Consider the following 42,153-nt stretch of genomic DNA (forward strand, 5'->3'; position numbering starts at 1 on the left):
ACCTTTATCTTGGGGTTTCCCCTTCTTTTTTGCTACCCCATCTCACATAAGGCGTTCAGTTGTTACTCTGCCTAAAACAGCTTTTGAAGCGCCTTGATAACACCATGTAGCTTCTAATAATTTGGCAGCAGTGTTAACAGCTACCTCATCACCGGAAGCCACAATTACACCATTACAGCCATCCCATTCACCGTTAAGCATTAGGGCAATTTCACTAGCGGCAGCAGTTGAGTCAAATAGTAAAACAGATTCTTTGTGCGGTTTTAACCAGTTATTCCAAACAATCGAGATAATATTTTTCATTTCTATAAGTTTTGGCACTTTCAGACGATTACGGCTCTAACTTCCAGATATTAATCAACTCTGCTAGTCACCAGCACAAAAAACTGGGCTTCGTTTTTTGTGCGCTATGAAAGTGACAGAGCGCTGCACAAAGACCTACAACACGCTTTGTAGCCTATGTACACCCCCCAGTCACTTTCATATTTACAATCAGCTTAAGTACAAATGTCTGCAAGAACTAAGTTCTAAACAGCTGAATCGGAGCGTTCTATTTGCTGCCGAATGGTATCAATAGAAGCATTAATGCCAGCCAGTTTGGACTCTAAATCATCTCGTATCCAAATCAAGAATTTTAATTTCCGCTCTAAGCTAGCTTTGTGCGAAATGGGTTCGCTTCCATAACAAGGATTACCCCAAAAAGGAAACATAGTTTACCTCTGTATTTAGCTTTTGTAACAGTGCAATATATTGCACCACTACATTCTCACTAATAGCAATCAGACTGGTGTGTGTAACAACCGCCCATTATTGGACGTGCTTAACGAACGCTTGCTAAAAGTTGTCTCTTGGATTGGCAGAGGTATTTGACCATTACGATAAGAAGACTTGATTTTGGATGATTTTCCATGATAATCTACGTGTGCCTCTTAAAATACTGTTTCTCGATAGTTTTATCGCATTTTAAATAGCATATTGTCTTTGATGAAAGCACTCCACTTGAAAAAACTCTTGAAACCTACGCAGAATTGATTCGTCAAGGAAAAGTACGTGCGATTGGTGCTTCAAATTATAGTGCAGAGCGTTTGCGGAGGGCATTAGAAATTAGCCGTCAACATGGCTATCCTCGCTACGAAAGCCTTCAGCCCCGTTATAACTTGTATGACCGAGATGGTTATGAGCAGGATTTACAACAAATTTGCCAAGAACACTCAATTGGTGTGATTAGCTATTCCTCTTTGTGCAGTGGCTTTCTCTCTGGTAAATATCGCTCAGAAAAAGATTTGTCTATTAGTCTGCGTGGTAGTTCTGTAAAAAGATATTTAAACCCTCGTGGTTTACGAATTCTAGAGGCAATTGACCAAGTGGCAAAGACTTATAATTCTACTCCCACCCAAGTTTCTCTAGCGTGGCTCATTGCTAATCCTACCATTACCGCTCCTATTGTTAGTGCAACAAATGTTGAGCAACTCAACGATATCATCAAAGCTGTCAATATAAATCTCGACCAAGATGCTATTGACCTTCTCAATCAAGCCAGTTCCTCAAACAACTAGTACGGCTACCTTGTCAGTCAACAGTTAACAGTTATTCTCCCTATCCCCCCATATAAAGAGCTTTCCTCTTTGAAAAAGGGCGGCAGATTCCGATGCTTGGCTTGGGCGAAGGGGGGGGTGAGGGCGATCGATCGCTTTTGGGTTTCCTCTAAGAACGGGGTGCGATGGCGTACCCGCCATGAACCGTTGGCATCGCATCGGAGATACTGGTACGTTGTGGATAATTGAAGTATCACCTGTTGTATGTTCAGATGAGAGTCTGTAACTATGGAATGGATATCAGATGTTCGATTCAACTATAACCCAACCAAACGAACGCCACGCTCTTGTCATTGGAGGAAGTATCGCTGGACTGCTAGCAGCGCAAGTGCTGACTAAATACTTTAACCGGGTAACAATTATCGAACGCGATCATTTGAGCGCTCAACCAGAACAGCGTCCTGGTGTACCCCAAGCTCATCATTTCCACATCTTACTCAAACGGGGTTTGGATATCTTAGAACAGCTTTTTCCAGGTATCCAAACTGAATTAGCGGCATCCGGCGCAGTCGCCATTAACGCTAGCGCTGGTTGCCTGTGGTATGGCTTAGGAGGATGGACACCCCGCTTTAGTTCCGATTTGAATATCTACAGTTTAAGTCGGAATTTGCTGGAATGGATTATCCGCCGTCGATTAGCTGCTAATAACCGTGTTGTATTTGTACAAGCAGCAATTGTTACTGGATTGCTATGGAACCCCAACAAAACTCAGGTCACGGGTGTGCAGGTACGCCGAAAATTTGATGAGAGGCAAGATACCTCCCATAGACAAACAGATTTCACTGCTGATTTAGTAGTAGATGCTAGCGGACGTAATTCTCTCGCTCCTCGGTGGTTAGAAGCAATGGGTTATACACCACCCAAAGAAACTGTGATTAATTCCTTTTTGGGCTACGCTAGTCGCTTATATCAACTTCCAGAAAACTTTCAGGCTGATTGGCAAGGTGTATTGGTAACGGCAAAAGCGCCCGGTACACGCAGTGGTGTGATGTTTGCGGTCGAAGGAAATCGTTGGATAGTTACACTTGCTGGAATTGGTCGAGATTATCCACCAACTAACGAAGTTGGCTTTTTAGATTTTGCTCGAAGCTTACGCAATCCAATTATCTACGAAGCAATTAAAGATGCTCAAGCCATTTCGCCCGTGAGAGCCTATCACCGCACGGAAAATAGGTGGCTTCACTATGAAAAACTGTCGAGATTGCCATCAGGGTTTGTGGTAATAGGTGATGCTGTTTGTGCTTTCAATCCCGTCTATGGACAAGGCATGACCACTGCGGCTTTAGGTGCATTGACGTTAGATGAGTCTTTGAGTAAGCAATTATCTCGCCATGCTGACGGAAATTTAGTCGGGCTATCCCAAAGCTTTCAAAAGCAACTTAGCAAAAGAATTACAGTTCCCTGGTTGATGGCAACAGGTGAAGATTTTCGCTGGCATACTACTGTGGGCGGACGACCCAATTGGATGACGCAACTCATGCAGTACTATCTAGATCAAGTGTTGCTGCTGGCTGCTGAAAGCCCTGACATCCACAAGCTTTTCTTAGAAGTGATGCACCTACTCAAACCCCCCAGTGTATTTTTACATCTCAGTGTTTTAAGGCAGGTGTTACAGCGAATCATCAAGAAGAGCGATCAAAACTGGAATAGAAGTGGGGACAACCTGTTGGTAGATCAGTGATTTTCTGATTGCTTACCGAATGAACCGTCAGCGATCGCTTTAAATAAATTCCACTTCATCTTAAACTACTTTGTTAAATAAGGCGAAACAATGTACATGAAAATTATATATGAGGAAATTATAGAAAAACTATGTCAATTTTCTTGACTGCGATACCTGCGGTGGGCTACGCCTACGCTCATCATAACCTACATATAAAGTTTCCTCTCTTGATTGGAGAGAGTGATCGCGTTGGTGGTTTTCATGTTCTCGAATGGTGTTATGCGCTTGATGTATGATCCAATGTCTGCTGTAGAAAAATAAGGCATTATCCAGGTAGGTAATATATAATAATTAAACTAATTTAAATATACTGGCAATCACAGCGATAGATTTAATCCAATGGAACCATTAAATCAAAAGTCCAGATACCAAGAATGGAAGAGATTAAGAGAAGCTGGGCATGACTATAGAACAGCTTATACTCTATCTTCAGATAATCCTTTAGCTACTCATAATAGATTGAAGAAGTTAAGGGAAGATATTTTAAACTATATTAATAGCGGTAAAAAAGATAAATCTTCACCCATACATCAAAAACTTAAAAGGCATCAAGAGAGTAATAGTAAATATCTGCAAGAAAATAGTGAATCAATGAATGATATTCCAGAAGAATGCCAAAATCCTTATTTTATATTTGGTATGGATTTAACAAACTTATTATCAGATTAACAATAGGTTTAAATTGTTTCTATAATTGAGTTTTATAACTTGGTAGATTTTTTTAAAATCGGATAAGCGATAATATAACGGCCGCTGGAAGTGATTGCTTTAATTTCTGACAACTTCTTAAGTATGGAAGAGCAATGAGCGATCGCTTGGTTTCCTCTAAGAATTGGGTGGGGCGATCGCTTTCCTTGCTTGAATGAAGGATAAACACAATCAAATTACTGCTACTTTACCTAATGCTGTCTCAAAACGGTTGGTAAATTCTGAGGAGCGATGCCTACGGCGGGCTACGCCTACGCAAGTCATAATCAACTGCTCAATCGCCCTGTTAAGCTACGCGGATCGCCCCATCCCACCCCTACAGCTGCTCCATCTTAATCCCCGCTACTTCCAACATGACCGTAGTAATCGGCACGAGTCGCCCCACAGTGGTGTAATAGCTATTCCCCACTGGCGTTGTAGTCGAGCGTTCCCGAAACCGCTTCATGGTGATGTGAAACCACTCCCGCGTTTTGGGCATTGGTAGCCTGTACAGTTGGCGGGTGTTGACGAAATAGTAAAACAGCCAATCTGCCTCAGTGTACATGAAGCAGCCGGGGGTTCCTTTCTCTAGGTTGCTGTGTGTCTCGAAGAACAAGTTACGAGTTTTATTCCATCTGTCGCCCTTAATCTCAATTAAGATTTCACCCGTCTGCGTTGTCCAAATGAGGTCAATATCGCGGCGCTGGTAGTCTGGTTCATCCTCAACATTAACAACGCTAATAGTTTCTGGTTTAGAGCGCAGCCACGCTTCAATGTCAGTAGCAGCCAGCTTTGCTACTTCTAGAGCGTTGTGCATGGTGTAGGTCATGGCTGTATCTCCTGTACCAGCAAGGCATATTAGTTTATTATTTCACTATTAAGGGTAATTTTACTTTTTAAAACTTAGTTATTTGAGTATTGAAGCTATGAAATCAAATGAGGTTTATGAAATTTTAATTAAGACTCTGGAAGTAGACCAAAGTAGAATTAGCAATCTTGATTCTACTCAATTTACCATTAAAGGTTGGTCTATTACTTTAGTATCTCTGCTTGTTGGTTTGACATTTCAATACAAAAACAAAGCATTTTTATATATTGGAATAGTTGCCATTATACTTTTTGTAATCCTTGATTACTTGTATAGAAGAGTTCAACTCAATCATGTTGAACGCTCTACCAACATCCTAGAATATATACAAAATACATATCTAGAAAATAGTCAAAACATTAATATTCAAATACCATTTGGTAAATATAGAAAAAATTTTATTAAAGATAATTCAATAATTTTTTTGTTTCATGGGTTTGTAATATTGATGTTAATTATTCTAATTTTCATACCTATGCAGTAAACAAAAGCCATTTGAGTGTCATGGTAATTGCGATGGCGTACCCGCCCACCTTCGGCATCGCCCCATCGCACCCATCTAATGAGAGTGAAAAGTAGCCTGGATATCTTGCAAATTACCCTATTTACCAGTACAAAGCCCGTAGGCTTACTTAAAATCATTTGGTCAACTCAATGAATAAAATCTTGTTCCTTTGTACAGGCAACTACTACCGCAGCCGCTTTGCTGAACATCTATTTAATTGGTTGGCTACTAAGCAGGGGTTAGATTGGCAGGCTGATTCACGAGGTTTGGCACTTGAGAGGGGTGTAAACAATGTGGGGGCGATTTCTCGGTATGCGCTTGAGGCTTTAGCAGTGCGCTTGGTGAACCTACCAGATGATGAACGGTTGCCACTGCCAGCAAGTGAGCCAGATTTTCAATCAGCTACTAAAATTATTGCCCTAGATGAATTTGAACACCGACCACTAATGAACGAGCGTTTTCCCCAATGGGCGGACATGATTGAATATTGGCTTGTTCACGATATAGATAAAACTTCTGCCCCAGAAGCTCTTGGACAAATTGAGAAAAACCTACTGCAACTGGTAGAACAATTAACACAAAGTTACTAGCGGGAGCGTTCGCCCCCAGAAAATTCAAGCGAGGAAGATACCATCGCACAAGAGTATCTGCTTTCAACTGGAGCTTAATTCTTCCAGTAGATGAAAAAAATCATTAAAAATACATATACTGCGATTATCAAGCAATGAATTGATTAGCTCCTAGTTTTAGACCTACTAGGAGCTTTTTTATTTATTATCCATCTCAGTTAGGGGGGTATATCACCAGAAGTAACAGCATTCATCCTCAAGGTTATTAATAATTGGTTCTGTTGATAGATTGAATGTCAATGTTTGGATTGGTATTGTGTATTTGTTGGTAAAAAACGTTTATAAAATTAAAACAATGAATATTCTTGCTTGGATTGTTTTAGGTCTAATTGCTGGTGCTATTGCAAAGGCTATCTACCCCGGTCATCAAGGTGGCGGAATTCTCGGAACAATCTTATTAGGAATTATTGGTGCTTTTGTTGGTGGTAGTTTGGGTGTATTCTTCAGTACAGGAACCTTGACATTAGCCGCCCCCACACTCAGCATTCCTGGTATTGCAGTAGCGGTTCTTGGCGCAATTGTCGCTGTTTTCTTGTGGAACTTGCTAAATCGTCGCAGTGCTGTGTAATCAATGAAATTAGAATTAATTAATAGTAAAAATCAGGGAACTCATTTCACTATATTTTTTCCCTGAATTGAAATTATTTGAATAGCGCCTGCCTGTATTTAGGTGGGCGCTATTGTTTTGTTAGAGTGCGATGCCGTTTAAGCATTCGCGTAAGCGCGTCTCGTAAAGAGGAAAGCGCAGCTTAACAAAGTTATTACCTAGAATTCAAGCAAGAAAATCTCAAAAGGAGCGATAATACCTTGGAAGGTGCATTAGCCTACGGCATAACACACCCTACGAAAGTTACTTAATTTCAAGTTGACAGAGTACTAGCTACTTCATACATCTGCTTATGTTTGGCTAAAAGCTCTTGATATTTATTATTTGTCTTTGCTTGTACCCACTTCGCTTTAAATATTGCTGCTGACTCGGCTTTAACTGGGTCTACTTCATAGGGAAGAATCTCTTTTTTGGAATCTGAAGTTTCCGAATTTTCTTTATACTTCCTGCCGCTTTTATGATTAGCATAACGGCGAGAGCGAGTATAACCCATTTGGATAAACTTTCGTGCCATATCTGCGCCAACAAAATCATCTTGTTCTAGATACACAAGAAACATATAGTAGATTTTTTCACTTGACTCTTTAGCAATATCAGGAGTTTTGAAGCGCCAGTAAGGAAGAATTTCTGATTTGTATGGTTCTACCAAAAGTACACCCTGCTCACCCTTGCCAACACGATAGAGTTCAGGATGTTGGCGAAAATCAATATTTTTAAAGTCTAAAGAATAATCAAAAGCCATGAGAGAGAGAGAGAGAGAGAGAGAGAGATTTTTATTAGGAATAGTAAACTTTCAAAAAAAGTTCAACTTCTATCTAAGTATTGAGATTTTGTTCTACTATGCTATCTAGCACCCAATCCGTGAACAATGTCCTTGCGCCAGGAAATCTGCTCAAGATTGGGTAAGGATGAATCGGTATCTGCCCTAAACCTGAGAGAAACTAGATATTCCTTTAGGAAAAAGTAGGGTGTATAACTGATACTATGCCGAAAATTCCTCAATGCGATCGCTGTCTCCTCTACTCACATAATCCTCACCTCGTCTGTGTCGTTCACCCTGATGGGGTAGACGGTGATAGCTGCTTGGACTTTCGAGAAGACCCCAACGCCGAACCTGTGGAAATGTGGGAACCGGAGGGGGCAAGCTATTACAACGGCGAATTAATACTGCAACCACAGCAGCGATTGACGCAACAGCAACAGCTAGAACTGCTAGATACCCATCCTATGTTTACTGGCAAATGCCCTCAATGCGGATTTACGTTTGAGCGCGATTATACAGCACGGGTACATTGGGACTGCCCCGTCTGTGGCTGGATGGATGATACTGTGTAGGGAAATACAACACTATTTCAACTAATGTATGACTAATCTAAAGGTATATTCTCTGACCTTTTTACTTACAGTATTAGTATTTCCCAGTCGTGCTGTTGCTTTTGCTCCACCACTTTCAACACAGGTTAAGGAAGTAGCACAGTGGTTTACAGGTTTTTTTGATAATGCTCAACAGGTAGCTTCTAATCCTACTGCTCCACTCATCACCATGTCTAACTGTAGTGTGCCACTAGACGATGACAACTTATTCTCTAATTCACAAAATGTCTATCTAGAACAGCAAAGTACTGTTTTCGAGCGTATCAGGTTTTATTCTTTTAGTGAGGGTAATTCTGTAGTAAATCTCAGCGTTCGTAGCTTTGTCAACAGTGATATTTTAAGTGGGTTATGTAATCAACCAGAACAACAGCGAATCATTAACATTAGCAATATAGCTACAACAAGCTGTGACCTCTCACTCACCTGGGAACCGAATCGCTACATAGGCACTAACGCCCCAAATGGTTGCCCAACAAGTACTGGTGGCAAGGTAGTTTCTAATGTAACTTTCTTGAATAACGGTGTTAAATCGTTAGACCAAATTTTCGCTGCCAACGGTAATTTGATTGTCAACACGCCAATTGAGTTTCGCAGAATTGCATCTATCCCTGAACCATCCTTTATCTTAGGAATACTAGCTCTTGGCATCTGGGGGAATGCCACAGCACTTTCAGGCAAAGTAAAACACAAATCAACTCAGAAATGACAGTCTCTGTGCGAACTACCGCATAAATGCAGGTGAAAGCGCTTTACGCGATCGCATATTTGATAAACAAACGCTGTCACCGATAAAATACAAGCGAGGAAAAGTTGCACTTCTGTTGCGATCGCCCTTCTGAAATTCTTAGAGGAAAAGCCAGCTTCAAGAGCGTAGGCGTAGCCCGCCGCAGGCATCGCTTGCTTCAAAGCAGTACACTGGTACTATGAAAATCCTTAAATCACATTCTTCCAGACAAATTTAATCATAATTTCGCTTTTGAGAAGTAATTTTATTTATGATTAAGTCCCTAAAAGGGTATCAAGAGAAATGATACAAAACATTTCCCTCTTCATTTACTTCAAAATCAGCATTAAGTTCCTTGGCTTTCTCATCTAAATATTGTTTAGCTAACTGAGTTGATATTTCCGCATTTTTCGCCAGTTGCAATACCGTTATTCTGCCAGTATTTTGCTCAATTAATTCTAAGAACACTAACTGAAGACGCTTTTGTTCTGATTCCAGAAGTAATGCTTTTTCCTTTCGATTCTGCTGTACTAAAGACCAACTCAACCAGCCTCCTATAATGGTTGACGGAATAGTAAAAATAGTTAAAGCAGCTACATCATTTTCTTTTTCTTGAGCGGGAGTTTTGGGATTGATAATTTCTAGAATCATCACAGCAGAAAATGGAATACCAAATAATAGAAAACATATTGCTAAAATTTTTTTAACTAGTTTCATACAACCTTTTTCAGTTCCTCACAAATAATGTAAAAATAACACCTCTATTATACAATGTATAATCAATTACTTGTGAGGTTGGTATTTCGCTGATGTTTCCTCTCTTATCGACACTACCTGAACACTTGTAAATGCTGATGAGTGGCGATCGCACTCGTGGGAGGAATAAAACTGTGTGGGGTAGTTTACAAAAACGTCTTCAATGTACGTGAGATAAATTGTAGTGCAAGTTAATGTCCTGTTAACTGGAGAAGTTTTTGAGCGGTTATTGGTTCTTGAGCTTGATTAGACCACAAAAAACTTCAAATGAATACTCTGACTCACTCATCATTAGACTTCTGCAAGAAGTCTATTAACAAACCATTGGAGGCTTGTTTAAGATTTTTCCGTAATCTCGTTAGTCATAAAATTTATTTATGGTTATGAGCATTGATTTTTGAGTTTGCCAATCAGAGAATTAAGATTGATTTGAGTAGGCCAACCTTGAGGAAGATTTGCAGAATTATATCCTCTGTCTTTCAATCCTTGAATAAATTGGTTGCGGATGTATGCAGTATCAAAAGTGCCAAGCCCATCAAAATAAACATCAGTTAGGTGAGCAGGGTCTAAAGCCATTTCACCTTTATATACTGCACCATCATTTGAATCATCCCAACCCCAAGGGGTATTAGCAGAATTTGTACTGCAAGTTGGTGTACCAGCGCCACACCCACCACTCGAATCTCCCTTGAAAGTTCCCCAACTAGCGAAAGTTAAGGCAGAAGAACTTGATAAAGAAGCTTCATTTAATTGATGTTGCCACATTCCTGCTTCAGCAAACACATCAAGCAATTGATACTGTACATCGCGGTCATTCCCTGAAGCTGGAAGTTCTGCTGTAGTTTGGGAAGGATAGTAAATAATCCCATCTTCACTGCTAGAGCCTTTAAAGTTTCCAGCATAAGGCCAAGCTTTTAATCCATGACCTTTAGCTTCTTGAGTTGTTAATGGGTGCAATGAACCACTGTAACTATTCATTGTCAGTGTGCCATCAATACTTTCTGCACCATTACGTAAAGGACTACCAGTTGGAGTGTAAGAGTAGAAATCGTTATGAAATACAGTGACAACGCCTTCTAATTTACCAAAAGCTGAACCGTCCTTACGGACAATTGTAAGTAAACCCTCTAAATCATTTTCGTGTTCTTGATCAAAAGGAATATCAGTCCAGTCTTGAGGATGGTAAAAGGAATATGTAATGAACCAATGAGTACAAGTTTCAGCTACAGAATAGTAACCATGAGAGGAGAGAGGAAATTGAAAAAGGTTATCCCAGTTATTTGTTCCTCGCCAATCGCTATCATAATCAAATCGCGTGATGTAGTCTGCACTATACTTAGTACTGTCTGTGTCTTGATAGTGAATAGGCGCATGATATAAGGCTAAAGCCAAATCAGTGGCAGATTGAGCAATTACTTTATTGTCTGTAAAAATACCAACTACTATTGCTATAAGCAGTCCCAGAGCCACAAGAAAAAGTTTTTTTAAACTCACGTCTCACCTTTGCTGATAAATAATATTCAGCATAAAAGCTAATATTTAAGAATTGGTAATAGTTAGATTATTCGGTAGCGATTACAAAGTTAAGATTTGTGTTGATGCTCAAATTAATCATTTAGATTTAACTCAGTTGAAAAAATGACATGAACCACAGATTAGATGCGATGGGCTACGTCTGGCAAAGAAGCGATGGCGTAACCGCCCACCGGAGGTGATCGCACATAAGCAGGCGGGTACGCCATCACATCCTATCAACAAAGTAAAATCCCCACACTTGAGGCCGGGACTACTGACTTACTCTAAGCAGCTATTAATACAAGGTCGATTAAGATACTTTCGGTTGCTGCCACAGGGTCAGCTTCAAAACAGAGCAGTAGCAAGCCTCATCATTGATTTGGTGTTCGTGTTCAGCTATCCAATCATAAATTTGTGCAGCCACTGCTAATGCCACCTGTCCTGAACGGTAAAGCTTCGGGCTAGGGCAGAAAGCTTTACCATTGATGTGTACGGCGGCAATCTGCCAATAGTCGCTGCCTTCACCCTCCGGCATCACTTCTAAAAACCCGCTACTTTTTGGCTCGATTATTCCTATGTTCATCTGCAAGCCCGAACTCTAAATACAGAGTACAATATCGAATTGCAGCAATTCAAGGGTGCGTAGGCGTAGCCCGCCGTAGGCATCGCTGTTTTGTGGCAGTACACTGGTACTATGCCGAAATTACCAGACTGCGATCGCTGTCTCCTCTACGCTTACAACCCCCACATGGGGTAGTGTTACGGAAGCTGTCACCAGGGGCAAAGTAATGAAGAAAGTACCGAATCTTATTGCGGAGTTGGAACTTTATCCAGTTTGATTTGGTTTTAGTGAATAAAAAAGCTTGAAAGGCACATAAAAATCGCTCCCTAGTTCCGACTCCAATTGAAATCGGAACTTTTTAGCAATGATGAGCGTAGGCGCAGCCCGCCGTAGGCATCGCTATCCCCAATCATCATAAAGGCTGAAACGTTTGTGGCGTAGTAATTACAGGCTAGCTTGCCCCTGGTGACAGCTTCCGTAACTTTACCCCCACATAGTCTGTGCCGTTCACCCAGCAGGGCCACAGGGGGATAGTTGCTTAGACTTTCGACTTGACCCCAACGCCGAACCAGTAGAACTATGGGAACCGGAGGGGGCAACCTACTACAACGGTGAATTAATACTGCAACCACAGCAGCGCTTGACGCAACAGCAACAGCTAGAACTGCTAGATACCCATCCTATGTTTACTGGCAAATGCCCTCAATGCGAATATGAATTTGACCGCGACTACACCTCAAGGGTGCATTGGGATTGCCCGGAATGTGGGTGGATGGATGATACTGTGTAGGGCAATTTCTGGAAAACTCTATCTACTTTCTTACTTAAACTTGGCTTAACTCACGAGAGTAAAGTTCATCAGACACTTCTTGAAGTTTTGGTTCAACCACTGTCAAATGTTGCTCTAAAATTGCTAAATTCCTAATGTTGGACTTATAAAAAGCATCAAATAAATCACCTACTAAAGGCACAGTACCCACTACTGTTTCTAAACCTACATTAAAAATCATTTTGGCTAAATCTCGCTGTGGGATGCCAAACCGAGTAGCTAAAAATATGATGTAAGCTGAAAACGCTGTACTGATTAAATCACCAGCACCTGGAACTAAACCGATAATTGGGTCTATTCCAATGCGAAAACCTATTAGAGGGATGCGTATTGATGTATCCATCAAACGGCTGAGTTTGCGGATGCGATTTAGAGTAGCAAGGCGTTTAGCAGCGTCCATAATTTACGATATTTACACTACTTTTAAAATGCACCATTTTTAGTTATTTGTCTTGTACCTTCAGAAAGAACAGGTATGAATAAAAATCTCACCAATACTGCCTAAAAAGCAGATAGATGGATGATATAGTTTATTGCGTTCGCTGTATTATTCTCTATATGACTAAAACTAATTCAGAAATTATTGACCAGCTTCGTACAGCAGCGAATGGTTTACTCATGATCAGCGAATCCGAGTATCCGTTTGAAGTTTTTCTTTGGGAAGATATCACACCTGCAACACCCCAAAAAGTTATACAACAAACAAATCATTCTCAAGACACACCCATTAAAGTTGTGGGGATTGACGATTTTTTTCAAGTGTCCACAACTCCTGAAGATTGGCACGGCGAAGAAGAGAAAGCAACCGTCAACAAATTTCAAGCTCTTGTGCAGACACTTAAAGAAAACCTGAGTAATCTACAGGTGTATCGCCTTGGGAAAATAGAGATTGATGTCTATATTATTGGTCAAACTCCATCGGGAGACAGTATCGGACTGTCTACAAAAGTTGTAGAAACTTGAGTGGTTTACGAATCTACCTTGTTTTCAATAACTGACTGAATCTCTGGTGAGACATTAGAAAGAAAATCATAGCCTGTCAAATTTTCGAGTTGGTCAACACTTACTTTATAAGCTCTCCAATCGTTGTTGATTTCTTGCTCGTTGGGAATATTAACCGCAATAACGCGAGTATTAGCAGTAATACCATCAAGTCCAGAGCCGGGGCTATCTAAAACCACAATTATCTTCCAAGTTGATTTAGGAACTGTCACCTTACCTTTAAGGGGTTCACCTTGACTTCCCGCAGGCCCAGCTACGATATAAAGTTCTTTTCCCTGGCTTACCAAATATCGGGAATAGTCTTCTAGATTCCCCCATGTATTTCTATTGTTATCTGGTGTCTGCGGCATCATGTTGGTCATGAGGAAAGTTGAGGAATTATCCTCTACCGTCAGAGAGCGGTCTGCCGAAGGTACAATATGACCCCGGTCATAACCTGAACCAGAGTACATAGAAGGAGTCACTCGCACCCAACCAGCAGGCAACGTGTTGTCCGGGCGGAAGTTATCCTGGCGCTCTGCTTTCCCTAACCATAACTTGTTAAGCTGCCAGCTTGCCCAATTCGCAGTCCCTTTGGTTTGGTTTACCGAGAGTGCATATTGATTTTTTACCATGAGGTAATTATCAGGCGTAAGCTTTGTGGGAGTTGCACTGCTGGGATTTCCCAAAAGCAGGTGAGGGCTTATTGAGGTAAATACAATCGGCGTTGGCTGTAATGGTTTTTCTGTTGTCGGTGTTGGCACCTGGGTTACTGCTGGCGAACACCCCAACAGAGCAATTAACGCAGTGGCAACAGCTAAACCCTGAAAACGATTGATTAAACGCATAAATTTTAGATACTATCGGAGATTAATTTAATCATCATCATTTTTGAGGCGATTTCCAGTTTTTGACTACAAGAGCGTAGCTTGCTGCCGTAGGCATCACGTTTCCTCTAAGAAAATTCTTGTGGGCGATGCCTAACGGCGGCAAGCAACGCTTTGGCTCTACAATCAGTTCATTGCTATCAAAATTGATATCAAATGGCTGACCACAAGACCCCACCAAGCGAAATGATTCGCGTCCCTACTGCCTTAATTCCAGCAGTACGCCAACTATCCAAACTGCATAGAGAGGGGCATACAATTGCCTTGCAGCAAGGCTTAGAAGAATTGATCTCCAAGTTTGATAGCAATATTGATATCGATGTTGCAAAGGGCGAGAAATCAATTAAGCAGCTGGAGTTGAAGCTAGAAACCAAGCTCGACGCAATGACCAAAAAGCTAGAACTCATCGAACGGGCTATTTCATCAAATAGATACAACAGTCAACCCAAACAAAGAAGACAAGCTAACCCATACCAACTTTCCCCAGTTGAACTGCTTGCATTGCCCCCTGAAAATCTAGCACCGCGACTAGGTTTAAGTCCGTCGAGCCTCGCACCGTCACGAGAAAAACTCACTACCAAAGAATTTATCAGTTGGACTCGTAACCGCGACCCAAGGGGCATAGGTTGGGAATGGAATGCAAAAGACGGACTTTACCATCCAGTGAAATAAACGATTTGGCGCAACATGGCGGCTAATTAATTGTGCTTAAAGCGATAAGGCACAGTGCCGCTTCATACTGCCTTATCGCTTCAAGCATCTTCATGCGGCTTACCCAGACAATACCCGCATATCCACTGCGTTGTCGTAGAATATAAAAGCTTCCTGAAACCTCACTTCCAGGAAGCTTTATATTTATGGGAGTGTAATTCTTATTTCCTAGATGGATATTACTAATATTGAGATTAGCTCTGTAGAAATTCTCTCTACTACTCCCCAACCAAGCGTAATTAAAAACACCAATCCTCAAGTAACTCCAGAATTGGTAGAGGAGGTAATTCGGCAATATTATTACCGCACGCCTGCGGTGGGTAATGATGAGGAATTAATTTTGGCTTGGGCTGGAAGCCAAAACCGCGAACAAACTAAACGAAAATACTACCGATTTGGTCAAAAATTGCTTGATTGGGTACGCAGTGAAGGTATACCTGATTTAAGATTGCTACAGCAACCATTGTTACTAGAATTTATTGCTTCCTGGGGTGAGATTTCCCCTTATACTAAAAGTAACCGAGTGCTGATATTGCGATCGCTCTGGAGTTATGGGAGCGGGGAGAGTATTGGCTATTTTTTGCGGAATATTGCAAGTACGATAAATTACGATAATTTCAGTGAGTTACCGAAGGCAGAGCGGTATCTAGAAGATTGGGAAATGGCCAAGCTTGCTGATGCTGCCAAGCAGTTAGGGGGGCAGTATTGGCTAGTTTTTAACTTGATTTTTTATAGTGGGATGCGGGTTGGTGAAGTGGGTCGGGTGACGGTTCCGGGTGATGAACGGGGTAAACCCAAAGAAGATTATCCGGGCTTGTATTGGCGCGATTTTAAATGGCAGTTTGACCCAACGCCGGAGGACAGAAACCGGGGATACTACACAATTAAATTTTGGGGTAAGGGTGGGAAGTACCGGGAGATTGGCTTAGATCATGAGACTTCTAAGTTGCTTAAAAAATATCGGGGGATGGCTAGTGACAAGGTGCCAGTGTTCCCGAATGTCTCGCCTGATCCAGCAAAAAGGGGGTTGCCGTTGAGCGACCGAGCTATAAAACAGCTAATTCAGGATATCTCTGAGGTTGCGAAGGTGAAGTTTTCCTGTCACTGGCTAAGGCACTCTCATGCAACGAGGGCGGTGGAAATTAAGCCACTTTTTGAGGTGCAAGATCAGTTGGGGCATATTACGAGTGATACTACCAAGACCTATATTCCTCGCAAAAAGGATGCTGGTACGGGTACAGTGTTGCCGAGGTTTTGATTAGATAATCTTGCGTTACTTGTTCTTATTTAACTGATAGAGGTGCGATGGCAGTGGGCGAATATCAGACTATCTGCAATGATTGTGCTTTTCATGCCTTAGTAGAAGGAGCGATAGAGTGCATTCACCCTGACGAATTTGGGGTTAATTGTTCTACCGTCATTTTCTGCAATTCATTTGAGCCAGCACTCATAATTGACAGTCCTTGCGTGACATACGGCAATGATGAAGAATAGGCTTTTGCACTGTTATTCATATTACAATTAGTCAAGCCTCAGTTGTATTACAAGCAATGACGTTTACCCATTCTCTGTACCCAGATAATTGGTCAGAACTTGCCACTGCAATTAAGCAACAAGCCCAGTGGCGTTGTCAAAAGTGCGGGTTACAGTGCATTGCCCCTGGTGAAAAAACATCAGAGATTACACGCTCAAAACGTAGAGTGTACACGCTACAGGTACACCATTGGGACAGAAATCCAGCAAATAATCACAGAGGCAACCTTATAGCTCTGTGCAGTGCTTGTCACCTTCATTACCATCAAGGTGGTAAATCAAATGTTTCACCGGGGCAGTTATCTTTGTGGTAAGTATGGATGATGATACTCAAGAACTAATCGCAATTCAGCAAGAACTAGAGCAAATCAGCGATCGCCTAAGAAAGATTTTTCCACAAACTCATCCCCAATTTGATGACGTTTTTGAAGATATTGGCGCGGCTGGATATTATATGCGTGAGGCTGGCTATCGTTTGGAATCAGTTCTTCAAACCGTGCAACGTGATAGCGACGTTCGAGCTTCTGAAGAAACTGAAATTGAGTAAAATTTCCTATCCTCAGACAAAGCCAGCGCTCAAAGACTAAGGGATATCCGCAGACGGGAGCAACTACGAGTAAGTTGGGGGTGCGTAGTTTACCGCCGTAGGCATCGCTCCACCATTTTTCTTAGAGGATAGGAAGCGATCGCTCTTAAACCAAAAAACCCAGTTGGGATGACTGGGCTTTTGATGGGGTTATATTCCCCTGCATATTAGTTATAGAAGTTATTTATAAGTCGCTGTTCTAATAAGGACTACACCGCCTAGATTAGGAATTCCAGAAAATTTGAGTGCCATTGTGCTGTTATTCCTCGCTTTTTGGATGGACAAGCCGTTACGCGTCTTGGCTCCCTGTCTCACTTGACTCTAAGAAAGTCCTAATAAACTTTTGGTGGCCTGCCTAAAGTACACCACCATAAACCGTTTTTATCAACTACATACCTGTCATATTTGATGTGATAAATCTTGCGATTAAGATTTACTGCAATCGCAAAGCCATATTTAAATTTATTTTCGATAACTAATAACTCATTACCTACTGTATAAAAATCATAATGTTCACCTCTATGATATGGAAATTTTTCGGCTTCTGCATATCCATATTTTCTCATTTCTTGAGCAAAGGTCTTTTCATGATAATTATAGCAATTTGAAATACTGCTAGTTCAAGTTCTAGTGGTAGTGTTTGCATCGTTTTTAAGTAATTGCAGTTTTTATATTATACCTTTATAAGGTATGTGAATACTCCTTCATTTTCTTAGAGGATAAGGAGCGATCACCAGTAATTCAATTCTGCCCAATATTATTAATATCTTCTTCCCAAACGATAAATTTTCTATTTCCCATCTTTTTAAAAAACTCATCTTCTAATAAAAAAAAGGGTGTCATCTGGTAAAAGCCTCAGCCAAATTTTAATTATTATTTTCATGTTTTTAGATGTAAAACATCGCACTAATCATTAACTAAAAAGTGGTTATCTGATTTACAAAATATTAGCTCACATCCAAACTCAACAACATACACCTTTGTTAATTCAAACTTTTCTGACCTTTCAGTAAATAAACAAGTAACTGTTTTTTCTTCTTCTCTGCCAGAATTACAATATTTAAATGTTCCTGTAATAACTCTAGATTTTGTGGGCTTGTCTTCATCCATTATATTTCTCCATTTATTAGAGGAAATTGTAGGGCGATCGCTTTACAACTTTATTCAGTGTTGGATATGTCGGGCTTATTGTCAAAAGCAGTTATGTAGCTTGCGTTAATACTGGTTAAAGTAAGCGATTGCTCTCCTCACTATACGGTTCACACTTGACAATATCTAAGGGTGCGATCGCTCACTGTACTGTGAAGAGTTCAATTCTAAAAGCCTTGCTGGGACTAAGTTTTAGATGATTAATTTCCTTTTTCCTGGTTTATATCGATTAATTAGACTTGGTACTATAGTTTTGAAAAATAAATTGTGATTAAAGGGGAATATGAATGGCGATTGCTATTCGACAAGCTCGTGACGACGAACTTGAAGCGCTGATTCCGATACTACTGTTGGCAGAACAATCGGAGCGTGCGCTGCGATGGGGACTTGCTAACCTCGTCGATGCTGTATATCGCATGGACGACAGCGAACACTTGGTTGGTGCAGCAACCATGAAATGGCGCAGCGACCCCTGCGAAATTATGGAACTTGGTATAGCCCCTGAGTTTCAAAGGCAAGGTTTAGGTAAAGAGTTCGTTGCTTGGTTGATTCAAGAGGCGAGGCAACGCGGCAAGAGACAGATACTCGTCGGCACGTCTAATTCAAGTATCGCCAACATTGCTTTTTATCAAAAGTGCGGATTTCGGATGGATCATGTGCGCCAGGACTACTTTTGGTATTTACCTGAGCCAAGCTACGAAAACAGCATTCAGATTCAGGACTTGCTCGTATTTCGTTTCGATTTGGTGCCATCCTCAACTAAGAAAAACAAACTGAAAGAGGAAAAGCAAATTAGGTATGAAAACTAAGGGCAGAATTAGTTCTTCGGGATGAAGAGGGAGAATGGCAGCAATAATGGTTCCCACTTAAATCTGCCTGCTCACCGAAAAATTTACAGTTAACCGACTTCAAGGCAAAGGCAACAATATCTTAATCATCAAAAAAGTCGATGCCTGTAGCGATGGTATGTCAGATAAAGAGTATCCATACTCGGCAATTTTTATCCTGGGGAATAAGGTTTTAGAAGGTTGTGCTGAGAAAAAATGATGCCCCATCTGCAAATTTAGCCTTTACCGCCAAGGCATTCACGCAGCGTTCGCCCGTCCCCAGAATTGTGCAGTAGACAAACGTATACTACAACTGTATTATTGATATAAGTCCCAATTACAAATACTACAAACCTTCAATGATAAGCAGATTCTCCTCAACCATTAGCAGCGTGATGCATTGCCGACCCAGCAAGGGTTTAGGCAGAGTAATCGTGCTATTTGCGTTTGAGGGAATGTATCGGTTTGACGGCGATAAATCTGCTAGTGTTGGCATTTTGGGAGTAATTGCCGGATGGCTGAATCTAGACCAACTTATCCAAAGCGGGAGGTGCAAGTGTTTTACAGCACCAACATAGGGCAAAAAGTATCAACTACCTAACCCCCGCTCCTGAATCTCAGAGGCGGGGGTTATTTTTTGAGGAGTGGATTTAACGTATGCAAGCTCAACCACACATATTACAAAATTCGGTGGTGGTGTTCTCCAAAAACTACCTACCACTGGCACGTATCAACATCAAACGAGCAATCGTGCTGTTAGTCACAGGTCAGGCAGAATCGTTGAATTTTGGCACTACAAAGCAGTGGGAAGTTCGTTCACCCAGCGTCGTACTACAAGTTCCCGAACATATTCGCTTGACCGTTGGTAATCCCGAACGGCATTGGAAAGTACCACCTGTAAATCGGCGTGAGGTACTCAAGCGAGACAACCACACCTGCCAATACTGCGGTAGCACCAAGCATCTGACCCTTGACCATGTAATCCCCCGCTCAAAAGGTGGGCAACATACCTGGGACAACGTTGTAACTGCGTGTGAGAAGTGTAATTCAACCAAAGGCGATCGCTTACCTCATGAAGCTGGAATGGTTCTCAAAAGTAAGCCTAAAGCCCCAATTCACCCAGCAGTAGCATTTGCTGAACAGTTTTGGAATGCACAACGCCTGAGTGAGAACGAGTAACTAACTTCAAACCTAGTCAGAGAGGGCAATAAGCTCGATTACGTAACACTGCCCTCTCAGTTCTCAAAAAAGTTTGTAGTATGCCCTTGACACCTTGTAATACATTATGTAGTATATATGTAGTGAAGCACTACAGCCTCTTAAAAAGGCATAGCGCAAACACTTCTGAACCATGAAAACTAAATAATTGCCATCCAACGTGGGGGTGTAGCTTAGTCTGGTTTAAAGCAGTCGCCTGTCGAGCGAAAGACCGTGGGTTCAAATCCCATCATCCCCGTGTAGCCTTGTGGACGAATAGATAAGTCGTTCTGATTCTCAGTCAGAGAGAAGCGGGTGCAACTCCCGTCAAGGCTTCCAAATGAGGATGTAGCTCAGTCGGAAAGAGCGCTTGTTTCCGAAGCAAGTGGTCACAGGTTCGATTCCTGTCGTCCTCGTAGTATGTCCAGGTCGCCTAACGGTAGGGTATTGGTCTGCAAAACCGACTGTGCGAGTTCGACTCTCGCCCTGGACTCCAAGCGTTGCAGTGTAGCTTAACGGCAAAGCCCCAAGCTCATAACTTGGTATATGCGAGTTCGACTCTCGCCACTGCTACCAAATGCACAGATGGTGTAATGGCAACACCACAGTCTCCAAAACTGTTGTTCTGGGTTCAAGTCCTAGTCTGTGCGTTGCCGTGTCCTAATCGAAAAAGCTTACATACTAGCCGAATGGTAAGGCAACTGTCTCTTAAACAGTCTATGCAGGTTCAATTCCTGTGTGTGAATCAACAGCTTTTTCAACTTACATGGCATACATGGTGCAGAAGCGAAGTGGCCGAGCGGCACGTCTTTCAAGCGTGTAATTAGCGGGTTCAAGTCCCGTCTGCACTACCTTTTGGGTCGGCTCACCTATTGGTGTAGGTAACGGTCTGTAAAACCGCCGCGTTTGCGTTGCTGGTTCAATTCCAGCCCGGCCCATTATGGAGAGATTGCTATTGGCAGGGCAAGCTGTTTGCTAAACAGTTGTGAGATTCATCATCTCACTGTGGGTTCAACTCCCTCTCTCTCCGCCTTATGAGAACGTGGTGTAACTGGATAACACATCAGTCTACGAAACTGAAAAGTGAAGGTTCAAGTCCTTCCGTTCTCGCCTTACCCCCTGGTAGCTCAGTTGGTAGTAGCGCCTGTCTGAAGAACAGGAGGTCATCCGTTCAATCCGGATCTGGGGGACTGGCACATTGCCCCATAGCTCAATGGCAGAGCGACGCGCTGTTAACGCGGGGGTTGTAGGTTCAAATCCTACTGGGGCAGCCATTTATTGGGAAGTAGGCAAACAGGCAAAGCCGTCGCACTTTGAATGCGAAGTTTGAGGGTTCGATTCCTTCCTTCCCAGCTTATATATACTCCTGTAGCCCAATTGGAAGAGGTGGCTGTCTCAAAAACAGTCTATGTACGGGTTCAACTCCCGTCAGGAGTACCAACGGGATGTGGCGCAACTTGGTAGCGCGGCAGCTTTGGGAGCTGAAGGTTGTAGGTTCAAATCCTACCATCCCGACCATTTGCCCTTGTGACGAAACTGGCAAACGTGCTGGTCTTAGAAACCAGATTTTGTGGGTTCGACTCCCACCAAGGGTACTAAATTGGGTCGTTGGCAGAGCGGGTATGCAGCCGCCTTTTAAGCGGATTCATCCAGGTTCAACCCCTGGGCGACCCACCAACTCTTGGGCGTTTGGCAGAACGGTTATGCTCCTGACTCTTAATCAGGCTGACACAGGTTCGACCCCTGTAGCGCCCACTAAATTTTGCCCCTGTAACCCAAGTGGAAGAGGTGCCAAACTTAAAATTTGGAAGTTGCTGGTTCAAATCCAGTCAGGGGTATTGGTGAATATGCGGGGATGGAGCAACGGTGGCTCGTGGGGCTGCATAACTTGAACATCGGCAGGTTCAACTCCTGCCCCCGTCACCAAATTAGTGCTGGTGTAGCTCAATTGGCAGAGCAACTGATTTGTAATCAGTAGGTTGCAGGTTCAACTCCTGTCACCAGCTTCAATGCGATTGTGGTGTAATGGCAGCATTTGAGTCTTCCAAACTCTAGGTACGAGTTCAAATCTCGTCGATCGCTTTCTTAGCCCTGTAACTCAGTTGGGAGAGTGCCTCTCTTACAAAGAGGAAGTCGCGGGTTCAATCCCTGCCGGGGCTACCAATTTATGGGAGTGTCGCCTAATGGATGAGGGCATCGATCTTCTAAATCGACCAATGTAGGTTCGACCCCTACCACTCCTGCTCATGGGTCTGTAGCTTAACTGGGAAAGCGTCTGCCTTGCAAGCAGAAAGATGTCGGTTCAAATCCGACCAGTATCCACTCTTGGTATCTGAAGCCAAAGCGGTCGCGGCGCTGGTTTGTGGAACCAGTCATTAGGGAGTTCAAGTCTCCTCAGATACCCCTTGTTTATATGGAAGATGCTGCTCAAGGGAGGGCAACTAGTCTTGAAAACTAGAGCAGGGTAACACCTGGGGGTTCAATTCCTCCATCTTCCGCCTTCCACCTGAAGCCGAAAAGTGAGGCGCTGTGCTGATAACACAGATTATTGAGGGGCAGTACCTCCCAGATGGATTTTTCATAAGGATTTTGAGAAGCAGTGCAAGCCATACATAGACGCGCAGTGGCTTGCTTGCCAACAAGCATCGCCACATTCAGCTTTTACTGGACTGCGTAGTTTACCGCCGTAGGCATCGCCTTTAAGTCACATAGTCAAAAACTCAAATATCTAAAAATTTAACTTTTCAAGTTTTTGAATATCTGAAATTTCAGGTACGCAAATTTAGCCATTGCTCTAGCAAATCTTGAACAAGTTCGCTAAACTCCCGCTTTTCGCCATTCTGACTGGACTTTAACAGTTCAATTTTGACTGCTGTGTGAGTATTTCTTTTAATGTAAGCAGTTACCTGTTCATAGTCAGGGTCAGAGCGTTTGGCTTTGGGTCGTCCCCGTTTTGGCGGTTCGGTTTGCAATTGGGCAACTGGCTTGAGTTCTACCTTTTCAGGTTGTTGAACTTCTGGCAATTGAATTTCTGTTTCCTGGCTTTGATTTTCTGGCTCCGGTTCAGGTTCACGACCCTTTGCTGCATCCAAAATACCTTTGAATTTGCTCACTTCATCACCTCCTGACCGATGCTTTGATAATCTCGCCAAGCAATTTTGGCGCGTGGGTCAGAAATTTTGTTAACTGGTACACCAGCTAACGCGGCTTTTTGAAAGGCAACTGCATCACGGACACTACCCTTAAATAGAGGTAATCCAGCCTCAGTTAACATTGCCCTTGCTTCTTCTCCATCTCGCCGGGGTTTAGGTGGAACGCGAGTAATAAGGATGCGAAATTTATCAGCACCTAACGAATTGAGAGTAGTAACAGTCTGCATCAGGGCATCAAGTGATAAAGCATCCGGGGTAGTGGGAAGCACAAGTAAATCACATCCTTCCACAAGTGCTTCTAAATCTTCCTGTTCCGGTCTTGCTTGGGTGTCAATGATAATGTGCTGGTAATTCTTCGCATACTTTGCAGCTTGCCGCTCATCAATCACTTTGAAGGGCAGAGCGCCACGTTTTGACCAACCGCTAGCAGAACGGTTTGGGTCGCCGTCAATAAGAAGTGTCTCGCCAAAGGCTTGTAAGTAAGTAGCTAAATGAACTGCTGTTGTGGTTTTCCCCACCCCTCCCTTGAAGGATGCAACTGTGATAATCATGGTGATATCTCAAATATTGAGTTTTTCAAATGCTGAAAACTTGAATTGTTAAATCTCTAAGTTTTTGCGTACTCAAAAACTTAACCCTCTGCGAATGTTATTACTGTACCAGCTATGCTCAGGCTTTTAAATACTTACATCTTTAAACTTTTGAATATTTGAGTACGCAAAAATCCAAAAATCTGTAAACAGTGCATTATTCTGATTCAATTTTAATTGGCTAGCAATAGTTGATTTAAAGGTATTGAGCATTCTTGCTTGTCGCCCCAGCATTTCCGAGCGATCGCTATTCCCCCTCTAACAGCTTTCAAAACATAGCTTCGGAAGTGGGAACCAAAACCCGTTTCCTTAATTTCAGCTTGTGTAGCGATGGCCTGCTGTGCCAATTCCTCTAAAGACAATTGCTGCTGATATTTTTGATGAAGTTGCCAGAGATGCGAACGCTGGTTTTCTGAAAGTAGCGGCCAAACTTGATCAATCTCGGCTTGGTTCGCCGCAACTTCTCCCCAATTAGAAATTTTTAGTAGTTTCTCAATTACCGCTTCTGTGGATTGCTGATGATTTTCAACTGGTAACTCAGCTATGATTACCTGACTTTCTGAGTCATGAGTGATGACTATTGACTCAACTTCTTCTGTTAGGGTCTGTGTTTTTTGCTCTGCGTACTGTTCTTGTAATGTAGTCAGCGTATTAATTTCGGTTTCTGCAAGTGCTGACAATTGGCAATTGGGAATTGTTGCTTGTACTTGTGCCTCCAGTTTGGCTTTGGCGGCTTTTTCTCTGGCTAGGATATCGCGCTCTACCCATGCCGTAAAAACTTCCTCTCGGCGATCGCTAACGGGAACAGCGCGACCATCGACCAAAACCAGATTCCCCTCATCATCTTTTTGGAAGTCTGGCGCGGCGACACCGTAAATCCAGGCTTGGTTGCCTCGTGTTCCCTCTCGCCGCAATCGAGGGAATTTATACCCAGTAAGAGATGCTAGTTTTTGACAGACTTGCATGGGAGTATTTAGCTTTGCAAACATATTACTCTTAGCGCCAAGAATTAAACTCAAATCAGATTGATGAGTTTTTGCTTTCTCAAATACTGCTTGTGCTAATGGGTGATTGTTGCTCAATCCGTCCGTTTCTCGAAGCTCTTTGTACCCAATCCAGTCTAAAGCATCAATTTTTTTCCCAATAAAGCTTTTATTAGTATCGGGAATGAAATAATCTCCATCGCCATTTTTTAAAGCGGTAGACATGACGTTTATTTCTCTATCCGGTAGAAATTCCCTACCCACGCCAAGGTAGTAATCTAGTCGAATTATAGAATACCAGTTTTTATCATCTTTCTCTACTAATTCGGGAGTAACGGTCACGTTATAACGCCTTTCAATCTCACCTTTTCTGTGTTTTAACTGTTCGGACTCAGTTTTGCAATTCTGTTTATCTAGTTTCAAAAACTGTTCATCTGTAATGCTTTCAGATGCGGTGACGTTTTCACAGTGTCCCGCATATTCTGATTTGCAGTTGTTGTAAATTTCTTGCTTAGTAGTTTCTACTTCTGCGGGTTCGGGTAACTCATCTGCGCTGACTTCACAGATGATATGTCCCTCAGATTTCAAATCACTAATGATTTGCGATTCATAGCTATTCATCCCATCATTGATGATTGCCCCTAACTTCGCCCAAGTATTAATGCAAATACTCTCAAAATTGCCTTCTATCGATTCCTCAAATCCCAAATCAACGAGCTTTTTAATATTGGCTTTATTCTTGATGTACTCACCTGCTAGTAATGCCTTGACACTATTGGAGCCATTGCCTACCCTATTGATGCCTACTGGATTAAGCCAGATGTAACGAGGGACTGGAGGGCGGTAACGTGATAAATGCTGTCTGACACCATCGGTAGTTTGTACGCCTTGAAAAATCCCAAAAACATAATCAAAATGCTTTTCTTCAATTGATACCCCAGTCTCAATAGTCGAGGTAGTTAGAACAAGGTCATAGTTTTTAATTACCTCATTTAAATCATCTGTACAGCCAAAAGCCGGATGACCAAGAGTAGTTGTACTTTTAGAATCAATTCGTAGAATTCTCAGGTGTGGCAGCAGTTTTTTATAGTACGCCTCCAAATTGCGAGAACCCCATTTAGAACTAGCCCGTTGTCCAGACAAAGCAACAAAGCACTTATCCCCATTCTCTAGTTTTTGGGTCAGGATTTTTACTAATTGTGCTGGATTATTACCCTGTACTAAATTTACCTGCCAAGGCTCTACAAACTTAAATGTGTTTTCCACGAGAAAAGTGTCAATCTCTTGCCCGATCAGCCCTTTGATAAAGTCAATACCAATATCGTTTAAGTCAGCATCGGCAATGAAGATTTTCCCACCATAATTAACAACATTTTGTAGCAGGCGTTTGAAATTTTTGATGATGGCTACGCGATCGGTCTGACAAGTCGAACTGCTCAACAAATGCCAGATTAGCTGCATGATTTCATCCAAAATCAACCAGCAGCCTTTCCACTCATCAGGGTTAAATTTGGCTTGGCTTTTTGGATGTAAGCTATCAATTACTAGCCCCATTCCGAAATGTGAGCCTTGCTCAGTCTGCTTCACTTCGGTAATGAAAGGTAATCCCAGTTTTTTTACAAGCTGGGTTGCCAGTTGCACCCGATGGGTAATTACTAACACTCTCCTCTCACCAGCGCGAATTATCGGGTCAGTTAGCCACTGAAGCAAGTGAGTTTTACCTGTGTTCTTTGGCGATTTCAAGCCTATTAGCTGCTTACCCAAAGGAATAGCCAACTCACCCAAGTAACGCTGATTTAAGTTCAAATCTGGGGTGTATGTGAGCCGCCTTAGTTGCTTGGTGTTCCACTCATCTAATTTCAGAGCATCGCAGTAAATAGTATCAAATTGGTCGCGGCCGTAAGCGGCTAGTACATCATCAATCCCTTTGCCTAATGCCAAATGCCACCCCATTACTCGGACTTCACAGCCACGCAAAGATAAAAGCTTGGCAGTTTTAGCGATCGCACCATTCACGCTTCTAACCGTGGTGCGCTTCACATCGGCATCGAAACAGAAATAAATTCGCCTGCCTGATTGAGCATAAGCGGCTAACTGTGGGATCAGGTATGGTGCGCCGTTATTTTCGCCGTATTCATCCTTTGGTTGGCGACGGCCTCCCCACACCCCTGGTATGCCGATCGCAACGTAACCACAAGATAAGATTGCAGCTGCTTTTTTAGCACCCTCGCAGATGATAACGGGAATTTGGGTATTCTCTCTCACCCATCGCCAAAAATCACCAAAAGGTAAACTTTGGTAATTCTCTAGTAGTGCCACATCGTAGCGGCGACCGATTAATTCCCAGATCCGGGCGGGAATCCGTAAGGCAAAAATTTCTGTGTCAACTTTGGGGGGATGCTCATACTTAATTGCCTTGCTGTTACCCTCATCTATTCTTGGCGTGTTGGGCTTGAAGCATCCCCAATCGGAATCTTCACCAGTGATAATATTTATTCCGCTACACCACCAACCACCATTAGACAGGTGAGCATATCGCCGCATATCCCCATCGCGTAGCCGCCCATCGTTGCGGCGGCTGATTTTATCGGAGTAGAGGAGATAATCAAAAGCGGCATTCCCTGACAGCGATTTGAAGTTAAGTGCCGCTATCTCACTGTCAATCCCACTCTCACCCCACTCTTGCCAGTGGCTTGCTTCAAAATCTTCTCTGGCAGGCAAAGTATAAGGTGCGGATGGCTCTTTGAATCCTTGATAATTACCCAGTGCTTGAATTTCGCTATCATGGTGATGGCTACGCCCAGAGCAGGCATCGCCTTGCGCCATGTCATTTTGGCTGGAGGCTACAACAAATTGATGGACTTTTCCATCTCTGGACTCAAGTCTTGAGATTTCATGCAAAGCCCAAGGGGTACTTCTGAGCTTACCTCGCTTGTTGAATTTTCTAAAAACTTGCCTTAGTTCTTGATTTAGTGATTTTTGGGGTGAGGCTATCTTGCCGAATCCTTTGTGATTCATACTGCCACCCCTCCAACCTTGGCTTCAATTTGGAGAAGTACGGCGGCCACCTGACCACTAAACCAGCCAAGCTTGACTAATCGCTGTAAGTAAAAGGACTCCTCTAAGTTGAGGTTAGGTGATTGCAGTAACTCATCCGGGTCGGGGCATGGTCTTAGAGCAACGTCACAGCAACCCGCTTTTAAATATTTGGTGCTAGTTCGGCGATCGCTTATATGGTTTGATAATTCCGAAATTCGAGATTCTTGATTGTTGGGGAAAGTTTGCGTTAGAATACTAGGCTTTTCATTCGCAAACCCCTGTCTGTCAGAAGTGAGGGGTTTATTCATTGGGTTGTCCTTTGTTGGTTTGGACAGCCCCTTAACTTTTAAATTTGCAGATTGTAGGGATTAGTCGGTAAGCTTGAAATAGTTATAAATTTAATTAGACTTGCTGGTTGCAGAGTCTGGGGGCTGAAACGTCTAGTAAACGTTTCTTTGTGCGCTGCTTTTGCTTACCGTGGTGGATTGATTAATTTTTAATCCCTGCGATCGCACTCAAAAAGCTGAGGGCTGTGTAGCTAGCATTTTTTTTGCTATTTATTCTGTGAATTTTAGAGAAATTGATAAAAATTTTATATCTTTTGTGTAGTCCTCAAAAATACAAATTATTGATAAGGCGATCGCTTTCCTTAAGGAAATCTCTTCATAATCCACTCCCAGCATTGCGATCGCCTGAGCTAGTTTTGTGGATCAATCCGTGTTAGCTGTAGCAATATTGCGCCAAGCTGATTTAATGCTGCGTTAGTAGTGCGCTGGTGTTCTTCAAAGTTACGCTGATGTTGTTCATGGCTATCACGTAACTCAAGTAACACATCATCCAAAATCGCGCTACGAGCAAGAACTCGGTCAACGTTGCTGGTTAACTCATTTACGTTATCAGTTAAGTTGTCAATCTTTACTGTGAGGTTAGCTATAGCTTCAGTATTTCTGATAGCTAGATTTTCTATACGGTCAAGTCGGCTTGGTTGTTCTGGTGTATCTGTCATTTCCCTGCCTCAATCATCTTGGCGATCGCCTCTTTATCAAAACAGTCCAGGTAGCTTACCAGTTCTCGAAATTGTTGGTATTTCTCCTCAGCATAGCTATCGGGTGTAAAGCCTAAAACTTCACAGAATTTCAAATAGTCAGCCCGCCAATTAAAGTTATTTAGCGCTGTCGTAAAATTTTCTGCTGTTTCTAGTGCTTCTGGCGATATCTCTGGCTTTTCTGTGTCATGGGTTGCTAATGTTTCGTTCATGCGGCCCCCTTACCTTTGTCAGTTAAGGAATTTTTTTGTAGTAGATTGCGTGCCTCTAAAGCTTCTTCAATCAAAATTGCTGCTGTCTGACTTTGAGAGCGTCGTTCTATCCCTGCAAGGTTTTTGACAAGTTCGTAGACCTCACTGGACAGTATTGTGTTAATTCTCTTGCTGGCATCAGGGTTATTTGTTCCGTTTAGCCTTGGCTTGAAATAGTTAATTAAAGCTGTTTCTATCTGTCCTAATAGTTGCGTATCGCTACACTCAAGCCATGCAATACGGGTTTTATCTCCCATTTTGGTGAACTGTTTGCGTCTATTGTGCGCTTTCAACCTTTGAGTAAGGTTCTTAGTCTTGCCAATATAAGCAATCTCATCTTCACTAAAGACAAAGTAAATAGCTTGATAGCTGGGCAATTGTAAATAATTGTCTAATGGCAGTGATGGTAATTCAAAAGGGTTGATGGTTTTTACATTCATGCCGCTCCTTTGCCTCTATCAGTTTTAGATGAGTGGGCTTCGTTTTCTGTTACCCAAGTTTCTACTAACTCAAGCAAAACCTCATTCATGCTTACACCTTTGAGAGCGCAGATTGACTTGAATCTAGCCCTCATAGATTCAGGTAGAAACATTTTGTAAGTTACTTGTTTTTCTTCAGTCACAACAGATTTACCACATTTACATACCTTTGATTATCCCCTTAAGGATAAATCAAGTCATTAGGGCAAATGGGTGTATTGCGTTATTAACGTGGTTAGGGTTATAATAGCATCTAAGGCAATCGATCAACAACAAGTCACTAGTTAGCGTCCTACGAGTACCCCAAAAACATACACAGTAAGGGGTTTAGTGTTCAGGTGCTACATCCTGATGTGTACTTATTCTGATTGCTAGTTAGTTAATATCTGATTCACATTGATTACTGTAGTAAACCCATGAAACCTAGACGGAGCAAGCATTCTACAGATTTAGATTTATTTTTAGATTTTCCATCTACCAAAACATATCTAGCTGAGGTCTTGGGTGTGAGCCGCTCGACCTTGGTCACTTGGGAGAATTTAGCTTTCTGGAGAATCCCCAGTTTCAGAGATGCCTACCCCAAAAAAGCCGATAACACTCATGATCGCGAGTCGCCCTTGTCGCCCTATCAAGCATGGGTTTTGGGGAGAGTAGGGCGATTAATGGCTCAACTCCGACGCAGCGATCGCGTCAAAGGCTATATCGCCAAAAACCCGAATGATTTTTCTAGATACCGCTATCAGCAAGCATTCCAGCAAATCCAAAAAATCCAAAAGGGAGCGTAAATCATGGCAACACGGAAGAGAACCACAGCACCAACAGCAGACACAGTAAGCATTCATGATGCTTGCTTAAGATATATGACCACGGAACAGAGCTTGAGACTGGCTTTAAGCCATGTTCGCCCTGATGATTTCGACACTGTAAAGGCAGTTTCGGAATTAGATTTAGAAGCGATCGCCTCATACTTTCAGCCAGAATTACCAACTGTGGCTAGCACCTCAGAGTTACCTGAAAATTCACAAAATTTAACACAGCAAACATCTGGGCCAGCTACAGAACAGCCACAAAATGCCCTATCCCTACAAGGGCAACAGCAACATCTAACAGCCCCTACCCCCGGCTCAAGCCCTAACGCCCAAATGACGCTGATTGAACAGCTAACTAGGCAGGCATCAGAAGAAATTGCAGCAGTAGACGCTATAGCCCAAGTTAAGAACCAACTGATTCTAAATAACTTGGCTGTGCGAGATACGGAACTAACAGAGGGTATCAATCAGCACTGGCAACACCAAAAGCAAGGATATTTGGGAGCGATTAGAGATTTGGCTGGACTTGCACAGCAAAAGCCAGAAGTTACCCCAGATGAAACTGACCTGACCCAAGAAATTGAAGGAATCATCACCGAACTGGGAAAAAAGCTAATCGTGTGAGAGCGATCAACATCCTGTTATCTCCCCTCGACTTTGTTAACTGGTTATTAGAAAGAGTACTAACGCCATGACTTTTACAATTTCCGGCATTGAATCAGAGGTAAATATGAGCGGTAATTCCTTACCAGAGCTAGTTGCTCAAGCTCAGGAATTACTTGGGCAAATTCGCCAGCATCCACAGTTTAAAGGCTTGCGTTTTGATTGTGATGTAGCTCTTGGTGACGTTAAGCAATATTTCAACTACTTGGAATCGGCTGCTAATGCTGAGTTAGAAGTATCTCGGTTTGAAGGTTTTACAGAATGATTTTCGGTGGCAATACAAAGCAATCGCTGTCTCGGACAAAGTAAGCGATCGCCTGTGAATAGCAAATGGAATACAGTCTCCGCCGATGAAAACTACAGAAAAATTATCTCATGAATACAGAACAAATCAAAGCAATTCTGAGAGGTTGTTCAGCATCCTTACAAGTAGTTTTGAGCGATGCTAACTATCAGAAAATCCAACAGCATGAATATTTTTCAACTAACAATGATTTGATGTTAGGCGACGCAGTTCAAGCACTAAATGAGGTGTTAGCGGCTATTGATGATGTTGAATATCTAGCTCTCACAAAGCTCAACTAATTTGCTAAAAAATATTAAAGCCATGACGCCTATTCAGATAAGTTCGCTGATTGGCTTTTTTAATTTTGCAATTTCTTATTAGCAATATGGACGAACTAAATAGTCAAATTGAAAATGCAAAGACGGATGAGAAAGAGCTAAACAAAGTCCTGAAGAAATATGACTTAGATGAGGAATTAGCACTTGAGTTTAGCGAAATAGACAAGGCATTTAAGCAATTAGAAATTAAGTACCAATCCCTACTAAACACTAGAAAATTTTTGAACAATGGCTAAAATCGACACTACAAAAGCAGCGGCTCAAGCTGTAGCAGAAAAGCTGGCAAGAGGTAAAGTCAACTCACCATCTAGCACTAACTCCGTATCTGCCACACCTACCACATCTACCGCCATTCTTATAGATAGCCGTATTCCTGGATTGTTGACCGTCACGCCGGATTTAATACCGGGAATGATGCCACCATTCCAGCCCAATCAATACCATATTTCAGATCCGTTAAATCCTCCCGAAACTCTCCCACAAGCAACTCAAAGCCAGCTAGATAAAGGTATGAAAATCTATGAAGGTTCTACACGAGCATTGAAACTTACGGGAGCAGCGCTCGACCTGACACGCGAGAAATTTACTGTTAGTGTATGGTGAATTTGGCTTTGATATCAACGGGAAAATCGCCAACGAAATAGCGCGTACCTTGTTTACTGATATCAGTCTGGCTTTGAACGTTAAAGGCTTCCAGGTTAAGCCTGACAGCGTTGTAGATGTAGGTTATGGCTATTCCCGGTCTGTGCATCCCAAAGCCATCGTGGAGGCTATCAGCAAGCATTCTGACACGCTGGCTAAAAAGTTAGGACTATTCAAAATAACAAGCGTTCGCAAGCTGGAAATAACCGATTGTATTGTGGTCAGCTACCGTATGGGGCCAGCCATCAAAGCAGATGAAATTAAGTTGATGGTTGGGACTCCTGACGAATTTATCAACTATGTAGTCAGTCACCCTATTCGCTATCGGCTGATTGCAGATCCCGGCGTTGGCAAAACCCCAACCACTGCGGTAATGATTAGCGAAATTGTCAAAGCTGGATGCACTCGCGGCAATACTGGCAAGGGTGAGAAAGTACCTCACACTCTGGTCACGGTGTCTTATCCTGGTGCTGTTGCTTCACTCAAAGATAGCAACTATCCTTTGGAGCATTTCCTTAAATATGGCGATACCACAGCCGCGATTAAATCCTTTGATGATTGCCTAGACGACGGAAATTTTCGAGTTCAAAACCCCACATTCGCTGCTAACTTCTTTCAAATTTGGGCATGGGATGAATTAGATAACACGCTGAATTCTTGCAGTGAGCCATACAAGGCAGGGGAAAACCTTAAGAAGATTTTAAAACAGTTTGGTCACAATAACATCGGTTGGATTGTGTCGGGTCAATCAGTGATGACCAAACAAATCCCAGGTTTTACCAATGATGATCGGTCACTTTTTACCGAAATTATCATTGGCATTTCCAAAATTAGACATTACCTAAATACCTACGGAAAGGGCAAAAACAGCGAGTCTAACCTAGCTAAGTTGACTCGCAATTTAGACGCTATCGAAGAATACATCGAACATAAGAATGAGCTAGTTACCGACGATGCCAGATTATTGAGAGTAGCCTTAGTAGTCGATTCTCGTTCACCTAAGCTTTATTTTTTACCTAATCTCGATAAAGTTAGTTTCAACTATTCATTGATAGAAGAGACAAAGCGACTGGCAAGAGTTGCCAAGTCCCCTGACACGGGTTACACGAGATTGACACACGATACCTTAAACCCAAGCATAGCAAGCACTGACACGGTGATGTCTGCCGCGTCATTTTCCACTATAGGGGGTAGCCGCCAAAGTGACACAAAGCCTTATTGTCCCCACTGTGGTCACGCAAATTTAACCGTAAGAAAGGATAAAAGATATTACTGTTTGAACTGCAAAAAAATAACAGTTTCTAATAAAATAGTTTGGAAATAAATATATGGACTTGGATGATATTACGACAATTATATATCAGCCTAAAAATGACCATGAGCCGGGATTTATCTATTTAATGGAAGCAGAGGGCTATCACGGGCTAATTCCTGGTTGTTACCTCCGTCGTTGCAAAATTGGGTTATCTCGTAATCCCGAAGCTCGACTTGATAACTTTCATAGGAATCAACCACCTTGTAACGTGAAAATCCTCAAGACTATTTATGTAGAGGATATGGCAGATGTAGAAGGCGAATTACATCAACAATTTAGCCGATGCAATGTTGAGTTAATCAAAAGTCAAGAGTGGTTTGATTTTAATCCAGTGCAATTTATGATGGTTAATTGGGAATTTGAGAAGCGCTCACTACACGTCTTTAGCATTAGCGACTTGCCAATTAAGCTAATCATTTTCAGCATGATCGGGCTATTGTCCGTGGGTGCGATCGCTGGCAGATTTACAAATCAACCAGTTAACTCCGTGATACAGCCACAAGAGAAATTGACAAAGTAAGCAAAATTAAGGGAGGTTGTTAGCCTCCCTTTGGGTTTTAGAACGGTGTGTTACCAGTCTCGTTTACCTTGGCGAGATATCCCCGCCAGTAGTCTCCATCCTGGCTTTTGGGTGGTAATCCAATCGCCGCGTCGAATTCTCCGTCAAAGTAGTCGCTAGTAGGTTGGAATTGTTGAGGTTTAGCAATTGTGAGTAACATGAGAATACCTTTTATTTTTAAGCTGCGGGTTAGTAGCCCGCTTTTTCTGTGGTTTTTCAACCTGTTATTAGCGTAGCTTAACCTGTTATTTAACGTTAATAACCTGTTAAATATATCTTACAGGTTATTGACATCAAATAACTTGTTAGTTAAATTAATAACAGCTTAGAAATAAAAGGGAGTCAGTCAGATGTCAAAAGCAGTTCAAGAGCAAGTGGAGCAACTTTTTGAAGCGGTCAAGGATTTGCAAAGCCTTGAAGAGATCAAGCCACACTGCGAAGCTTTTAACGAGTTTATTAACACCAAAACCAGCTACAGCATTAAAAGCTTAGGCACTGTGCTGAGTCGGGCTGGCTTCTATAAAAAATTCAAGTCACTCCCCTTAGATCAAGGGAAAAACGCTGATTCTGTACCCAAGCATGATGCCCAAGGCAACGTAACAGGTTATGAGTTAAAGCACTATGTTTTATTGCTGTGTGGTCTGGATAAGAAAGACTGGGAAGAACGCAACGAAACCACACGGGTAAGCTTACGCCTGGACAATGCTCAAGAAATCAGCCCAGACGAATATTTAGAGGTAACGGGTAAACTGCTAGAATCCCAAGACCTCCATGAGGTAGCAGTAGGCTTGATTGCTGCCACTGGCCGCCGTCCCCATGAAATTCTCGCTCGTGCTAAGTTTGCGGCTGTTGAGGGTCAAAGCTATCAGGTAATGTTTACTGGTCAAGGTAAAAAACGGGGAGATAAGCCAGTGTTCCCCATTGCTACCCTTTACCCTGCTAGTTACGTCATCGAGCGGTTGAACTGGTTAAGAAAGGAACCAACAACTAAAGCACTGTTGGCAGAGGTGGCTAACGAAAATCCTACAGACCTTTCAGCCCAAAACCGTGCTATTGATAGTCGCCGCAACGGTTCACTTAATCGGGTAGTTCGTGGTTATTTTGGGGACAAGGGAGATAAAACCCCAATTCTGAATTTTCGACACGGGGAAGAACAAGACAACTGCAAAGCACTCCGGGCCGCATATTTAGCACTGGCTACCGAGCGCGATTGTACTGGGGCGATCGGTTCTAAGATGCTACACGCCGCTAGGTTAGCTGGTCACTTTGTTAAAGATGCTCCCACTGACCGAGATTTACAAAATCTTGTAACCACCTTGGGGTATGCCGATTACTACGTTACAAAACCTGTAGGTTTCCCCGATGCTCCATCAAAAGAAAAACTTTCAAATGTTCGGGTTAGCTCTTCAAATTTAGAAGCTATTCGCCACTTGCAAGGCGAGTTCAATTTACCCAACCAGCAATCAGCTATTACCTACTTGCTTGAGTCATTTCACAATCGGTTAGATACTGCAAAGCAACTACAGTCAGCACAGCGCATCGTTGCCCAATTAGAAGCAGAAATTAAAGAGTTACGCCAAAGCAATAACCAGTTAGAAGACATCAATAACCAATTAGATATAGCCAACAAACAATTACAACAGGAGAAAGCAGCTATGGAAACCACAGTACAGCCACCCCAAACAGTTACTCTGAATGTTACTGAGTTAGATTCTTGGCTAGAACAGAAAGTTATTGAGGTGGTGAATAAAGTAACTGGAGGGCAAGCTATCATCCCCGCCGCCAAGTCTATCCCTGCCAAGATTGCACCTATCAAGGAAGAGATTGACTGGCAATCCAAGACTGATGCTGAGGTGTGGGGGAGCAAAGCAACCTTAGCAGCTGTAGAAAAAATTCGTAGGTCTTATCAGGCAATTTGTTTGTATAACGATACTGTGGCGACTGGGGAGGGCGATCGCTTGGCAGTGACTAACCAAGCACTCAGGGATTTATCGGGCTGTAACGGTTTGCTGGTACGCGATTGGATTGAGTCCCATAAGGATGAGGTGATTAGCCATAACGCAAAATTCGGTATGGAGAACAAGAAAGACCCCAGTAACCCTGCCAGCTATGCCAACAAGGGGAAAGACACCGATAAAATTCTGTTGCTGATAAACGAAGAATTCCTTAGTGGTGAAGGCTTTAAGACAGGAGTGGTGAAGGCTTTAAGGCAGGGAGAAACTAAAACGGTGTAAGGATTGATAAATAGTTTTGGTAAAATACAGTTTCCATAACCTATTTTTTAATCCTGGCCTGTTGTAACCGTCCAATCTTCCCAGTTTACTTATGAGAATCCTACTCATGAAAAGATGATTTCTTATAAGCAAGATTCTGATAAATGGTAATCGACCACGGGGAGAGCGCAAATTACAAAAGAACCAAACCCTTGTATTGCAGAGAGTTATAGGGTAACGGGTGAAGGCAATAGGCTAATGAAATCAAAGAATAATTTCGTGCGTGTTAAGCAGCATTTTTGACAGTAGCAGAAGCCACAGGAACTTGAGGAAGTAAAGAAGGAGTTGGTTTAGCTTGGCGTTTAGCACCCACAGCTTGAGTCATAAATTCCAAGACATTTCGACGCTGAGACTTGAGAGTAGTCACAACAGTTAGCATTCGGGCAACAAAATTACTACCAGCAGTCGTTTGAGAACCAAAACTGGTACGCCGCCATATTACCGCAGGTCTAATGGCTCTCTCAGCGGCATTATTGGTTGGTTCGACACCTTCGACTGTCACAAACAACCACAAAGCCTGCTCAACTTTGAAAATTTGACGACAGGTACGAACAGTTTTTGCCAGTGGAGTTTTTTCCTGTGCCCCAATATCATAATCAGCAGCTTCTTGTAAGGAAGACTTGATTGCATTGCGGATTTCTGGAACTAATAGCTGAAACTCGCAACGGCTCAAAGTTCCATCTCGAACCCGATGCCACAGTTCAAATAATTTTTCTTGTTGTTTAACCAGAGCATTTCCAATATCTTGGGAAACTCCAGAACGCTCAGATATTTTGATGAATTCTCTCTTCAAATGTGCCCAACACAACTGTCGCTGTTCTAAGCCCACCCAATTGTATGCTGCATATCGATCCGAGTTTAAAATCCCCCCAAAGTTTTCCCCCAGTAGATTTTTGGCTGTATCCGTACAACGAGAAAGCGTGATTTGAAAAAACGTGACTAGGGGGAGCCACTGCGTTGGGCGGCTTTGCCGACTTGAAGCATGTGGCGTTGTAACTCCGACCCAAAGCCAAGCTTTTTTGTTTTTGGAGTTAGAACCATCAACATTTCCTTGGTTAAAACTTGTTTCATCCGCTCCAACTACAGGAGAGTTTTGCACGTATGTTTTCGCTTCTAATACCGCAGATTCGATTGCATCGCTTGCTTCCAGTTTCAGTTTATTGACTGTACCCAAGCACATCGTGATTCCAAAAATGTCCTGCATAGCACTTTGTACCATTCTGGTACTATGCCGGTATAGCCCACTTAATACCGCCACCAGAGCTACTACTCTTACACCATAACCACGAATTGGCACATCTGCTGGTAAGGTGGCACGAGTTAATGTTCCACAATGCTGGCATTCCAGTTGATGCAGACGATGTTCTACGATGATTGGATTTATCGGCGGAATTTCTACTATTTGATGCCGATAAGGATTACTATCAACTCCGACTAAGCTTTGTTTGCAACACTTACAAGTTTCTGGATGATGCTCTAAAACCTTTGAACATTCTGATGTATCGTACAAAAACCGACTGTGACCTTTATGTCCCGCTTGACCTCCCCGCTTTTTATCACTCTTCTTTTTGAGTTTCTGTTTTTCGGCATTGAGTGGATCTGAGGACGGTGGAGATGATGAGTTTTTTGATGTTCGATTGGTTTTTTCTAGCAGTTCTTGATTTTCAGCTTCTTTATCCGCTAATTCTCTTTCTGATTGTTTTATACGCTGCCCCATTTTCTCCACCAGTTCTTTGATACTGGCTGGAGTTTTTTCCCAATCGGAGCTAGGGATTTCAATCCCGTAAACGAGGCACACTACATTCATGCATCTTAATCTACCATCTATGTGTACCTCAGAATCTTGGTAACACTTTTAATCCTGTGAACCGCTACGATAAATGAAGAGCAGCGCGTCGCTATAATTATCTTTCCCCCGAATCTTGATACCCTTGTGCTGCTAGTCTTAAAAAATATACTGCTGTTTTTCTTTATATTACGAGTAGCTAGCGAGGATCAAATTTTAAATATGGCTTTTGAGCAAATCGAAGCATTTTTAAAGAAAATGCAGTCTGAACCTGAACTTAAAAACGAGGTGCTTGCAGCACCAACCGCAGATGATATTGCGCGAATAGCACTAAAGCTTGGTTTTGAATTTTCAGGTGATGAATTATTGAGAATGTCAGGTAAGAAAGTTGGCAGCATTACTGTTAGAAAAACTGATCTTCCTGGAGAGTACAACTAGGGGTCACGCGAGAATTTTTGAAAAAGGCAGCTATGCTGAGGGCAGAAGGATGAATAGCGATCGCTTTTAACTTCCTCCCAGGATGAGAAATAAGCCGCGTAAATGTGGTGAATGGGCAAATATCTCTACATGACTTCTACCCACAGGCGACAACATCGCCAAACTCGCCGCCGCCCCCAACACCTGCTCATCCGTTACTTCCAGATATCTTTGCAACTGCTCCAAATTTCGATGCCCCGAAATTTCCTAAATTATCCGCAGTGGAATGGAACTTCTGGACAACATTTCCCCCAGCAATAACCGGATTTGATGAATTTCAACCTGTAGTTACTGAAGATCCGATTGGGGACAACTCTGATCGTATCTAGCAACAGAACCTAGTACATCTAGCTCTTCACACCAAATAATTTTTCCCACTGCCCTCTAGAATCAATTTTTAGAGGGCTTTTTATTGTCTATGCCAGCTATGGCAACAAGGGAAAGGACACAGATAAAATTCTCTTGCTGATCAATGAAGAGTTCCTTAGTGGTGAAGGCTTTAAGTTAGGGAGAAATTAAAGTTATTTTTTCCTTTACAAACTAATTACATAATCACCACTAAGTTTATGTAATTAGTGGATTTTAAATGAGGAAATTGTATACCAAACTACATTTTCTCTAGACTATGCCACAACTTAGCTTGGACTATCCCTAGACTATGCCACAACTTAGCGCTCTTAATCAGTTTTTTCAATTTACAAGTTCCCACAACTTAGCCTGGACTATCCCTAGACTATGCCACAACTTAGCGCAGGGAATCGCTATTTTTTACCTGCAACAATTCTTCGTTTAGAGAATAAAATAACCATACTCACTATGGTTTCATGCCCTGCGGGTGGCTGCGCCATCTCTCGCTGCGCTCGTGACATGAAACCGCCGTTCGCTTGGAGGGTTTTTCGTACTACAAAAGTACTGCATTTGTAGCATAAAACTTTGATGTCGCCACTAACAATTCTCAGAATTGAGAAACTAAAAACATTCGGCAATGTTGCCGCAAGTGATGACCATGTTACCAGGAATAGAGAAACACCCAACGCAGATCCAACTAATATTATGTCCCCTTGATTGGGGGAGAGGACTCACGCGACTGTTAGCAGCGATCGCTTCGGGAATTAAGCATAGGGCGAAGAAGGTGGTTCGGCTAGCAAGAACCGCAGGCATCGAGGCCATTCATTGTCTAAGGCATTGTTCTAACTACTGCTGGGAGCAAAATCAAGAGCGGTGGCTTTAAGGTCTGAAGGGGTGAGGGAAGCGATCGCGCTGTTGTCATGCCAAGCTTGCGGCTTATTTTGTAGCCGGGGACTTAGACCCGCTGAAGCTTGTTAAAGAAACAAAATCCAAAAAAAAAATTTACCCCGGTTTTTGACCCTTTTTTTGTCTATCTAATTGATAATTACTCTCAATATTAACCGCCCAAACCGTGATTATTGACACATTTATCAAGAAATATTACAGTTTTGGCACTAGTTCCTTGATTTGATTAAATTCGTGCGTCTGATAGAAAACCTCGACAAAACATCCATTTTCCCAATCCTCACCAACTACATTCAACATCTCCCAATATCTATCCAACATCTCCCAATTCTCTAATTTGTTTCTTACCTTTTTAGCCCTTAAACATCATCCACTCACAAAATTCTCATTAGCTCAAAAATTCCCAATAAATCCGAACAGTTCCCAATACTTATAAGAAGTCTCCCATTTGCTCCCAATAATTGGTAAATTATCGGGAAATTCGCTTAAAAGCTTTTAAGCTCTGTAATCCATCTTTTTCTGACGCACAGTACGCCTTATTTGGCGGAAAGTTTGTTGAGGTAAAAATCAAGAATCAGCCAAAAATGAGTCCGATAAAACTACAAAAGGACTACAAAAGTGACTGAGGTTTTACAACGCTTGTGTCCAATCAAAGCAGAGGCAGGGGAGGAAACAGTTGATAGACAATTAGTTCTTTTCCCCCTACTTCTCTTCTACCTCTGCTGCCCTCAACGCAAAAGTTCCTTAACCGAAGGTATTGGGAGTGGAGAAGCGATCGCTTTAGGGACTTCCAAAATCTCAATTGGGACGCAGGGTAATACCAATTCGCAATTCGCAATTCGCAATTCGCAATTAAAAAACTTAGAGATACTTGCCTTTCAGGGTTTACATCTATTTCATAATTTTAGTGAATTGGTATAACACAGAGCGATCGCGTCACCTGACCACGCCACTGTTAGGAGAGATCACCTCCGGTGGACGGGTAGACCATCACCAGCGTCGTCTTTGACATGAGATTCCAGAAAAACCTCACGAATCAAAGCCGCTTGTGCTTCTAATTTTTTAATTGACCAAATCGCTTTCTGCCTGAGTTCTTCACCATCGACGGAATCAGCAGAGATGGTGAAAGGCAACCAATATTGTTTGAGGGTCAACATCACTATTTGAGGTAAGTTGCCTAAACCAAAAGGTTCTGTTTTCAGATAACTAATTACCTGCCCGTCGATAGTGTCTACCCTTCGCTTAATTGAAAGAATTACTTGTTGGCTCTGTTTCATTTTTTTTATGCAAAAGTTTGTGTGGATTAATCACAGCAGCGTCGCGGGAGCAATATCACTTTGCAGAATCAAAATGCAGAACTGAATTAAAGTCTAACCGAAATATTTTCCTTTACAAACTCAGTCATAATCCCCAGTAAGTCTATGTAATTAGTGGGTTTTAAATGGCGAAATTGTATACCAAATCACAATTTCTCTAGGACTGTTCTAGGACTAGTCTGCGACTGCTCTAGGACTGCTGTATGACTAGTTTGGGGAATCACGGGGAGCAATTGCTAATTTCTCTACGACTAGTCTACGACTGTTCTACGACTGCTCTACGACTAGTTTGGGGAATCGCTATTTTTTGTCTGCAACAATTCTTCGATTAAAGAATAAAATAACCGTACCCACTACGCTTATTTTGGGTAACTTCAATTTCAGCCATTTTTGCATGGCTTTTGAAGCGAAAAAATGAAAATTTGGGGTAAAAAATTATTTTAGCAGTATTGGGTGAGATGGCAAAGGCGATCGCAATCAGCCCAAATTGACGACAAAAGAACAACAAAAGCAGATCAGGTTTCACAGATGGAATGACAACGCCCATTTCACCCAATCCCTAATCTTCAATCTTCAATGTTTAATAGGGCCACCAGGCAGGGCGAACGCATCTTAATTGCTAATAAGAATTAGGAAGCAAATTCAAATATC

At 42.3% G+C, this 42,153-nt stretch carries 55 protein-coding genes, 26 tRNA genes and 2 pseudogenes; 55 read left to right on the forward strand and 28 right to left on the reverse strand.

What is annotated here, in order from left to right; all coding sequences use genetic code 11:
• Positions 1-42: 42 nt before the first annotated feature.
• Complete coding sequence (locus tag ABF638_RS18370) at positions 43-303, reverse strand: hypothetical protein (protein ID WP_435024439.1); 261 nt, start codon at positions 301-303, stop codon at positions 43-45.
• A 224-nt stretch (positions 304-527) separates the two neighbouring features.
• A complete protein-coding gene (locus tag ABF638_RS18375; RefSeq protein WP_435024441.1) occupies positions 528-710 on the reverse strand; it encodes a hypothetical protein in 183 nt (60 codons plus the stop codon).
• A 273-nt stretch (positions 711-983) separates the two neighbouring features.
• Between ABF638_RS18375 and ABF638_RS18380 the strand changes: the two are divergent.
• Positions 984-1,556 (forward strand): annotated as a pseudogene (locus ABF638_RS18380) (aldo/keto reductase); the annotation flags it as partial.
• Between the two features lie 17 nt (positions 1,557-1,573).
• Here the strand turns inward: ABF638_RS18380 and ABF638_RS18385 are convergent.
• A complete protein-coding gene (locus ABF638_RS18385; protein ID WP_435024443.1) occupies positions 1,574-1,852 on the reverse strand; it encodes a hypothetical protein in 279 nt (92 codons plus the stop codon).
• Here ABF638_RS18385 and ABF638_RS18390 point away from each other — a divergent pair.
• The 3 genes from ABF638_RS18390 to ABF638_RS18400 all read left to right on the forward strand — a co-directional run bounded on the left by ABF638_RS18390 (position 1,840) and on the right by ABF638_RS18400 (position 3,987).
• Positions 1,840-3,276: an FAD-dependent oxidoreductase gene (locus ABF638_RS18390; protein WP_435024445.1), complete on the forward strand. Its 1,437-nt coding sequence runs from the start codon at positions 1,840-1,842 to the stop codon at positions 3,274-3,276. The two genes, ABF638_RS18385 and ABF638_RS18390, sit on opposite strands and share 13 nt — an antisense overlap.
• Positions 3,277-3,407: 131 nt before the next feature.
• Positions 3,408-3,554, forward strand: coding sequence for a hypothetical protein (locus ABF638_RS18395; protein WP_435024447.1), 147 nt, complete (start codon positions 3,408-3,410; stop codon positions 3,552-3,554).
• A 103-nt stretch (positions 3,555-3,657) separates the two neighbouring features.
• Positions 3,658-3,987: a hypothetical protein gene (locus ABF638_RS18400; RefSeq protein ID WP_435024449.1), complete on the forward strand. Its 330-nt coding sequence runs from the start codon at positions 3,658-3,660 to the stop codon at positions 3,985-3,987.
• Positions 3,988-4,342: 355 nt separating this feature from the next.
• On the opposite strand, the gene ABF638_RS18405 is transcribed toward ABF638_RS18400, so the two are convergent.
• The gene (locus ABF638_RS18405) at positions 4,343-4,834 is read right to left on the reverse strand and encodes a hypothetical protein (RefSeq protein WP_435024451.1); all 492 of its coding nucleotides are present in this window, start codon (positions 4,832-4,834) and stop codon (positions 4,343-4,345) included.
• Positions 4,835-4,931: 97 nt separating this feature from the next.
• Here ABF638_RS18405 and ABF638_RS18410 point away from each other — a divergent pair, with 97 nt between their 5' ends.
• The 3 genes from ABF638_RS18410 (at position 4,932) to ABF638_RS18420 (ending at position 6,575) form a co-directional block, all read left to right on the forward strand.
• Complete coding sequence (locus ABF638_RS18410) at positions 4,932-5,357, forward strand: hypothetical protein (protein ID WP_435024453.1); 426 nt, start codon at positions 4,932-4,934, stop codon at positions 5,355-5,357.
• A 170-nt stretch (positions 5,358-5,527) separates the two neighbouring features.
• On the forward strand, positions 5,528-5,968 hold the full coding sequence (locus ABF638_RS18415; RefSeq protein ID WP_435024455.1) for a low molecular weight phosphatase family protein: 441 nt from the start codon (positions 5,528-5,530) through the stop codon (positions 5,966-5,968).
• Positions 5,969-6,302: 334 nt separating this feature from the next.
• A complete protein-coding gene (locus ABF638_RS18420) occupies positions 6,303-6,575 on the forward strand; it encodes a GlsB/YeaQ/YmgE family stress response membrane protein (RefSeq protein WP_069068080.1) in 273 nt (90 codons plus the stop codon).
• Positions 6,576-6,867: 292 nt separating this feature from the next.
• On the opposite strand, the gene ABF638_RS18425 is transcribed toward ABF638_RS18420, so the two are convergent.
• Positions 6,868-7,356 (reverse strand): DUF4385 domain-containing protein, encoded by a 489-nt coding sequence (locus ABF638_RS18425; protein WP_435024458.1) that lies wholly within the window; start codon positions 7,354-7,356, stop codon positions 6,868-6,870.
• Between the two features lie 242 nt (positions 7,357-7,598).
• Here ABF638_RS18425 and ABF638_RS18430 point away from each other — a divergent pair, with 242 nt between their 5' ends.
• Positions 7,599-7,949 carry a hypothetical protein gene (locus ABF638_RS18430; protein ID WP_435024460.1) on the forward strand — a complete coding sequence of 117 codons (351 nt, stop codon included), beginning with the start codon at positions 7,599-7,601 and terminating at the stop codon, positions 7,947-7,949.
• A gap of 28 nt (positions 7,950-7,977) precedes the next feature.
• Positions 7,978-8,694 carry a chromophore lyase CpcT/CpeT gene (locus ABF638_RS18435; protein WP_435024462.1) on the forward strand — a complete coding sequence of 239 codons (717 nt, stop codon included), beginning with the start codon at positions 7,978-7,980 and terminating at the stop codon, positions 8,692-8,694.
• Here ABF638_RS18435 and ABF638_RS18440 read toward each other — a convergent pair.
• From ABF638_RS18440 to ABF638_RS18460, 5 genes are all read right to left on the reverse strand, one after another.
• A complete protein-coding gene (locus ABF638_RS18440) occupies positions 8,685-8,894 on the reverse strand; it encodes a hypothetical protein (protein ID WP_435024464.1) in 210 nt (69 codons plus the stop codon). The two genes, ABF638_RS18435 and ABF638_RS18440, sit on opposite strands and share 10 nt — an antisense overlap.
• Before the next feature lie 112 nt (positions 8,895-9,006).
• On the reverse strand, positions 9,007-9,429 hold the full coding sequence (locus tag ABF638_RS18445; protein ID WP_435024466.1) for a hypothetical protein: 423 nt from the start codon (positions 9,427-9,429) through the stop codon (positions 9,007-9,009).
• 420 nt (positions 9,430-9,849) lie between these two features.
• Complete coding sequence (locus ABF638_RS18450; protein WP_435024468.1) at positions 9,850-10,962, reverse strand: hypothetical protein; 1,113 nt, start codon at positions 10,960-10,962, stop codon at positions 9,850-9,852.
• 331 nt (positions 10,963-11,293) lie between these two features.
• Entirely contained in the window at positions 11,294-11,566 is a 273-nt protein-coding gene (locus ABF638_RS18455; RefSeq protein ID WP_163926664.1) for a hypothetical protein, read from the reverse strand.
• A 305-nt stretch (positions 11,567-11,871) separates the two neighbouring features.
• A complete protein-coding gene (locus ABF638_RS18460) occupies positions 11,872-12,144 on the reverse strand; it encodes a hypothetical protein (RefSeq protein WP_435024525.1) in 273 nt (90 codons plus the stop codon).
• Here ABF638_RS18460 and ABF638_RS18465 point away from each other — a divergent pair.
• A complete protein-coding gene (locus tag ABF638_RS18465) occupies positions 12,039-12,335 on the forward strand; it encodes a hypothetical protein (protein ID WP_435024527.1) in 297 nt (98 codons plus the stop codon). The genes ABF638_RS18460 and ABF638_RS18465 overlap by 106 nt on opposite strands.
• Positions 12,336-12,369: 34 nt before the next feature.
• On the opposite strand, the gene ABF638_RS18470 is transcribed toward ABF638_RS18465, so the two are convergent.
• Positions 12,370-12,774, reverse strand: coding sequence for a DUF4112 domain-containing protein (locus ABF638_RS18470; protein ID WP_435024470.1), 405 nt, complete (start codon positions 12,772-12,774; stop codon positions 12,370-12,372).
• A 158-nt stretch (positions 12,775-12,932) separates the two neighbouring features.
• Between ABF638_RS18470 and ABF638_RS18475 the strand changes: the two genes are divergently transcribed.
• Entirely contained in the window at positions 12,933-13,337 is a 405-nt protein-coding gene (locus tag ABF638_RS18475; RefSeq protein WP_435024472.1) for a nuclease A inhibitor family protein, read from the forward strand.
• Positions 13,338-13,342: 5 nt separating this feature from the next.
• On the opposite strand, the gene ABF638_RS18480 is transcribed toward ABF638_RS18475, so the two are convergent.
• The gene (locus tag ABF638_RS18480; RefSeq protein WP_435024474.1) at positions 13,343-14,203 is read right to left on the reverse strand and encodes a DNA/RNA non-specific endonuclease; all 861 of its coding nucleotides are present in this window, start codon (positions 14,201-14,203) and stop codon (positions 13,343-13,345) included.
• A gap of 195 nt (positions 14,204-14,398) precedes the next feature.
• Between ABF638_RS18480 and ABF638_RS18485 the strand changes: the two genes are divergently transcribed.
• The 4 genes from ABF638_RS18485 to ABF638_RS18500 all read left to right on the forward strand — a co-directional run bounded on the left by ABF638_RS18485 (position 14,399) and on the right by ABF638_RS18500 (position 17,033).
• Positions 14,399-14,914, forward strand: a complete 516-nt coding sequence (locus tag ABF638_RS18485) for a hypothetical protein (RefSeq protein ID WP_435024476.1) — start codon at positions 14,399-14,401, stop codon at positions 14,912-14,914.
• Between the two features lie 211 nt (positions 14,915-15,125).
• On the forward strand, positions 15,126-16,211 hold the full coding sequence (locus ABF638_RS18490) for a tyrosine-type recombinase/integrase (RefSeq protein WP_435024478.1): 1,086 nt from the start codon (positions 15,126-15,128) through the stop codon (positions 16,209-16,211).
• A gap of 292 nt (positions 16,212-16,503) precedes the next feature.
• The gene (locus ABF638_RS18495) at positions 16,504-16,800 is read left to right on the forward strand and encodes an HNH endonuclease (RefSeq protein WP_190898889.1); all 297 of its coding nucleotides are present in this window, start codon (positions 16,504-16,506) and stop codon (positions 16,798-16,800) included.
• A gap of 2 nt (positions 16,801-16,802) precedes the next feature.
• Positions 16,803-17,033: a hypothetical protein gene (locus ABF638_RS18500; protein ID WP_435024481.1), complete on the forward strand. Its 231-nt coding sequence runs from the start codon at positions 16,803-16,805 to the stop codon at positions 17,031-17,033.
• A 371-nt stretch (positions 17,034-17,404) separates the two neighbouring features.
• Here the strand turns inward: ABF638_RS18500 and ABF638_RS18505 are convergent, their stop codons facing one another.
• Together ABF638_RS18505 and ABF638_RS18510 are read right to left on the reverse strand one after the other, a co-directional pair.
• The gene (locus tag ABF638_RS18505; protein WP_435024483.1) at positions 17,405-17,638 is read right to left on the reverse strand and encodes a hypothetical protein; all 234 of its coding nucleotides are present in this window, start codon (positions 17,636-17,638) and stop codon (positions 17,405-17,407) included.
• A 340-nt stretch (positions 17,639-17,978) separates the two neighbouring features.
• Positions 17,979-18,182, reverse strand: a complete 204-nt coding sequence (locus ABF638_RS18510) for a hypothetical protein (protein ID WP_435024485.1) — start codon at positions 18,180-18,182, stop codon at positions 17,979-17,981.
• A gap of 326 nt (positions 18,183-18,508) precedes the next feature.
• Between ABF638_RS18510 and ABF638_RS18515 the strand changes: the two genes are divergently transcribed.
• From ABF638_RS18515 to ABF638_RS18655, 29 genes are all read left to right on the forward strand, one after another.
• Positions 18,509-19,030: a GNAT family N-acetyltransferase gene (locus ABF638_RS18515; RefSeq protein ID WP_435024487.1), complete on the forward strand. Its 522-nt coding sequence runs from the start codon at positions 18,509-18,511 to the stop codon at positions 19,028-19,030.
• Positions 19,031-19,482: 452 nt separating this feature from the next.
• Positions 19,483-19,626 (forward strand): hypothetical protein, encoded by a 144-nt coding sequence (locus ABF638_RS18520; RefSeq protein ID WP_435024489.1) that lies wholly within the window; start codon positions 19,483-19,485, stop codon positions 19,624-19,626.
• A gap of 79 nt (positions 19,627-19,705) precedes the next feature.
• Positions 19,706-20,227 carry an HNH endonuclease gene (locus ABF638_RS18525; protein WP_435024491.1) on the forward strand — a complete coding sequence of 174 codons (522 nt, stop codon included), beginning with the start codon at positions 19,706-19,708 and terminating at the stop codon, positions 20,225-20,227.
• 201 nt (positions 20,228-20,428) lie between these two features.
• A tRNA-Asp gene (locus ABF638_RS18530) sits at positions 20,429-20,504 on the forward strand.
• A 3-nt stretch (positions 20,505-20,507) separates the two neighbouring features.
• Positions 20,508-20,584, forward strand: a tRNA-Glu gene (locus tag ABF638_RS18535).
• A gap of 3 nt (positions 20,585-20,587) precedes the next feature.
• Positions 20,588-20,661, forward strand: a tRNA-Arg gene (locus tag ABF638_RS18540).
• Between the two features lie 6 nt (positions 20,662-20,667).
• Positions 20,668-20,741: transfer RNA gene (locus tag ABF638_RS18545), tRNA-Cys, on the forward strand.
• Positions 20,742-20,746: 5 nt separating this feature from the next.
• Positions 20,747-20,821 (forward strand) — tRNA-Ile (locus ABF638_RS18550).
• 3 nt (positions 20,822-20,824) lie between these two features.
• Positions 20,825-20,895, forward strand: a tRNA-Trp gene (locus tag ABF638_RS18555).
• Between the two features lie 25 nt (positions 20,896-20,920).
• Positions 20,921-20,988: transfer RNA gene (locus ABF638_RS18560), tRNA-Lys, on the forward strand.
• A 34-nt stretch (positions 20,989-21,022) separates the two neighbouring features.
• Positions 21,023-21,096: transfer RNA gene (locus ABF638_RS18565), tRNA-Glu, on the forward strand.
• Between the two features lie 6 nt (positions 21,097-21,102).
• Positions 21,103-21,183, forward strand: a tRNA-Tyr gene (locus tag ABF638_RS18570).
• Between the two features lie 4 nt (positions 21,184-21,187).
• Positions 21,188-21,275 (forward strand) — tRNA-Ser (locus ABF638_RS18575).
• Positions 21,276-21,281: 6 nt separating this feature from the next.
• A tRNA-Arg gene (locus ABF638_RS18580) sits at positions 21,282-21,355 on the forward strand.
• 6 nt (positions 21,356-21,361) lie between these two features.
• Positions 21,362-21,435 (forward strand) — tRNA-Phe (locus tag ABF638_RS18585).
• Positions 21,436-21,444: 9 nt separating this feature from the next.
• A tRNA-Asn gene (locus tag ABF638_RS18590) sits at positions 21,445-21,519 on the forward strand.
• 5 nt (positions 21,520-21,524) lie between these two features.
• A tRNA-Gln gene (locus ABF638_RS18595) sits at positions 21,525-21,598 on the forward strand.
• Positions 21,599-21,607: 9 nt separating this feature from the next.
• Positions 21,608-21,685, forward strand: a tRNA-Leu gene (locus ABF638_RS18600).
• Position 21,686: 1 nt separating this feature from the next.
• Positions 21,687-21,763: transfer RNA gene (locus ABF638_RS18605), tRNA-Pro, on the forward strand.
• A 3-nt stretch (positions 21,764-21,766) separates the two neighbouring features.
• Positions 21,767-21,840: transfer RNA gene (locus tag ABF638_RS18610), tRNA-Leu, on the forward strand.
• Between the two features lie 7 nt (positions 21,841-21,847).
• Positions 21,848-21,922, forward strand: a tRNA-Lys gene (locus tag ABF638_RS18615).
• A 6-nt stretch (positions 21,923-21,928) separates the two neighbouring features.
• Positions 21,929-22,000: transfer RNA gene (locus ABF638_RS18620), tRNA-Lys, on the forward strand.
• Positions 22,001-22,009: 9 nt separating this feature from the next.
• Positions 22,010-22,083: transfer RNA gene (locus ABF638_RS18625), tRNA-Leu, on the forward strand.
• Between the two features lie 95 nt (positions 22,084-22,178).
• Positions 22,179-22,251: transfer RNA gene (locus tag ABF638_RS18630), tRNA-Thr, on the forward strand.
• 5 nt (positions 22,252-22,256) lie between these two features.
• A tRNA-Gly gene (locus ABF638_RS18635) sits at positions 22,257-22,327 on the forward strand.
• Positions 22,328-22,332: 5 nt separating this feature from the next.
• Positions 22,333-22,408: transfer RNA gene (locus tag ABF638_RS18640), tRNA-Val, on the forward strand.
• Between the two features lie 6 nt (positions 22,409-22,414).
• A tRNA-Arg gene (locus ABF638_RS18645) sits at positions 22,415-22,488 on the forward strand.
• A 5-nt stretch (positions 22,489-22,493) separates the two neighbouring features.
• Positions 22,494-22,567 (forward strand) — tRNA-Ala (locus ABF638_RS18650).
• A 93-nt stretch (positions 22,568-22,660) separates the two neighbouring features.
• Positions 22,661-22,743 (forward strand) — tRNA-Ser (locus ABF638_RS18655).
• Positions 22,744-23,013: 270 nt separating this feature from the next.
• On the opposite strand, the gene ABF638_RS18660 is transcribed toward ABF638_RS18655, so the two are convergent.
• The 8 genes from ABF638_RS18660 to ABF638_RS18695 all read right to left on the reverse strand — a co-directional run bounded on the left by ABF638_RS18660 (position 23,014) and on the right by ABF638_RS18695 (position 29,927).
• Positions 23,014-23,358: a hypothetical protein gene (locus ABF638_RS18660; RefSeq protein WP_104900300.1), complete on the reverse strand. Its 345-nt coding sequence runs from the start codon at positions 23,356-23,358 to the stop codon at positions 23,014-23,016.
• Positions 23,355-23,948, reverse strand: coding sequence for a ParA family protein (locus tag ABF638_RS18665; RefSeq protein WP_100904365.1), 594 nt, complete (start codon positions 23,946-23,948; stop codon positions 23,355-23,357). The genes ABF638_RS18660 and ABF638_RS18665 overlap by 4 nt, the downstream gene beginning before the upstream one ends.
• Before the next feature lie 212 nt (positions 23,949-24,160).
• On the reverse strand, positions 24,161-27,988 hold the full coding sequence (locus ABF638_RS18670; protein ID WP_435024494.1) for a plasmid replication protein, CyRepA1 family: 3,828 nt from the start codon (positions 27,986-27,988) through the stop codon (positions 24,161-24,163).
• Positions 27,985-28,317 carry a hypothetical protein gene (locus tag ABF638_RS18675; protein ID WP_435024496.1) on the reverse strand — a complete coding sequence of 111 codons (333 nt, stop codon included), beginning with the start codon at positions 28,315-28,317 and terminating at the stop codon, positions 27,985-27,987. The genes ABF638_RS18670 and ABF638_RS18675 overlap by 4 nt, the downstream gene beginning before the upstream one ends.
• Before the next feature lie 389 nt (positions 28,318-28,706).
• Positions 28,707-29,015: a hypothetical protein gene (locus ABF638_RS18680; protein WP_069068063.1), complete on the reverse strand. Its 309-nt coding sequence runs from the start codon at positions 29,013-29,015 to the stop codon at positions 28,707-28,709.
• Entirely contained in the window at positions 29,012-29,266 is a 255-nt protein-coding gene (locus tag ABF638_RS18685) for a hypothetical protein (protein ID WP_084226940.1), read from the reverse strand. Before ABF638_RS18685 ends, ABF638_RS18680 begins: the two co-directional genes overlap by 4 nt.
• A complete protein-coding gene (locus ABF638_RS18690) occupies positions 29,263-29,745 on the reverse strand; it encodes a GIY-YIG nuclease family protein (protein ID WP_435024498.1) in 483 nt (160 codons plus the stop codon). Before ABF638_RS18690 ends, ABF638_RS18685 begins: the two co-directional genes overlap by 4 nt.
• Positions 29,742-29,927 carry a plasmid partition protein ParG gene (locus ABF638_RS18695; RefSeq protein WP_256874782.1) on the reverse strand — a complete coding sequence of 62 codons (186 nt, stop codon included), beginning with the start codon at positions 29,925-29,927 and terminating at the stop codon, positions 29,742-29,744. The genes ABF638_RS18690 and ABF638_RS18695 overlap by 4 nt, the downstream gene beginning before the upstream one ends.
• A 273-nt stretch (positions 29,928-30,200) precedes the next feature.
• Here ABF638_RS18695 and ABF638_RS18700 point away from each other — a divergent pair, with 273 nt between their 5' ends.
• The 8 genes from ABF638_RS18700 (at position 30,201) to ABF638_RS18735 (ending at position 34,357) form a co-directional block, all read left to right on the forward strand.
• Positions 30,201-30,569 (forward strand): hypothetical protein, encoded by a 369-nt coding sequence (locus tag ABF638_RS18700; protein WP_435024501.1) that lies wholly within the window; start codon positions 30,201-30,203, stop codon positions 30,567-30,569.
• Between the two features lie 3 nt (positions 30,570-30,572).
• The gene (locus ABF638_RS18705) at positions 30,573-31,217 is read left to right on the forward strand and encodes a hypothetical protein (protein ID WP_435024503.1); all 645 of its coding nucleotides are present in this window, start codon (positions 30,573-30,575) and stop codon (positions 31,215-31,217) included.
• A 67-nt stretch (positions 31,218-31,284) separates the two neighbouring features.
• On the forward strand, positions 31,285-31,521 hold the full coding sequence (locus ABF638_RS18710) for a hypothetical protein (protein ID WP_242059342.1): 237 nt from the start codon (positions 31,285-31,287) through the stop codon (positions 31,519-31,521).
• Positions 31,522-31,631: 110 nt separating this feature from the next.
• Positions 31,632-31,841: a hypothetical protein gene (locus ABF638_RS18715; protein ID WP_190898865.1), complete on the forward strand. Its 210-nt coding sequence runs from the start codon at positions 31,632-31,634 to the stop codon at positions 31,839-31,841.
• A 50-nt stretch (positions 31,842-31,891) separates the two neighbouring features.
• Positions 31,892-32,116 (forward strand): hypothetical protein, encoded by a 225-nt coding sequence (locus ABF638_RS18720; protein WP_435024505.1) that lies wholly within the window; start codon positions 31,892-31,894, stop codon positions 32,114-32,116.
• Positions 32,109-32,483 (forward strand): hypothetical protein, encoded by a 375-nt coding sequence (locus ABF638_RS18725; protein WP_435024507.1) that lies wholly within the window; start codon positions 32,109-32,111, stop codon positions 32,481-32,483. The genes ABF638_RS18720 and ABF638_RS18725 overlap by 8 nt, the downstream gene beginning before the upstream one ends.
• A complete protein-coding gene (locus ABF638_RS18730) occupies positions 32,473-33,846 on the forward strand; it encodes a hypothetical protein (RefSeq protein WP_435024509.1) in 1,374 nt (457 codons plus the stop codon). Before ABF638_RS18725 ends, ABF638_RS18730 begins: the two co-directional genes overlap by 11 nt.
• A gap of 4 nt (positions 33,847-33,850) precedes the next feature.
• Positions 33,851-34,357, forward strand: a complete 507-nt coding sequence (locus tag ABF638_RS18735) for a GIY-YIG nuclease family protein (protein WP_435024511.1) — start codon at positions 33,851-33,853, stop codon at positions 34,355-34,357.
• Positions 34,358-34,394: 37 nt separating this feature from the next.
• Here the strand turns inward: ABF638_RS18735 and ABF638_RS18740 are convergent, their stop codons facing one another.
• Positions 34,395-34,556 (reverse strand): hypothetical protein, encoded by a 162-nt coding sequence (locus ABF638_RS18740; RefSeq protein WP_176726887.1) that lies wholly within the window; start codon positions 34,554-34,556, stop codon positions 34,395-34,397.
• Positions 34,557-34,746: 190 nt separating this feature from the next.
• Here ABF638_RS18740 and ABF638_RS18745 point away from each other — a divergent pair, with 190 nt between their 5' ends.
• Positions 34,747-36,630 (forward strand): protelomerase family protein, encoded by a 1,884-nt coding sequence (locus tag ABF638_RS18745; protein ID WP_435024513.1) that lies wholly within the window; start codon positions 34,747-34,749, stop codon positions 36,628-36,630.
• Between the two features lie 265 nt (positions 36,631-36,895).
• Here ABF638_RS18745 and tnpC read toward each other — a convergent pair whose 3' ends face one another.
• Positions 36,896-38,476, reverse strand: a complete 1,581-nt coding sequence (tnpC, locus tag ABF638_RS18750) for an IS66 family transposase (RefSeq protein ID WP_435024515.1) — start codon at positions 38,474-38,476, stop codon at positions 36,896-36,898.
• A gap of 201 nt (positions 38,477-38,677) precedes the next feature.
• On the opposite strand from tnpC, the gene ABF638_RS18755 reads away from it, so the two are divergent.
• A complete protein-coding gene (locus ABF638_RS18755; protein ID WP_104909965.1) occupies positions 38,678-38,893 on the forward strand; it encodes a Nif11-like leader peptide family natural product precursor in 216 nt (71 codons plus the stop codon).
• 66 nt (positions 38,894-38,959) lie between these two features.
• Here ABF638_RS18755 and ABF638_RS18760 read toward each other — a convergent pair.
• Together ABF638_RS18760 and ABF638_RS18765 are read right to left on the reverse strand one after the other, a co-directional pair.
• Positions 38,960-39,166, reverse strand: a pseudogene (locus tag ABF638_RS18760) (hypothetical protein); the annotation flags it as partial.
• Positions 39,167-39,901: 735 nt separating this feature from the next.
• The gene (locus tag ABF638_RS18765; RefSeq protein ID WP_435024517.1) at positions 39,902-40,093 is read right to left on the reverse strand and encodes a hypothetical protein; all 192 of its coding nucleotides are present in this window, start codon (positions 40,091-40,093) and stop codon (positions 39,902-39,904) included.
• A gap of 711 nt (positions 40,094-40,804) precedes the next feature.
• Here ABF638_RS18765 and ABF638_RS18770 point away from each other — a divergent pair.
• Positions 40,805-41,107: a hypothetical protein gene (locus ABF638_RS18770; protein ID WP_435024519.1), complete on the forward strand. Its 303-nt coding sequence runs from the start codon at positions 40,805-40,807 to the stop codon at positions 41,105-41,107.
• Between the two features lie 44 nt (positions 41,108-41,151).
• On the opposite strand, the gene ABF638_RS18775 is transcribed toward ABF638_RS18770, so the two are convergent.
• Together ABF638_RS18775 and ABF638_RS18780 are read right to left on the reverse strand one after the other, a co-directional pair.
• Positions 41,152-41,463, reverse strand: coding sequence for a hypothetical protein (locus tag ABF638_RS18775; RefSeq protein WP_435024521.1), 312 nt, complete (start codon positions 41,461-41,463; stop codon positions 41,152-41,154).
• Positions 41,464-41,830: 367 nt separating this feature from the next.
• Positions 41,831-42,049, reverse strand: a complete 219-nt coding sequence (locus ABF638_RS18780; RefSeq protein ID WP_435024523.1) for a hypothetical protein — start codon at positions 42,047-42,049, stop codon at positions 41,831-41,833.
• Positions 42,050-42,153: the final 104 nt, after the last annotated feature.

The organism is Nostoc sp. CALU 1950, from assembly GCF_051172895.1.
Classification (GTDB): Bacteria; Cyanobacteriota; Cyanobacteriia; order Cyanobacteriales; family Nostocaceae; genus Nostoc; species Nostoc edaphicum_A.

What these genes read in the sequence shown, in the direction of transcription:
- ABF638_RS18525 (WP_435024491.1), top strand. Translation starts at nt 19,706, where the DNA reads ATGCAAGCTCAACCACACATATTACAAAATTCGGTGGTGGTGTTCTCC.
- ABF638_RS18395 (WP_435024447.1), top strand. Translation starts at nt 3,408, where the DNA reads ATGTCAATTTTCTTGACTGCGATACCTGCGGTGGGCTACGCCTACGCT.
- ABF638_RS18755 (WP_104909965.1), top strand. Translation starts at nt 38,678, where the DNA reads ATGGCTTTTGAGCAAATCGAAGCATTTTTAAAGAAAATGCAGTCTGAA.
- ABF638_RS18680 (WP_069068063.1), bottom strand. Translation starts at nt 29,015, where the DNA reads ATGACAGATACACCAGAACAACCAAGCCGACTTGACCGTATAGAAAAT.
- ABF638_RS18485 (WP_435024476.1), top strand. Translation starts at nt 14,399, where the DNA reads ATGGCTGACCACAAGACCCCACCAAGCGAAATGATTCGCGTCCCTACT.
- ABF638_RS18495 (WP_190898889.1), top strand. Translation starts at nt 16,504, where the DNA reads ATGACGTTTACCCATTCTCTGTACCCAGATAATTGGTCAGAACTTGCC.
- ABF638_RS18470 (WP_435024470.1), bottom strand. Translation starts at nt 12,774, where the DNA reads ATGGACGCTGCTAAACGCCTTGCTACTCTAAATCGCATCCGCAAACTC.
- ABF638_RS18390 (WP_435024445.1), top strand. Translation starts at nt 1,840, where the DNA reads ATGTTCGATTCAACTATAACCCAACCAAACGAACGCCACGCTCTTGTC.
- ABF638_RS18480 (WP_435024474.1), bottom strand. Translation starts at nt 14,203, where the DNA reads ATGCGTTTAATCAATCGTTTTCAGGGTTTAGCTGTTGCCACTGCGTTA.
- ABF638_RS18445 (WP_435024466.1), bottom strand. Translation starts at nt 9,429, where the DNA reads ATGAAACTAGTTAAAAAAATTTTAGCAATATGTTTTCTATTATTTGGT.
- ABF638_RS18375 (WP_435024441.1), bottom strand. Translation starts at nt 710, where the DNA reads ATGTTTCCTTTTTGGGGTAATCCTTGTTATGGAAGCGAACCCATTTCG.
- ABF638_RS18370 (WP_435024439.1), bottom strand. Translation starts at nt 303, where the DNA reads ATGAAAAATATTATCTCGATTGTTTGGAATAACTGGTTAAAACCGCAC.
- ABF638_RS18515 (WP_435024487.1), top strand. Translation starts at nt 18,509, where the DNA reads ATGGCGATTGCTATTCGACAAGCTCGTGACGACGAACTTGAAGCGCTG.
- ABF638_RS18700 (WP_435024501.1), top strand. Translation starts at nt 30,201, where the DNA reads ATGAAACCTAGACGGAGCAAGCATTCTACAGATTTAGATTTATTTTTA.
- ABF638_RS18715 (WP_190898865.1), top strand. Translation starts at nt 31,632, where the DNA reads ATGAATACAGAACAAATCAAAGCAATTCTGAGAGGTTGTTCAGCATCC.
- ABF638_RS18455 (WP_163926664.1), bottom strand. Translation starts at nt 11,566, where the DNA reads ATGAACATAGGAATAATCGAGCCAAAAAGTAGCGGGTTTTTAGAAGTG.
- ABF638_RS18670 (WP_435024494.1), bottom strand. Translation starts at nt 27,988, where the DNA reads ATGAATCACAAAGGATTCGGCAAGATAGCCTCACCCCAAAAATCACTA.
- ABF638_RS18745 (WP_435024513.1), top strand. Translation starts at nt 34,747, where the DNA reads ATGTCAAAAGCAGTTCAAGAGCAAGTGGAGCAACTTTTTGAAGCGGTC.
- ABF638_RS18425 (WP_435024458.1), bottom strand. Translation starts at nt 7,356, where the DNA reads ATGGCTTTTGATTATTCTTTAGACTTTAAAAATATTGATTTTCGCCAA.
- ABF638_RS18725 (WP_435024507.1), top strand. Translation starts at nt 32,109, where the DNA reads ATGGCTAAAATCGACACTACAAAAGCAGCGGCTCAAGCTGTAGCAGAA.
- tnpC (WP_435024515.1), bottom strand. Translation starts at nt 38,476, where the DNA reads ATGAATGTAGTGTGCCTCGTTTACGGGATTGAAATCCCTAGCTCCGAT.
- ABF638_RS18765 (WP_435024517.1), bottom strand. Translation starts at nt 40,093, where the DNA reads ATGCCTGCGGTTCTTGCTAGCCGAACCACCTTCTTCGCCCTATGCTTA.
- ABF638_RS18505 (WP_435024483.1), bottom strand. Translation starts at nt 17,638, where the DNA reads ATGAGAAAATATGGATATGCAGAAGCCGAAAAATTTCCATATCATAGA.
- ABF638_RS18475 (WP_435024472.1), top strand. Translation starts at nt 12,933, where the DNA reads ATGACTAAAACTAATTCAGAAATTATTGACCAGCTTCGTACAGCAGCG.
- ABF638_RS18420 (WP_069068080.1), top strand. Translation starts at nt 6,303, where the DNA reads ATGAATATTCTTGCTTGGATTGTTTTAGGTCTAATTGCTGGTGCTATT.
- ABF638_RS18740 (WP_176726887.1), bottom strand. Translation starts at nt 34,556, where the DNA reads ATGTTACTCACAATTGCTAAACCTCAACAATTCCAACCTACTAGCGAC.
- ABF638_RS18510 (WP_435024485.1), bottom strand. Translation starts at nt 18,182, where the DNA reads ATGGATGAAGACAAGCCCACAAAATCTAGAGTTATTACAGGAACATTT.
- ABF638_RS18665 (WP_100904365.1), bottom strand. Translation starts at nt 23,948, where the DNA reads ATGATTATCACAGTTGCATCCTTCAAGGGAGGGGTGGGGAAAACCACA.
- ABF638_RS18500 (WP_435024481.1), top strand. Translation starts at nt 16,803, where the DNA reads ATGGATGATGATACTCAAGAACTAATCGCAATTCAGCAAGAACTAGAG.
- ABF638_RS18780 (WP_435024523.1), bottom strand. Translation starts at nt 42,049, where the DNA reads ATGGGCGTTGTCATTCCATCTGTGAAACCTGATCTGCTTTTGTTGTTC.
- ABF638_RS18710 (WP_242059342.1), top strand. Translation starts at nt 31,285, where the DNA reads ATGACTTTTACAATTTCCGGCATTGAATCAGAGGTAAATATGAGCGGT.
- ABF638_RS18685 (WP_084226940.1), bottom strand. Translation starts at nt 29,266, where the DNA reads ATGAACGAAACATTAGCAACCCATGACACAGAAAAGCCAGAGATATCG.
- ABF638_RS18705 (WP_435024503.1), top strand. Translation starts at nt 30,573, where the DNA reads ATGGCAACACGGAAGAGAACCACAGCACCAACAGCAGACACAGTAAGC.
- ABF638_RS18690 (WP_435024498.1), bottom strand. Translation starts at nt 29,745, where the DNA reads ATGAATGTAAAAACCATCAACCCTTTTGAATTACCATCACTGCCATTA.
- ABF638_RS18675 (WP_435024496.1), bottom strand. Translation starts at nt 28,317, where the DNA reads ATGAATAAACCCCTCACTTCTGACAGACAGGGGTTTGCGAATGAAAAG.
- ABF638_RS18400 (WP_435024449.1), top strand. Translation starts at nt 3,658, where the DNA reads ATGGAACCATTAAATCAAAAGTCCAGATACCAAGAATGGAAGAGATTA.
- ABF638_RS18405 (WP_435024451.1), bottom strand. Translation starts at nt 4,834, where the DNA reads ATGACCTACACCATGCACAACGCTCTAGAAGTAGCAAAGCTGGCTGCT.
- ABF638_RS18435 (WP_435024462.1), top strand. Translation starts at nt 7,978, where the DNA reads ATGACTAATCTAAAGGTATATTCTCTGACCTTTTTACTTACAGTATTA.
- ABF638_RS18775 (WP_435024521.1), bottom strand. Translation starts at nt 41,463, where the DNA reads ATGAAACAGAGCCAACAAGTAATTCTTTCAATTAAGCGAAGGGTAGAC.
- ABF638_RS18430 (WP_435024460.1), top strand. Translation starts at nt 7,599, where the DNA reads ATGCCGAAAATTCCTCAATGCGATCGCTGTCTCCTCTACTCACATAAT.
- ABF638_RS18410 (WP_435024453.1), top strand. Translation starts at nt 4,932, where the DNA reads ATGAAATCAAATGAGGTTTATGAAATTTTAATTAAGACTCTGGAAGTA.
- ABF638_RS18415 (WP_435024455.1), top strand. Translation starts at nt 5,528, where the DNA reads ATGAATAAAATCTTGTTCCTTTGTACAGGCAACTACTACCGCAGCCGC.
- ABF638_RS18735 (WP_435024511.1), top strand. Translation starts at nt 33,851, where the DNA reads ATGGACTTGGATGATATTACGACAATTATATATCAGCCTAAAAATGAC.
- ABF638_RS18490 (WP_435024478.1), top strand. Translation starts at nt 15,126, where the DNA reads ATGGATATTACTAATATTGAGATTAGCTCTGTAGAAATTCTCTCTACT.